The organism is Collinsella sp. AM36-4AA, from assembly GCF_003467795.1.
Lineage (GTDB): Bacteria > Actinomycetota > Coriobacteriia > Coriobacteriales > Coriobacteriaceae > Collinsella.
Map to the genome: position 1 here is coordinate 193,769 of NZ_QSHS01000001.1, position 47,348 is coordinate 241,116.

Genomic DNA, 47,348 nt, shown 5'->3' on the forward strand with positions numbered 1-47,348 from the left:
GTTTTGTTTGGGCTGCACGTTTTTGTTTTTGGGAGATCCATTTGAGCCTCATAGTTATGTTCACGTTCGGAAACATAGCGCCAGTTGCCTTAGCTAAGTTCACGTTCGGGAACATAGCCGTTCGCACCGCAAAACGGCCCGGCTACTCGAAGTATTGGAACTTGTTCGTTGAGAAGGCAAACGTTACGACAAAGCCTTCGCCGGGATCGGATGCCGCGGTGACGTCGATGCCCATCTTGGAGCACAGGCGCGCCACCAGGTAGAGGCCGATGCCCGTTGCGCGCTTGGTGGTACGACCGTTATCGCCGGTAAAGCCCTTCTCGAACACGCGCGGCAGGTCTGCCGCGCACACGCCGCAGCCGTTGTCGGCAACAGTGAGCTCGATGCGTTCGCTCGCCAGGCCCTCGTCCAACAACGCGCCCGAAAACACGATCTTCGCGCCGTCCTCGCGCGCATATTTAATGCTGTTCTGAATGAGCTGGCCCAGGATAAATTCGAGCCATTTTTCGTCGGTAAAGACCTCGAAGTCAAGGTTCTCGCACACCGGAGCCACATGCGCCGCAATGAGCTCGCGCGCGTTGGCCTTAATCGCACCCGTCACCAAGGTCTTAAGATCCCAGCGGCGAATCAGGTAATCGCGCTCCACGACTTCCGAGCGCGCATAGTACAGCGCCTGATCGATATAGCGCTCCACGCGGGCCAGCTCGCGACCCAGGTCATCCACGCGCGAGAGGTCATCTTCGCTGCCGTCCAGGTTTTCCAAAATCAGATGAGCTGCCACCAGGGGCAGCTTGGCCTCGTGGACCCAGCTCTCGATATAGTCGCGGTAGTCGTCGGTCTGGCGCCGGCCTTCGGCAACCTCGTCGCAGGCGGCTTTGCCCACCCGGCGCAGGACCTCGTACTCGAGCTCGCCCTCGGCATAGGTTGGGCATTGCACCATCTCCTGTACCCACGCGGGACTTTCCAGCTCCTCGGCTGCACGCTCCAACTGGTGCAGAAAGCGGCGACGACGCGCGTACTCGACCGCGATGCCGAGCATGCCAAAGACAAAGGACACGCCGATTGCCACGATCACGATGGAAACGGGGGCGCCGGCCACCGTCAGCACAAAGCAGCTCAGCAGCACGCCGCACGTCCACACGGCGACGGGCAGCAACGCGTCTTTAAAGAACTTGCCAAACGACATGGTCGGGTCCTAAACCGAATAGCCTTGGCCGCGGTGCGTGGTGAGGTATCCCTTGACACCGATCTTGTCGAGTGTCGTACGCAGGCGATTGATGTTGACGGTGAGCGTGTTGTCGTCCACGAAGGCATCGGAATCCCACAGGTCCTGCATGATGGCCGAGCGCGAGACGATTTTGCCCGCGCGGCTCAGAAGCAGCGAGAGGATACGCAGCTCGTTTTTGGTGAGCTCGGTGCTAGTGCCGGTTTGCGTGTTGGTGACCATGGAGCGGGCGAGGTCGAGCTCCAATCCCTTGTGGACGAGCGTGCTGCGCTCGCCTGCCGCCGCGGTGCGACGCAGCAGTGCGTTGATGCGCGCCACGAGCACGCGCGCGCTGTAGGGCTTGGGAACAAAGTCGTCCGCGCCGAGCGTCATGGACATGACCTCGTCGATCTCGGTCGTGCGCGACGTGAGGACGATGATGGGGACCTCGGATTCGCGACGGACTTCGTGGCAGATGTGTTGGCCGTCTTTGACAGGAAGCGTGAGGTCGAGCAGTACCAGATCGGGCGCGGCAGCGAGCGAGAATATCGCGCGAGACGTGCTCGAACGATTCGCAGGCCTCGACCTCAAAACCGGCACGGGCAAGGATGTCGGCAAGCTCGCGACGAATGGGCTCGTCGTCCTCAACGATATAGATCAGCGCCATGGATTCCGCTCCCCTCTTGGTTGTCTTACTGCCATTATTGCCGCGAAGTCGCCGGTGCGCGCCTCGCGCGGCATTAAGGTGACAGAACTGTTCGCGAACGAAAGCGTTCGAATCGCCCCTCGCTCGCAGCGGGCACGGGGATCAAATGATTATAAAATCCCCGTCCCAGAAAAATCATTTAGCGGCGGGCACGGAGCTTTTCGTAGCCGTCGGCAAAGAAGGCGACCGTCGCGGTATCGGACTCAGCTGCGTCGGCGTCCGCGGCGGGAACCACGCCGTGCTCGTCGCTTACCAGGAACAAGGCGCCCTTGAGCTGTGCGGGAATGTCTACGCGCGTGACCGGGATGCCCTTGGTCTGGGCCAGCTGCTCTATGAGCGTCGCCGTGCCACACAGGCACTCGTCCGCCGGCGCCACAAAGGCCAGCTCGCCGTTGTTGACGGCAGCGAGCAGCTCGGGCGCCACGCCGGTTTCGTCGGCCTCGGAGCGGGCCTCGGCGGAGCGGGCACGCAGCGCCTTGGCCGAAGTATCGGCCAGCGGCTCGTACTCACCCACCGTCATGGCGGCATTGCCGTTAACGTCGATCACCAGCATGAGCACGCCGTCGTGCGCGGTGTAATCGCCCTCGGCAAGCGACCACTCAACGTGCTGCTTAGCCCAGCTGAGCATGTTATGGGTAAGCGGTTCGCCCTGCACCAGACGCTCGGACAGCGCGCGGATGTGACGGTTGAGCATGGGCACCTTTTTGTTGGACATGCGCCAGCGGCAGATAAGCGCGGGCTTGTCGAGCGTGAACTTCTCGACCGCCTCCTGATTGGCGCAAAAGTCCTCGTACGCACGCTGATCCTCGGCATTGCCAAACAACTCGGCATCATCAATCTGGGGCATGGTTGTACCTTTCGTGTTAGTCATTCCGTCCTCTTATACCAAAAAGACGGCCCTCCAAACGGAGCAGCCGTCTTTTGCAGAGATTATTTTGACGATATGGTCAGGCGACCGAACAGTTTAATGGGATAGAGAAACATCCCATTAAGGGTTTTCCAAGTGCCCGAGATTGCCCCGAAAGAGGAGCGCCGCGTACTAAATGTACGCAAGCGACGGTTTGAGGGGCAAGGTCGGGTGCTTGGGAAAGCCTCTAGTGCCTAAAATGCCTGGCTCCGGTGAAGACCATCGCAATACCATGCTCGTTGCAGGCCTGGATGCTCTCGTCGTCGCGCTTGGAGCCACCGGGCTGGATGATGCAGGTCACGCCGTGTGCGGCAAGCACGTCGACGTTGTCGCGGAACGGGAAGAACGCGTCACTTGCGCAGGCAAAGCCGCCCTTCTCCACGCCTTCGCGCTCGCAAAAGTCCTCGGCGCGTTCGCAGGCAAGCAGTGCGGAGTCAACGCGGTTGGGCTGACCCGGGCCCATGCCAATGCCGGCCTTGCCCTTGGAGACCAGGATGGCGTTGGACTTAACGCCCTTGCAGACCTTCCAGGCAAACTCGAGCTCGGCCATCTCAGCGTCGGTGGGCTTGCGGTCGGTGGGGAACGTAAAGGTCGCGGGATCCTCGGTCACGTGGTCGACCTCCTGCACCAGCATGCCGCCGTCGATGGAGCGCAGCTCCACCTGGGCACCGTGGTCCACGCCGCCGGTAGCCAGCACGCGCAGGTTGGGGCGCTTGACCATGCGCTCGAGTGCCTCGGCGGTATAGCCCGGGGCGATAATGACCTCGACGAACTGCTTGTTCTGATCGGCAAAGTGCTCAACCAGCTCATAGGGGACCTCGCGGTTGCAGGCGATGATGCCACCGAAGGCGCTCTTGGGATCGCAGGCGAAGGCGCGGTCGTAGGCAGCCGTGATGTCCTCGGCAACGGCGGAGCCGCAGGGGTTCTGATGCTTGAGGATCACGCAGGCCGGCTCGTCGAACTCGCGGACCAGGTTCCAGGCGGCATCGGCGTCCAGATAGTTGTTGTAGCTGAGCGGCTTGCCCTGGATCTGCTCGGAGCCCACAAGCGGGAACTGAGAGCTCGCGGTGTTCTCGCAGCCCTCGGCAAAGCGGTAGACCGTAGCCTTTTGCTGAGGATTCTCACCATAGCGCAGGTCGTCGACCTTCTCCAGCGAAATCTCGAGCTTGGCAGAGGTGTCCGCCACGTCGCTTGCCTGGGCGGCAAGCCAACGGGAGATAGCCGTGTCGTAGGCGGCGGTGGTCTGGTAGACCTTCACCTGCAGGCGACGACGGGTGGAAAGCGTGGTGCAGCCACCGGTCTCGCGCATCTCGGCCAGGACGGCATCATAGTCGGCCGGGTCGGAGATGACGGTAACGCTCGCGGCGTTCTTGGCGGCAGAGCGCAACATGGAGGGGCCACCGATGTCGATGTGCTCGATGGCATCCGCAAAGGTGACCTCGGGGTTGGCGACGGTCTTCTCGAACTCGTACAGGTTGACGACGACCAAGTCGATCAGCTTAATGCCGTGCTGAGCGGCCTCCTGCATGTGCTGCTCGGAATCGCGGCGGGCCAGCAGCGCGCCGTGAACCTTGGGGTGCAGGGTCTTAACGCGGCCGTCCATCATCTCGGGATAGCCCGTGAACTCCTCGATGGGGGTTACGGGAACGCCCGCGTCCTCGATGGCACGAGCCGTGCCGCCCGTAGAGATGATCTCGACGCCAAAGTCATCGACCAGCGTCCGTGCGAAATCGACGACGCCCGTTTTATCGGTAACCGAGATCAACGCGCGTGCGATCTTCACATCAGATCCCATGCAGTCCTCCTGTCTGGTACGCCGCCGTGCTCTGTGAGTCGGTGATACGTCGATCTGCAGCGCTCGCGCAGCGGCATTGAAAATACTGATTCAATGTAGCGCATCGAGCGCATCGATGCACCCCGCAACGGGCGCATGTGCAGAAAAAGTTTGCGCGCGGAGGGGATGGGCACGGTGAGTTCATGGAACACAGGGGCACCATAATTAGATGCCAATGGCGTGGTAGAACTGTGCTCGATATGTATCCGCAATAGAAAGAGGCACCATGGTCTCGCGGGTTCTCTACCGACCGTTTGATACCGAAGATTTCGACGCCATCGCGCTGATCTTGCAGCAGCTTTGGCACAACAACTCGGATAACGATGAGTACAACCGCCTCGAAGCCGCGTGCGACCTCGCCTATTGCCTTTCTTCCTCAACGTTTTCGCAGGTTGCAGTTATAGATGGCGAGGCGCGCGGCATTTCGCTTGCGCGTGCGGGACAGAGCTCCGGCACCGCCGTCAGGGAACATTGGATGGATACTGAGCGTACACTGCTGTCGCAGATGCGTGAGCTAGAACCCGAGTCGTGCGCCGAGTATCTCTCGTTTGTGCGCGCCACCATTCGAACCAACAACCGCCTGCTCGAGAAAAGCCCACTGCCGCATGACAATGAGGTCACGCTGCTCGCCGTCGACCCTGACGTCCACGGCCTGGGCGTGGGATCGGTGCTGCTCGACGCCGCAATCTCACATCTGTCCTCGTGCGGGGCGACCAGCGCACACCTGTATACCGATTCCAACTGCTCGTGGAAATTCTACGAGCTGCACGGCTTTAAGCGCACGGCCACGCACCGCGCCAACCGCGAAGAGCGCCGTCACGACATGCCGCGTGAAAGCTTTCTCTACGAACTCGACCTAACAGCCTAGCCCAGGCAGCCACACCTAGTCATTTAAGTCTGTCCCCAATGAGTAGCCTTGGTGATCTGCAAATAGCTGTGGTCAAAAAACATCAAATATGAGTACTGTTACCTTTTTAGTAGCAGCGATTTGGGGCATTTTTGATGCTTGTAGGCATGACGACCAGCTGCACGAGCTGACGTAGCTCCCCAAATGTTCAATAAAATAGGCTCCTAACGAGAAGTACTCTCATTAGGAGCCATTATTATGTGCAAACATATGTGACCAACGCAGCAACAGTACTCATATTTGGCATTTTTTGTCCACTGCCCCTTGCGCGAAGGTCCTCAGCGGAAAGTTTGACCCGTTTCGATGCACAAAAATGGGATGAATCTTCCCTGGCAACCGCCCAGAAAGATCCACCCCAAAGCAAGCGCTCGCTAGAACGTTCCGCCGCCGCCTCCGCCGACGCCGCCACCGCCGCCACCGGAAAAGCCGCCGCCGCTGCCGCCGCTCGAGCTATCGGAACTCGAAGCCAGCTCGCGGATGGTCTCGTGGTACACATCGTTGAACGAATCGAGCGGGGACTCGTTGCCGTAGTGATGGTAATACCACCAGTAGCAGGGGTAGTTGTCGTAGAAATCGTCGCTGTTGCGCAGGTCCGCTGGCACGGCCTCGGCCAGCTGTCGCAGCACTTCTTTCGAAACGCCCAGGGCAACGCCCATCACCAGCAGTTTGTTCCACAAGATCAGGTCGCTGGGAATGGCCTCCTTCAGGCGCGTAAAGTCCTCAAGCCAATGCTTGAGCGCCTTGCAGCGAGCCGCCACCTCGGCGCCCTCCGGCGTGTAACGGCGGAAGGTGCAGCTCAGGACAAAGCCCACGATCGTGACGGGAATCGAGATCATAGCGGCGCCGACGTTGGCGTCCGCAAAGTCGGTATAGATCAGAGAGCCCAGAATGCCAAAGACAATGATGATGCCGAGAACCAGGCCGGCCACCATCGCGATAGTGCCATCCGATGCGATAAACTCGCGCGCCTCCAGCTTGCCCTTAACCGTGCTCTGATAGTCCTCGAGCTTGTCGCCAACAGATGTGGTGCGCTCGCTAGCGTACTCCTCCAGCTCGCTAAACGTGCGCGAACGGACTCCGTCCTTATCGGGCTTAACGCCGGCGAAGAAGACCTTGAGCACATCGCGATCGATGCCGTCCTTCTTGGCAGCCTTCCAGGCCTCGTCGGTCACCGTGATGCGATACGTCTGCTCCTCTTTTTCGCGACGGAGCAGGCCCTTCTTCTTGGCCTCGGTCGCTTCTTCCAGCTTGATCACGCGGTCGTCGGTCAGCTTCATCAGCGTGGCGATATATGCCTGATCGGGCACGTTGTTCCAGCTCATAAGAGCTGCAAGCACCGCGGGATGGTCGGCGGAGGGCACATCGCGGAAGTACTCGTCTTGGAAAAGCGGCTTGGGCTTGCGCTTACGCAGCTTGAGCACAACGATTGTGCCGGTAAAGGCCATCGCCGCGACAACGCTTAGCACGGCAAGTGCATTGGCGATCATGCGAGCGTGAGCACGTCGGGCGTTAGCTTCGTCAGCCCATTCCTTCTCTTCGCTCAGGATCGTTGACATGCGCTCTTCGCCCGAAGCGGCAAGCTGCGGCACCCAGTCGCTGGGGAAGGCGATGCGTGCCTCGGCAAATTCGCCCTGATGCACGCAGGGAATGGCATAGGTGACCATGGGCTCGTCCTCATCGAGCGACACGTCGCCCGTCAGCGGGCCGTGGCCCCACGCGCGGAAGTTATCGCCCTTGACGGCCGCCGTCCCGGCAGCGGCATTTGCGAAGCGCACTTCCATCTCGACGTCATCGGAATCCGCGGACCAGCCGTCACCCACAAACTTCCAGTAGAGCTCGGCGGTATCGGCCCAGTTCATAACCGCACCGGTCATGGTGTAGCTCACGTAATAGATCGCGCTGTCGCCGCTCTCGTGGGGGCTGAAAACCTTGATCTTTACGCCGTCACCAGTCTGCTCAACCGTATACACGCCGCGGTCGCCCTTGTTTGCATAGTCGACCTTGTTAAATGCGGCGTCGCCTTCCTCAACGCCCAGCACGTCGACGCTCGCCGAGCCGCCCTGCTGGTTGGTGCCCGCGTTGATATCCCAATACACACCGTTGATGTCGTCGTCGAAATCAAACTGGCGCCCCTCGACAACGGTCAGCGAGCCGTCGGCCTCGACCGTGGCGCCGATATAGGTTTGGGTCATGGAGTAGCCGTCGGCGCACGCGGCGGCGGGAAGCAGCAGCAACGCAAGCGCGACAAACGCGCAGGCAGAAACGAATCGCGCAAACAAGCGGCGCTGCCGGCAGGCATTGGCAACGGGGGCGTTCATAGGCACATCCTTTGTCTGTAAAACCAACATCGCCATTGTCCCACGTTTGCGGGCACACATGACGAATATCTGGGCCAATGGAACGTCAAATGGGACAAAAGTCCCACCCGAGTCTGGCGCTTAGGGACATTCCTTATCTGCCGGCAGTTTGGGACAGTCCCTGACCGAGCTCCGCCCCGGCAATAGATACCACTTCACAGCTCCGTCACAGGTGTAGCGGCTTTGTGTTGCTGCGGCACGCGCTGATTGAGCCTGCGAGCAAGGGGCATAAAGCAGTTGAGCGATAACGGTTGCCCCTTTCCCGTTCGCTCGAGGATCATGTCCCCCTTTTCCGCGGAAACCCCGGCAGTTGCGAAGAGCTGCCGGGGTTTCTGTTGTCTAAGGTGCTGAGTTGATGGACAGGAATCAAAGCACCGAGCCTGCGGCCCACAATACACAATGCGGGTCCTCAACAACTTGCGGACCACAGTGACGCCTCCCCATCGCGCCCCGCGCTATACTCGTCCGCATGGATATCAAAACACGCAACATAGCAACGCCCGCCGCGGACGCGCCAACGACGCAGCCCGCCCCCGTTCCCACCCCCGTCGTGGGCCGCTTTGCCCCGTCGCCCTCGGGCCGCATGCACCTGGGCAACGTGTTCAGTTGCCTGTGCGCGTGGCTTTCGGCCCGCAGTCAGGGCGGCAGCATCGTGTTGCGCATCGAGGACCTGGACGATCGCTGTAAGCGCCCGGAACTTGCCGCTCAGCTCATCGACGACCTAGCCTGGCTGGGACTGAAGTGGGACGAAGGCCCCTACTACCAGCACGATCGCCTGGATCTGTACGAGAACGCCTTGCATCAGCTGCAAGACGCCGGCCTCACCTACCCCTGTTTTTGCACGCGCGCTGAGCTCCACACCGCAAGCGCGCCGCACGCCAGCGACGGCACGCCCATCTACCACGGCGCCTGCCGAGGTCTTTCTGCCGAAGAGGTTGCCCGCCGCAGTGCCCTGCGCGCCCCGGCCACGCGCCTGCGCGTGCCCTCCGTCGATAACCTCGCAGACGATGTGGTCGAATTCGTGGACCGCACGTACGGGGCCCAATGCGAGGCACTCGCCACCGAGTGCGGCGACTTTTTGGTGCGCCGCAGCGACGGCGTTTTTGCCTATCAGCTGGCCGTGGTGGTCGACGACGCCGCCATGGGTGTTACCGAGATCGTACGCGGATGCGACCTGCTTGGCTCCACGCCGCGCCAGATCTATCTGCAGCATCTGCTGGGACTTCCCACGCCGCACTACGCGCACATTCCGCTGCTTATGTCGCCGGACGGCCGCCGCCTTTCCAAGCGCGATCGCGATCTGGACCTGGGCGAGCTCCGCGCCCGCTTTGGCACACCCGAGGCGCTGCTGGGCTGGCTCGCCGGGCAAACGGGCATCGCGCCGGACACCACGCCGCGCTCTGCCGAGCAACTGGTCGAGCACTTTAGCTGGGACGTCATCCGCGCACACCGGGAAAACATCACCATAACGGCCGAGTAGCCAAACGCTTTGCCGCTACGCAACATCCCAGGGCTGGAGTTCGTCGCCCAGGCGAACGATGCAGTCGTAGAGCACGGTATGGCGCTCGGCCGGGTTGGCATCCCGATGAAAATGCCCGTAATACCAGCGTTTGTAATCCAAGCGGTCTTCCAGCTCATCGAAAAATGCCGTAAGCCGATCAACGGCAGGGTAATTCCAGCCGGGCGCCGGATAGAGTGTGGGCGAAAGCACGCGCGTCGAGCAGGTGTGGGTGATTACGTAGTCGACCTTCCAACCCACGCTGTCGAACTTTGCCCGCGCCTCCTCAAAGTTGCGCTCGTCCGGCAGCTCCTGCGGCCACCAGCTGGAATACGGAATGCGGTATTCCTTGTCCACGCTCGTGGCGCCGCCCATGGTAAAGATCGTTGAGCCGTCGAGCTCAAATACCTCGCCGCGCGTCAGGCGCCGTATGGGAGAGGTATCCGACAGGCGCTGCGTCAGCCCACCGTGCCACAACTCCATGGGTCGCTCCGCCCAGTGATCGAAACGCTCGTGGTTGCCGTCGACGAACAGCACGGTATAGGGGCGCGACTCCAGCCAAGCGATGTCGGCGCACTCCTCGGCAGAGAAATCCCACGGAAAGCCAAAGTCGCCCGCAACAATCAGATAGTCGTCGCTCGTCAGGCTATCCCCAAGCTCCCAATCGCGCAGCTTTTGCATGTCGAGGCCGCCGTGAATATCGCCTGTCACATAGACCGTCATCGGATCACCGCTTCCCTGTAAGTCGCTAGCCCACATTCTGCACGATCACTAAGTCAACCGTTCCAGCCCTTCCATCCTTTGGGACCTACCCCTCGCTCTTCCATCCAAACGGGTCAAACACCCAAAAGATCAGATCGAGCACGCCGCCGGTCATCATGGCGCCGGCAAGAGCCATGCAAACATGCAGAGAACTGGCACTTCGGAGCACATCAAACGGCCCCAGAACAGCCAGCAGCGCGACCGTTGCGCCGGCAAGGCACAGCACGAGGCACGGCCCCGCGTTCTTGACGCACTTCTTTGCGAGATGCTTGGTGTTATCACTCATCGATATCGAACTCCTTAGAGGACCGTTGTTTGGGTACATGCCGCCGCGGCAGAGCAGGGCGGCAGGGTAAGTGTCACATGTCGTGCGGACATGCTTGAGTTACCCTACAAGTTAATGGATTTGATAGAATGTAGGGTAACTACTCGGAAAGGAGGCTCCATGTCCGTCTTAGAAGATGTCCTAGAAGAGGAATATGCACGCTCGAGCCGCCTCTTGGGCCTCATGGAGCAGGAAATCAGTCTCCTTCCAAAGGGCAGCATCCGCATGCGAAACATAAAGGGCCACGAATACTGCTATCTCAACTATCGAGTCGGCGACAAGGTCAAAAGTGACTATGTACCCGCTACAAAGGTTGATGAGCTGCAAGCCAAAATCGAACGTCGAAGGGCTCTTGCGGCCGCCATTAGAGAGCAGAAGCGATCTCAAAAGCTAATCATACGTGCGTTGGGAAGGGTGCCGAATGCTGACTGAGCAGCAGAGGTTTTCCTCTAAAACAATTTGAAAACCTTGCCGCATACATGCTGTTCGCATCCGCTGAGTCCGAGCCGCTGCCCAAGTCACCATGTGCCCGACACACAAATAGTTACACGCGGAACTATTCCAAAACTGAAAGAACCACTGCAGTTAGTACCCAATAACCATAATGCCTTTTAACGGAACAGGCATGCGCCCGCTTGCATACAATGTTTTGAAAAAAGTTACGACCTTTTCGTAGTCTCTGCTTGAGTTGTCACCACTCTTGTACACATTACGAACGACTACACAAAGATATGCTGCATCCTGTATCATGCACGCTTCAAAAAAATCCTTCAGAAACTGGTTGTTCGCGACAGCGCGCCCGGCCTCAATCTCCACTATCGTGTTAGTGTCCCTATGGACGGCATCGACCTCAAAAGCTTTATCAATTAAGCCTTTCTCCCCATACAACACTGGCATCGATAGTTTCTCGTTTTTCTTTTTCCCCACCTCAACATTGAAACCAAATTGCTCCAAATCGAACGCCAAAATTCGGAGCACGCTATCGCTGTGCTCACTGTTTTTATCAGAACGAATCTGCTCAATATTTTTATTTACAGCTTTTACAACGTCCATTAACGGCTGCGGCGGACGACCGTTTAATGGGAAGTAAATCCAGTTGCACTCCATTGATAGTCCTTTCTCTATATTCATTCAGCCACTGCAGCTATTTTAAATTAATGTTATAAAACACCGACGACTAACGATGCCATAAACAGTCAATCGGTCAGCCTTTTAGCAGCTAGCGAACCATGCAAGCAAACAGAAACCTTAATCAACATGACGGATTGGTGCTTTCGGTCATTAGCAAACAGAATCACTTGCCCATGGAGCCATTTACCCTTGGCCTTTCAATTAGGACTGGCGTCAAATGCCACATGCCTAAGTAATATTAAGGTCCTTCCATGGCTGCCGTGTGTGAAACTCATACTTTTGCAACGCGATTTTAATCCATATGATCCGTTCGCCTTGCTTATCCCATTTCTGCCGCCGGCTTGTCATCGGCTCACCATCCCCCGTTATCGAGGTCTAATACTTTTCCCACTGCCACCCAAAAACTCATCCAACATTAATCTTGGCTCAAGAATCGCTTAATCTATAACCTGCACTATAGAGTTCGACCAAGGGCGGGGCGGCGCAACGCAGACCGCCGAACGCAACGCTCGCGCCCGAGCAAATTGCCCGGCGTCGCGCCCATCGAACGAAAGGACAGGCCATGGACGACCTCGAAAAAGTTGAAACCATCCGCACCAAGTGCAGCGTGAGCTACACCGATGCCAAGGCGGCGCTCGACGCTGCCAACGGCAACGTTTTGGATGCCATCATTTGGCTCGAGTCGCAGGGCAAGACCCCGACCACGTCGGCGCACGCCGCGACCGAGTCCGCACCGGTCGATGAGCCCTCGGCCGAGATGGTCGCCGCGCAGGCCGCCTACGAAAAGTCGAGCGAAAAGACCGACTTCTCCAAGAAGATGGACGGCGTGTGGGAGTACCTCAAAAAGCTCTTCCGCCTGAGCCTGGACACCAAGTTTATCGCCACGCGCCGCGATGCGATCATCCTCAACATCCCCATCCTGATTCCCATCGTCGCGCTGTTTGCCTGGGGCGCTACGATTTGGCTGATGCTGATTGGCCTGTTCTTTGGCATGCGCTACCGCATCGACAGCGACGGCGACGTGCCCGGCAGCATCAACAACCTTATGGATAGCGCTGCTAACGCCGCGGATGACATCAAGCAAAATCTGAACGACGACAAGTAGTCGCAGACGGGGGCACGCATGGCACGGATTCTGATCGTAGAGGACGAGGAGAAAATCGCCCGCTTTGTGACGCTCGAGCTGGAGCACGAAGGCTACCAGGTGGAGCACGCCGCCGACGGTCGCACCGCCGTGAACCTGGCGCTGGAGCGCGACTACGATCTGATTCTGCTCGATGTGCTGTTGCCGCAGCTCAACGGTATGGAGGTCCTGCGGCGTGTCCGCAAGCACAAGGATGTGCCGGTGATTATGGTCACCGCGCGCGATGCCGTGATGGACAAGGTGGCCGGGCTCGATGCCGGCGCCGACGATTACCTGACCAAGCCATTTGCGATTGAGGAGCTGTTCGCACGGATCCGCGTGGCGCTGAAGCGCTCGGAGGCCGTGCGGGCGGCTTCGGGCATTGGAGGCGCCGGTACTGGGGCGGGCGCGGCAGGCGGCGCGGGCGCCGGTATCGCCACAATGCCCCCGGCAACCGACACGGCCCAGACCGCTGCCACGCCCTCCCACGCCGCGCTTACCGTTGACTCGGTTGCGCTCGACCCCGACCGCCGCGAAGTCACGGTCGGTGGCTCGCCCATCGCGCTCACGGCCCGCGAGTTCGACGTCCTCGCCCTGCTTATGACGCATGCCGAAACCGTGCTCACGCGCGAGCGCATCGCGCACGAGGCGCTGGGCTACGAATACGTGGGCGACACCAACAACGTCGACGTGCACATCGCGCACCTGCGCGCCAAGATCGAAGACGCCGGCGGTGCCCGCATCATCCAAACCGTGCGCGGGGTGGGCTATGTCTGCCGTGCGTAACGCCGAGGTCAAGCGCGTCACCTCCATCGCCCGCGCCATCAACTGGAGCTATATGTGGCGCCGCTTGATGAGCCACATCTGGCTCGATCTGTTACTGTTGGTTATTGCGGCGGCGATCCTCGTCTATGGATACAACCAGACGCTGCCCAACGGCGCGTTTACCGCAGGATGGATCCCCAGCGCCACCGTTCGCGGCATGTCGCTGACGCCCGCGCACGGCTGGGACCCCGCCACGCTCACCTATACCGTCGAGCTTGCGCGCACCACCAAGACCTTCCCCCTCGCGCAGGACCTCATCGCGCTGTGGCCCCTCTATCTTGTCGTTGCAGGTGGGCAGGTCATCAGCGTGCTCAACATGCTCGGCGGCGCCCGCCGCGTGCGCCGCACCATGGCGCCGCTCAACGATCTGGCCCTGCGCGTGGACGAACTCGGCCGCATGCAGCTCTCCGGCGGCAAGATGGAAACACTGGAGCAGGCCATCGAGCGCGCAAGCGTCGACTCGCCGAGCGTCACTACCGGCGACGCCGACCTGGCAAGCATCGAGGTTGCACTCAACCGCCTACTGCGCCAGATGCAAGAGGCCAAGCTGCAGCAGATGCGCTTTGTCAACGATGCGAGCCACGAGCTGCGCACGCCCATCGCGGTGATTCAGGGCTACGTGAACATGCTCGACCGCTGGGGCAAAGACGACCCGGACGTGCTGGCAGAGTCCATTGCCTCGCTCAAGGCCGAAAGCGAGCATATGCAGGAGCTCGTGGAGCAGCTGCTGTTTTTGGCGCGCGGCGATGCCGGGCGCACGGTCCTGCGGCGTGCGAATACTAACCTGGCCGCACTGGTCGGCGAGGTATGCGAGGAATCGCAGATGATCGATGCCGCGCACACATATCGACTGGCGTACGATGCCGCACTTACCAGCGACCCGCGCTGCGACGCGCCCGTTGACGTGGCGCTCGTGAAGCAGGCTCTGCGCGTGATCGTGCAGAACGCCGCCAAGTATTCGGACGCGGGCACATCCATCTCGTTTGGCGTGACGCCGGATGCGGGCGCGGGCACGATCGACATAAGTGTTGAGGACGAGGGCATCGGCATGAACCAGGAATCCGCAGCCCACGCGTTTGAACGGTTCTACCGCGCCGACAACGCACGCGATGCCGGCGCGCAGGGCTCGGGTCTGGGGCTTGCCATTGCCAAGTGGATCGTCGACAGCCATGGCGGTGTCATTGGCGTGACCTCAGTCGAGGGCGTCGGCAGCCGCTTTACGATTCGCCTGCCGCGCTAGGAAGCCCCTCGGCATAAATAAAGGGATAGGGCCACACGGCCCTATCCCTTTTTGCTAGCTATGGCAGCTTGTGCGCTACTCGCGGCACAGGTGCACGGCGAAACCGGCAAACTCGCGCTTAAAGTACACGAGCTTGGTGCCGCCGTCGGGCAGCAGCACGCGCGACTCCTCGTTGACCTCGAGCCCGCGCTCGGCAAACCACTTCTCGGCCGCATCGATGTCGTTGACAGCAAAGCCAATGTGGCCCTTGGCGCCACGACCGTTCTGCTTCATGATCTCGACCAGCGAATCGTTAAAGTACGAAACCGGGGTCTCGATAACGGGCAGGCCCATCATCGTCGAGAACAGCTCCGCGATCTCCAGGGCATCTGCCGGGTCGGTGGCGTTAATGCCCACATGGGCAACGCACATGCCAAAGAGCTCGACCGGATTGGCGTTCTGCTCACTCATACAGTCAGCGCCTACTGAGCCATGACGTCGAGGACGGCCTTCTCGGCAGCGACGCGGTTCATGCCCGTCATGAAGGGCACGCCGCTCACGTACGGGCAGGTGAGGCCCTCGGGGGCAACGGTGGTGGCGATCAGCAGGTCGGCGCCCTCGTCGCAGTAGTCCTTGGCCTCGGAGATGGCACACTGCACGATCTCATACTTGCCGGCATAACCATTGGCGTCGAGCATGGTGGCGACCTTCTGGGCAACAAGCGTGGAAGTAGCAGCGCCAGCACCGCAAGCCAAAACGATCTTCTTCATAGGTAATGTCTCCCTTCATGGTTTACTTTAGGTAAGTGTACCGCAGCGAGCGATGGCACTCAGCCTCGATGAGCTTTTATGCCAGTTTGCTTGCGCGCTGCGTATAATACATCTAGTACGTGTTGTCATACCGCTCGCTTTATGAGCGACTAAGGATCCCAATATGCCCGATTCCCGCACACTCTGGACCGCCGTCGTTATCATCTGCATCGCCGTGTCGGTGTTCTTTAGCGTCAAAAAACGCACAACGTTCAAGCGCCTGCAGCAGCTTATGGCTGCCAAGCAGTGGGACGAGTTCGATCGTTTGCTCGACGGCAGACTCACCAGCATGCTGTACCCGCGCTACAACCGCGACTACCTGCGCCTGAACTCCTATCTGCTGCGCGAGGACCACAAGCGCGCCGATGAGATGTTCGATTTGCTGCTGGGGCTCAATCTGCCCAAGATGCAGCGCGTCGACCTGGTGATCAAAGCCTTTAACTACTACGTTGGCCAGGAGGACCGCAAAAAGTCCAAGGAGCTTCTGCACGAGATCAAGGGCTTTGAGGGCGGTCAGGCCGAGGCGGTCGCACACGAATGCCAGCTGATGTACGACACGATGATCCTCAAGCGCCACAACGACATTCCCGAGCTGGAGCGCATGCTCGAGGATGTTGGCGACGACCCGGTCAAGCGCTGCCGACTGGAGTACCTGCTGGCCCTGCAGTACCAGAACAAGGGCGACGAAGCCAAGTTCCAGGAGTTCCTGGAGAAGTCGGGCCAACACTCGATGGCCGTCAACGCGTAACGGACGGCTTGTGCTAGACTTCTAGTCTCACGGGGGCGTGGCGGAATTGGCATACGCAGGAGACTTAAAATCTCTCGCCGCAAGGATTGTGGGTTCGAGTCCCACCGCCCCTACCATATGGCTTTTACGGGCCCGTGTCCCTTTGAGATGCGGGCTCGTTTCTTTTGGATGCCGGTGGGACTCGAACCCGCGAGGGGGCGAGCGTTAAGCGGACGCGCAGCGTCCGTAGCGAGCCGGCGAGGGCGCCGACAGGCGGCCGAAGCCGGTGCGTATTTGCGCAGCAAATGCGCGGACGTCCCACCGCCCCTACCATTTGGCTTTTACGGGCCCGTGTCCCTTTGGGATGCGGGCTCGTTTCTTTCGGACGCCGTCAAGCCTCTAAGTTGCGGTGGAATAGGGACTGTTTGGGGCCCGAAAGGGCGATTTTAGTCCGTATTTCACCGCAACTTATTTAAAGGGTGCTGAGAGCGGGGGTCCAGGCGATGGTGGGAATGGCACCGTCGAGAGTCTCGTTGATAGTGGCAGCCATACCGGCGAGGAGGCTGTTCTCACTTACTGTGAGCGTCTTGTAGCCGCCGGCTCGCATGAGCTCGCGAATCACCACGGCGCCGGCCAGAATCACGCCCGCGCGTTTGGGCTGTACACCCGGTAGCGCGGCGATACCCTCCACATCCAGCGTAGACATACGATCGATGGCGGCCGAGATCTGCTCCATCGTAAGCTCGCGCAGGTGCACAAAGTTCGAGTCGTACGGCTCCAGTTCGTGGACCAGCGCCACGAGCGTGGTGACGGTACCGCCCACCGCAACGAGGCGCTCGGCGCGCTCAAAGTCGCTGGGCAGGCCCTCAAAATAGGCGGAGAACTGCTCGCCTGCCCACGCGGCGGCAGCCGCAAGCTCGTTCGTCGACGGCGGCAGTGCAGAGAAAAACCGCTCCGTCACGCGGCGGCAACCGATGTCCAGTGAGCGCGTTCCCTCCAGCGCAAAGACCCCGCGCTCAGGCGCATAGACGCCCGTCGCGAGCTCCGTGGATCCGCCACCCGAATCGGCGACGATGATGCGCTCGCCTGCAAAGTCGTGCGCCACGCCAAAAAACGTCAGGCGCGCCTCGACCTCGCCCGGAATCACCTGCGGTTCGAGCCCCAGATCGCGCAGGCCGTCCAGCAGCAGTGCGGCGTTGGACGCATCACGCGCAGCACTCGTGCACGTGGTGCAGATGCACGCGGCCCCAAAGGCACGGGCTTCGTCCACAAACATGTGGCACGCAGCGAGCACGCGCTCAACGGCCGCCTCGCAAAAGCGCCCCGTCGCGTCCACGCCCTCGCCCAAGTCGGTGATCTCGGTATGCTTGGACGATTCCACGATCGCCCCGCCCTCGACCTGCGCTAGCACTAGTCGCGACGACACCGTTCCCAAGTCGATCGCGGCCACCTTATATCGTTTGCAATTTGTCATTGCGGGCTCCCCTCTGGGCGCTACTCGCCGCTGGACGCGACCGTCTGGCCTTCGACGCCGCTAAACCCAAACAGCATGTCGAGCGTCTGAATGTACCACGGCACGTCCTTGCCGACCTCTTCGATCTCTTTGGCCACTTCGCTGGCCTTCTTGGCGTTTGAGGACTTTTTGCTCGACGACGAATCCGAATCCTCATCCAGACCCTGTACTTCAATCCTCTTTTCGCCGGGCATCACCATGCCCAGTTCCCGTGCCCGATCCTTAATGCCCTCTTCCGAGAGCCACTTGTCAGTGTCTTTTTTCATCTCGTCTCTGTATTGCTCGCGAATCTCGACCTGCTTGGCCAAGATGTCGTTCGAGCGTTTTGCAACGTACAGGTCGCGCACGGGGAAATACAGGCTCACGAGCGCCAGAGTCACCACGATACCGATAAACAGCGGACGCAGAGAGCCATGCGTAAAGTCATAGATTGCCTTGACCACCGCATTGTCGTTGGCGTAGCGCATAAAGTCCGAGCTCGAAAAACGGTTCGAGGGCCTGCTCGATTTGTCGTGTGCCTGAGTCGAGGGACGCGATGCATGCGACGAACGTGCCGGGCGCACCGGTCCATCTGCCGAAGTATTCGATTGAGCATTGGGGCGCGAGGTACTTGTCGGGCGCTGCGCGGAGCGGTCGGCACCGACGTAGGCGGACCCACCGAGCTGCACCGTGCGGGCACGGCGAGGCGACGGCTCACGCGAACCGGCGGAATAGTACCTGTTGTCGTAAATCTGATCCATGTGCGCCTTGTGCGGTTGAGGTTTGTTTGCGCTAAGTATTCTAGTTATAGCACGAGCACACGCAACGCCTTCGGCGGCCTTTGCTCGACATAAAAAAGGCGCTGAGCCATATGGCCCAGCGCCCCCAGCGCTTTGCGGCGTCCAGCCAAGGCGGGGCGGAACCGAATCAGCCTCTCCCTCGCCAAATTCGCCCGTTTAGCGAATGTTGTAGAACGCGGCCTTGCCGGCGTAGCGCGCGCTGCCCTCGAGCTCGTCCTCGATGCGGATGAGCTGGTTGTACTTGGCAATACGGTCGCTGCGGCACGGGGCGCCCGACTTGATCTGGCCGGCGTTGACGCCCACAACGAGGTCGGCGATCGTGGAATCCTCGGTCTCGCCGGAACGATGGCTCACGATGCAAGCGTAGCCGGCCTCCTTGGCGGTCTCGATGGCCTCGAGCGACTCGGTGAGCGTGCCGATCTGGTTGACCTTGACCAGGATCGCGTTGGCGGCGCCCAGCTCGATGCCCTTCTTGAGGCGCTCGGTGTTGGTGACGAACAGGTCGTCGCCCACCAGCTGCACCTTGTTGCCAATGCGGCGGGTCAGCTCGACCCAGCCGTCCCAGTCCTCCTCGGCCATGCCGTCCTCGATGGAGATGATGGGATAGGTGTCGACGAGCTTCTCCCAGTAATCGACCATCTGGGCACTCGTGTACTCCACGCCCTCGCCCTTGAGTTCGTACATGCCGGTCTCGGCGTTGTAGAACTCGGTCGAAGCCGGGTCCATGGCGTACATGAAGTCGACGCCGGGCTTAAAGCCGGCCTTCTCGACGGCCTTGGTAATGTACTCAAACGGCTCGGCATTGGTCTTGAGGTTGGGCGCAAAGCCGCCCTCGTCGCCCACGCCGCCGCCCAGGCCGGCCTCGTGCAGCACGCCCTTGAGGGTGTGGTAGACCTCGGCGCACCAACGCAGGCCTTCGACAAAGCTCGGAGCACCCACGGGCATAATCATGAACTCCTGGAAGTCGACGTTGTTGTCGGCATGCACGCCACCGTTGAGGATGTTCATCATGGGCGTGGGCAGCAGGTGGGCGTTGACGCCGCCCAGGTACTGGTACAGCGACAGGCCCGCCGACTCGGCAGCGGCGCGGGCGACGGCCAGCGACACGCCCAGAATGGCGTTAGCGCCGAGCTTGGTCTTGTTGGGGGTACCGTCCGCGGCGATCAGCGCGGCATCGACGGCGCGCTGATCGAAGGCATCGAGGCCCACGACGGCATCGGCACACTCGTTGTTGACGTGCTCGACGGCCTGAGAGACGCCCTTACCCAGATAGCGGCCCTTGTCGCCATCGCGCAGCTCGCAGGCCTCAAAGGCACCGGTCGAAGCGCCCGAAGGCACCATCGCGCGGCCAAAGCTGCCATCCTCGAGCACAACCTCGACCTCGACAGTGGGATTGCCGCGGCTGTCGAGCACCTCGCGACCGTAGACGTCCAAAATATCGCTCATGTTGTCTCCCTCTCACTTGGAAACGTAGTGGATGCAAGCGACCGGCTGACCGTGCACCGTCGGTGCGCCTCCGAAAGTTAGCCATGTCGCACTTTTTGCATTATGCCCTAAGTTAGCCGAGGGATACACTTGATTTTCGAAAAAAAATAGCGGGAACGATGGGGCGTGTCAGCCCGTCGCCCCCGCAGTCTTACTCCTCTGCCTTTGCGGCATCCCAGAGGTCATTGAGGCCGTGGGTCGAAAGCTCGGCTAGATCCACGTGGGCGTCGGCCGCCATCTGCTCCATCGCAGCCCAACGGCGGCGGAACTTTGCCGTGCTGGCACGCAGGGCGCTCTCGGCGTCGATTCCCTCCTTGCGCGCAACGTTGACCAGGGCAAAGAGCAGGTCGCCAAACTCCATCTCGCGCTCGGGAGAGCCGGGAGCCTCGGCCTCAAACTCGGCACGCTCCTCGGCGACCTCGTCCCACACGTCCTGGACCGTCTCCCACTCAAAGCCCACGGCAGCCGCCTTGCGCGACACCTTCTGAGCCTGCATCAGCGCCGGAAGGTGCGTGGGCACACCGTCGAGCAGACCCTCGGGTGCGGCCTCGCCTGCCGCCACGGCCTGGTCTTTGGCGGCCTTCTCGGCAAGCTTGACCTCGTCCCAAATCTTGAGCACCTCATCGGAGCTGTCAGCATCCGCATCGCCAAAGACGTGCGGATGCCGACGGATGAGCTTGGCGTCGATATCGTGCGCCACGTCGGCCAGCGTAAACTCGCCGGCATCCGCGGCAATCTGTGCATGCAGCACTACCTGCATGAGCACATCGCCCAGCTCCTCGCGAAGGTGTGCCGCGTCGTCGGCCTCGATGCAATCGAGCGCCTCATAAGCCTCCTCGATCATGTTCTTGCCAATGCTGCGGTGCGTCTGCTCGCGGTCCCACGGGCAACCGTCGGGCTGACGCAGGCGCCAGATGGTCTGCACCAGATGCTGTAGCTCGGCCGACGCGTCTACCAACGTCGACAGGTCGCGCGAACCCTCGGCATTTTGCTGAGCCATATGCTCGGCCATGGTTATTCCTCCTCCAGGATCACGTGACGGAACGCGCCGCCCTCGTAGATGCCGTAGCTGTGCGTGCCGTCCTTGGGGATGCTCACGCTGCCGGGGTTAAAGAGCCACAGGCCCGGGTGCGCGGCGCTTTCCTCGTTAACCTTGATGTGCGTATGGCCGTAGACGAGCGCGGAGCCCTCGGGCAGCGCGGGCGCGTGGTCGACGCTGTTGTGCATGCCGGCGCCAAAAACGTGGCCGTGCGTCAGGAACAGCTCGCGACCGGTCTCGTCGAACAGCGTGGCGTAGTCGGCCATGACGGGAAAGTCGAGGACCATCTGGTCGACCTCGGCGTCGCAGTTGCCGCGCACCGCGATGATGCGGTCGGCCAGGGCGTTGAGCAGCGGAATCACGCGCTTGGGAGCGTAGTCGCGCGGCAGGTCGTTGCGCGGGCCGTGGTAGAGCAGGTCGCCCAGCAGCACGATGCGGTCGGGCTGCTCGGACTCGATGGCGGCGACCAGGCGCTCGGTCCAGTATGCCGAGCCGTGAATGTCGGAAGCGATGAGGTATTTCATGGGAAGTCCTTTCGGAGTGGGGCTGATGTGGCCGGGCGCGAGATGTCGCCGGCCGCGCTATTCAAATCGCAGTGCCGAGGCTTGTGCCGCCTGCATCACGCGCTGGAGCGGCACGTTATGCTCGCGGGCAAGACGGGCGCAGTCCTCGTACTCGGGCGCCGCACGCTCACTGCCGTCGGGCAGGGTGGCTACTTTGACGGCCACCTCGCCCCAAGGCGTCGCTACCTGCTCAAAACGACGCGGCAGGCAAACGCGTTCCATCACCTGGCGACGAACGGCGTTGGTCGTGGTTTCCAAAAAGATAATCGTCTGCAGGCGTTCGATATCCTCATGCGAGCAGATCACCTGCAGCTGCCAGCCGGGGCGGCCTTTTTTGCAGTAGAGGGGCAGCCAGTGCACCTCGCGGGCGCCCGCCTCGCGCAGGCGGTCGGCGGCATAGGCGAGTACCTCGGGCGACGCATCGTCGATGTCGCACTCCAGCTTGACGATGGTTTCGGGCGCATCGGTCTCGCGGGACAGCGGAGATGTACTTCCACGTTGCATACGGTCCGGATCCTTTCCGCACGGGCTCGTTTTATTCACCCAAACGCTAGCACATCGAACGTGGCACAGGCGTGACTTTCGTCCGTCGTCGCCCTTGCCCCTATCCAAACATGTACGTCAGCCTCCAAACATGTCATTTTTTGTCGGTTTTGGAGGCTGACGTACACGTTTTGGAGCGGGCCGCACACGATCAAAATTGCGCCCGCATTCCGTCCACCACAAAGTTCGCCGCACTCAACAATTTTGAACTTTCTACGCAGTTCATCGGCTAAAAATTACCCTCGGCATACTTACCCGCTGCACGATGTTACTCTAGTTGCATTTGGCTAACTAAGCGGCTGCCGAGGACCCAGCCCGGCACCGTTACGGCATAGGAGGTTTCATGTTCGAGAAGCGGCTCTTCTCCCTGGCTCCGCAGGTAACGCCCTACATTATGGCAAGCGTCCTGTTTAAGTGGATCGCGCTCATGGCAAACATCACGGTGATGTGGATGCTTGCGCGCATCTTGGGCGGCATCGTCACGAACGGTCTTTCCGCCGCGCTCGCCGTCGATGCCCTCGCACAGGCGGCTTTGCCGCTCGCCGCCGCCATCATCGTGCGCGCCGCCTCCATCTACCTGGCCCAACGCGCCGGCGACAAGGCCGCGTTCGAGGCCGTCCGCCGCGTGCGCTCGCTCGTCTACGACAAGCTCACCGCACTCGGCCCCTCCTACACCGAAACCGTCCCCACCGCCGAGGCCGTCCAGACCAGCGTCGAGGGCGCCACGCAACTCCAGGTGTACTTTGGCGGTTACCTGCCGCAGCTCTTCTTTGCCGGTTTGGCACCCATCACGCTGTTTGTACTGCTCGTGGGCCAGGCGGGTCTTCCCGCCGCACTGCTGCTCGCCTGCGTTCCGGTCATCCCCGTCTCCATCATGATGGTCATGCGCAACGCCAAAAAGATCGGTGCCGAGTACTGGGGCAGCTATGTCGATCTGGGCGGCATGTTCCTGGAGGCCGTGCAGGGTCTCACCACCCTTAAGGTCTACCAGGCCGATCGCAGCTGGCACGAGCGCATCAACGCCGAGTCCGAGCGTTTCCGCACAGCGACCATGCGCCTGCTGGTGATGCAGCTGCGCTCCATTTGCGTTATGGACCTGGTCGTCTATATGGGCGCCGCGCTCGGCATTATCGTAGCCACGCTGCAGCTCGCCACGGGCAAGATTGGCTTTGAGGCTGCCTTCCTCATCGTCTTTCTGTCGCAGGAGTTCTTTTTGCCTATGCGCCGCCTGGGATCGCTGTTCCACACGGCCATGAACGGCATGGCCGCCTCGCGCCGCATGTTTGGCATTTTGGATACGCCCGAGCCCGAGCGCGGCGATGTTGAGCTTGACGGTCGCGGCGATATCGAGCTCGCGGGCGTGAGCTATGCATACGGCGACCGCACGGTGCTGGACAGCGCCAGCGCGACCATTGCGCACGGCTCGCTCGTGGCACTCGTAGGCGAAAGCGGCGGCGGCAAGTCCACGATCGCGGGGATTATCGCGGGCCGCAAGGGTGCCTACCGTGGCAGCGTTCGCATCGGCGGCGTCGAGCTGCGCGACGCCACGGCCGCCTCACTCATGCGCGCCGTCACCCTGGTGCCCACCAACGGTTACCTGTTTGCCGGCACCCTGCGCGACAACCTGCTGCTCGCCCAGCCCAGCGCCACCGATACCGAGCTCATGGACGCACTCGACCGCACGCGCGTGGCGGCCTTTGTGCAGGCCAACGGCGGGCTCGACATGATGATTAACGAGGGCGGCACCAACCTTTCGGGCGGCCAGCGCCAGCGCGTGTGCATGGCCCGCGCCCTGCTGCACGACTCGCCGATCTATGTCTTTGACGAGGCGACGAGCAATGTGGACGCCGCAAGCGAAGCCGCAATCGGCGAGGTCATTGCATCGCTCGCCGGCGGGCACACCGTAATCGTGGTGGCACACCGCCTGTCGACGATCGTAGGCGCCGATCAGATCCTGGTGCTGGAGCGTGGCCGTATTGCCGAGCACGGGACTCACGGCGAGCTCTTGGCCACCGCGGGCGCCTATGCGCGCATGTGGAACAGCCAGGAGCAGCTCTCGGCATATGCGTATGCGGAGGGTGATGCCGAGGATGTCGGCGCGGTTGAGGCTGTTGACGGCAGCGCCGCCTGTACCGATGGCCTCAACGGTGCTAGCTCGTCTTCCGCTGCCGCGGCGCTTGACTCCGGCCGCGTCCGTCGCTCGGCGCCGTCCATCATGTGGCGCATGATGGGGCTCGTCCGACCGCTTGCCGGCTGGCTTGTGCTAGCCGTCGCGCTGGGCAGCATTGGCATGCTCACCGCCGCGTTCGTACCGGCCTTTGGCGCCCTTGGTCTTATGGCCGCGCTGGGCTACAACGCCTTGGGGCTCGGTCTTGTCGCGGCATGCGCGGCCTGCGCCGCCTGCGGCATCGCACGCGGGCCGCTCCATTACGGAGAGCAGCTCTGCAACCATTACATCGCGTTCCGCCTACTCGCACACATTCGCAACCTGGTGTTTGGCGCCCTGCGCCAGCTCGCCCCCGCCAAGCTCGAGGGCCGCGGCAAGGGCGAGCTCGTGAGCCTGGTCACCTCGGATATCGAGCTGCTCGAGGTCTTCTACGCGCACACCATCTCGCCCATTGCAATCGCTCTGGTCTGCACCGTTGTGTTTGAGGGCTTTTTGCTGGCTGTGAGCCCCGAGCTCGCGGGCATCGCGCTCGTGGCCTACGCGGTCCTGGGCGTGCTACTGCCCCTGACCTCGGCCAAGGCATGCGGCACCACCGGCCGCCAGAGCCGCGAGGGCGCCGGTAAGCTGGGCGCCTTTGTGCTCGACAGTCTACGCGGCGCGTCCGAGACTATCCAGTTTGCCGGTGGCGCCGATCGCAGCCGTGCCCTGAGCAAGCTGACCGAGCAAGTCGGCGACGTGGACGCGCGCCTCAAGCGCCGCCAGGCGGCCAGCGAGGCCGTAGCCGATGCGCTTATTCTTGCGGCCAATCTGGTGATGCTCGGGCGAGCGCTGCAGCTGGTGGCTGCGGGAACGATCGATTTTGCCGCAGCGTTTGTCGCCGTCTTTACCTTTGTGTCGTCGTTTGGCTCGGTGATGGCCGTGAGCCGCCTGGGCGCCTCACTGCAGGAGACGCTCGCCTCGGGCGCACGCGTGCTCGATTTGCTCGACGAGCACCCCCAGTGCGCCGAGGTCGCCGATGGGCAGGACGTTGAGTTTGCCGGCGCCGCAGCCGAGCATGTGAGCTTTAGCTATGCGGGCGGCGTGGACGCGGGCGGTGCGGGCGCCACGGAGCAGGTCGCGAACGACACCGCGGCGAGTCTCATCCTCGACGACGTGACCTGCACCTTTGCGCCCGGTACCATGACCTGCATCATGGGGCGCTCGGGCTCGGGCAAGTCGACGCTGCTTAAGCTGCTCATGCGCTTTTGGGACCCCGCAGCCGGCACCATCACGGTGAGCGGTGTCGATGCCCGCCACATCAACACGGCGAGCCTGCGCAGCCACGAGGCCTATATGACCCAGGACACACATCTGTTCTGCGGCACCGTACGCGAGAATCTGCTGGTCGCGCGCGCCAACGCCACCAATGCCGAGCTGCTCGACGCTTGCCGCTCCGCTTCGCTTACCGCCCTCATCGACCGCCTGCCGCAGGGTCTCGACACGCCCGTTGCCGAGCTGGGCGACTCGCTCTCGGGCGGCGAGCGCCAACGCATCGGCCTTGCGCGCATCTTCCTCAACGACGCGCCTTTCATCTTGCTCGACGAGCCCACCAGCGCACTCGACGCCCTCAACGAGGCGTCCGTAATGCAGGCGATCGACGAGTTCAAGCGCCGCGGCAAGACCATTGTGCTCGTAAGCCACCGTGCCAGCACCTGCTCGTTTGCCGATTTCTCGCTTTCGGTCGAGCGCGGGAGGCTGAGCTAATGGCGCGCCCGGTCGACACACCGGAGCTGGCACGCAAACGCGAGCGCGAGGCCCAGATGGTGTCGCAGATGATTGCGCTGTGGTGTCGTGGGCATCATGGAGGCGGGCATGCGATCGAGCAGGCTGGCGACGATGAGCCCGTGCGCGTGAAGCTCGGCCTTCGGACCATTACGCTCTGCCCCGAATGCGCCGAGCTGCAGAAATACGCCGTCGCGCGCATTGAGCACTGCCCCCACATGGGTACCAAGACATTTTGCTCGGCCTGTCCTTCGCATTGTTACCGGCCTGCCATGCGCGAGAAGATCCGCGAGGTCATGCGCTGGTCGGGACCGCGTATGATCCGCTATCGCCCCATCACCGCCGTGCGGCACGCGATGGTAACGGTGCAGGCCAAATGCGCAGCGACACGAAGCAAGTAGTCGCCGGCGCCGGCACGCGCCGCGCAGCCTTTCCACTCGATTTCGGCACCCGGCGCGCACGACGCGGCGAGGCAGCGCCATTACAATGGAGCAGATTCGCCAAATGCAAAGGAGTCGCCATGCCCGCGTGCCCGCTGGTCGATTGCCACACCCATACCTCGTTTTCGGACGGTCATGCCACGTTCGAGGATAACGTCCGCGCTGCCGCGGCCGCCGGCTGTCGCGTCATGGTCTCGACCGACCACCTCACCCTGCCCGCCAGCATGGACGCCAACTGCGAGGTACAGGTTGTCGAGGGCGACTTGCCGACACATCGCCTGGCCTTTGAGGACGCCTGCAAACTCGCCGCGCAGATCGCGCCAGGGCTCGAGTTTATCTATGGATTTGAATGCGATTGGTACGAAGGCTGCGAGCCTTTAGTTGAGCGCTGGTCCGCGGGCGCCGTGGTGCGCCTGGGCAGCGTGCATTGGATTGGTAACCCGGGCGATATCATGGCCGGCGCTGCGGGCACGGCGGGAACGGAGGGCGTCGCTCGCCCCGATACGCCCGATTCGCCCTGCGGTTGGATCGACGACGATACCGATCTGCATGTTTGGGAAAACCTGGGCGTGCGCGGCGTATGGGAGCGCTATGTCGACGACTGGTGCCGCGCCTGCGAGAGCTCGCTCAACTTTGACGTGATGGCCCACCCCGACCTGGTCATGCGCTTTTCGAAGGAAGGTTTTGCGCCCGACTTTGACCCCATGCCACTCTGGGAGCAGATGGCCGAGTGCGCTCACGACACGGGCCGGCGCGTTGAGGTCTCGACGGCAGCGCCGCGCAAGAGCCTGGACGACTACTATCCCGCGACCGGCCTCTTGCGCTGCTTCGCCCACGCCGAGGTACCCATTACCTTTGGCTCGGATGCGCACCGCGCCTGCGATATTTGCTGGAACATCCGCGAGGCCCAGGCCCACGCCTACGACTGCGGCTACCGAACCTTCGACATTCCCCGCTCCACCGGCGAATGGGAGCCCACACCCCTCGCCTAAGACTAGTCGTTAGGGATGTTCTTTAACGACTAGTGGCGGCGGGCGTTGAGTTCGCCGGCCAGCTCGTCGAGGGTGATGCCGTAACGCTCGAGTGTCACGAGCAGGTGGTAGATCAGGTCGCCGGCCTCGTAGCGAATGTGATCGTGGTCGTTATCCTTGCAGGCCATGATCACCTCGCTTGCCTCCTCGGCAAGCTTCTTGAGCAGCTCGTCCTCGACGTCGGTCAGCAGACGCGCGGTATAACTCTCCTGCGGCGATGCATCGCGACGGTCGTGAATCACCTCGGCCAGTCCCGTCAGCGTCTCGCCGATGTTTCCCGGCTGCACGTTAGCTGTTCTGACTCCCATGGTTATTTCCTCTCGTTACTGCAGCGTAAAGTAATTACCGGCCTCATCGAACCGAGGCTTTGCACCCTTTTTCTCAAAGAACTCGACGATGACGGCATGGGCCTCATCGAGCCTTTCCTTCTCGGCCTCGAGCCAAAGCGACTGCGCCCCGCAGGCATCGGTCAGGTGCACGCGGCACGGCACGCCCGCGCGGAGAAGCTCGGCGTTGCAGTCAGCGACTTCGAACGGCGTCACGACCTTCATCGTGTTTCCCCCTTTATGTGCTTAAAGAAGCAGGTACGGTTGCCGGTATGGCAGGCCGGACCCGGCGAGTCGACCTTGACCAGCAGCGTATCGCTATCGCAGTCGGCCCAGAGCTCCTTGACCGCCTGCATGTTGCCGCTCGTCGCGCCCTTGTTCCAGAGCTCCTGGCGGCTGCGGCTCCAAAACCACGTGGTGCCGGTCTTGAGCGTCAGCCCCACCGACTCCTCGTTCATCCAGGCAACCATAAGCACCTCGCCGGTGTCATGCTGCTGAACCACGCAAGGAATCAGCCCGCGGGCGTCGTATTTAAGCTCGGTAGCATTTATTACCTCAGTCATCATTTCTCCCAAGTAACAAACGAAATCCCACAGGTCGGCGAGGGTTGTCCAGGTGCCGCAGGTTGCCGCGAAAGAGGAGCGACGCGTACTTTGGTACGCGAGCGACGGTTTGAGCGGCAAGATGCGGTGCCTGGGCAAGCCGCAGCACTAGAAGTCCAGCCTCACAGGGATGCCTTGGCTGGCCATATACTCCTTCACCTGGCGAATGCTGAAGGTTCCAAAGTGAAAGACGCTCGCCGCCAGCACGGCGTCGGCCTCGCCCTCGATCACACCCTCGGCAAAATGCTCGAGCGTGCCCACGCCACCGCTCGCAATGACGGGGATTGGCACCGCGCGAGCCACGGCGCGAGTGAGCGCCAGGTCAAAGCCGGCCTTGGTGCCGTCGCGGTCCATGCTGGTCAGTAAGATCTCGCCGGCACCGCGACGAGCCGCCTCCTCGGCCCACGCCACCGCGTCGATACCCGTAGCGTTGCGGCCTCCCGCGGTAAAGACCTCCCACTTGTCTGCACCGGATGCGCCGGGCAAACCGACACGCTTGGCATCGATTGCCACGACCACGGCCTGGCTGCCAAACGCCGCGGCAGCCTGGCTAATCAGCGACGGGTCGCGCACGGCCGCCGAGTTGAGCGACACCTTGTCGGCACCGGCGGCAACCATGGCGCGCATGCCCGCCAAGTCGCGAAAGCCGCCGCCCACGGTATAGGGAATGGCCAGCTCCTCGGCCGCGTGCGCTGCCATCTCGATAGTCGTCGCGCGGTTGTCGCTCGTGGCGGTAATGTCCAGGAAGACGACCTCGTCCGCACCCTCGCGGTCGTAGGCACGTGCCAGCTCCACCGGGTCGCCCGCATCGCGCAGGCTCACAAAGTTGACGCCCTTGACCACACGGCCGTCCTTGACGTCTAGGCAGGGAATCACGCGCTTGGTAAGCATGGGCTACTCCTCCCCTCGGGCGGCGGCCAGCGCCTGCACCAGCGTAAAGTTGCCCTCGTAGAGCGCACGGCCGGTAATGGCGCCTTCAATCGCGCCCTCGCCCACCGCGGCCAGCGCGCGGATGTCGTCTAGCGTCGAGATGCCGCCCGAAGCCACGACGGGAAATCCCGCGACCTCGGCCACATGGCGATACGCCGCCACATCGATGCCCGTCTGCATGCCATCGCGCGCGATGTCGGTATACACCAGATGCTTAAAGCCCAGCTCGGTAAGCTGCGCCACGGCATCGTCGAGCGCCACGCCCGCGCCGTCGCGCCAGCCATTCACCTTAACCTGGCCGTCGCGCGCGGCAATATCGGCGACCAGCAGCTCGCCAAAGCCTTGGGCCGCCACCTCGGCAAAACCCGGCTCGGTCACCAGCACGGTGCCCAGCGCAATACGACGAGCACCATAGCCGGCCAGCTCGTCGATGCGTGCGAGCGAGCGAACGCCGCCGCCCACGTCCACGGACAGACCGTCGACGCCGCAGATGGCCTTAATCGCCGCCGAGTTGGCAGCGCACTTGTCCTCGTCCTCGCCAAAGGCAGCGGACAGGTCAACGACGTGCACCCAGCTCGCGCCCTGCTCGGCAAACGAGCGGGCGACGGCCACGGGGTCGTCGGAATATACCTTGCAGCGGCTGCGGTCGCCGCGCTCCAGGCGCACAACCTTGCCGCCGATCAGATCGATTGCGGGAAACAGGATCATCGGCCAACCTCCTCGACGATGTTGACGAAGTTCTTAAGGATGCGCTGACCCAGCGCGGAGGATTTCTCGGGATGGAACTGGCAGCCCCACACGTTGCCATGGCGCACGATGCACGGGAAGCTCCGCGTGTAGTGCGTGCGCGCCAGCACATTGGCGGCATCGGCGTCGTCTGCCACCGCGTAGCTGTGGGTGAAGTACATGTTGGCACCCTCGGCAAAACCGGCAAGCAGCGGATCGGCCGCACCGGCAGGCGTCATGTGCACCTGGTCCCAGCCCACGTGCGGCACCTTCAGGCGGCTCGACTCCAAGCGCGTGCACGAACCGCGCATAATGCCCAGGCCATCGACCCAGGGACCACCAGCCTGCTCGGAGGCGCTGTCGTCCGCGACCACGCCCTCGTCCGCAGGCACGCCCTCGTTGCCGCGCTCAAAAAATAGCTGAAGACCCAGGCAGATGCCGAGCAGCGGAGTTCCGGCGGCAACGGCGTCGAGCACCGCGTCCGCCTCGCCACTCTGGCGCATAAAGGCAATCGCGTCATAGAACGCGCCTACGCCCGGGATAACCAGGCCGTCGGCACCGCGGATCTGCTCCGGGTCGTCCGACGTACAGGCGGCAGCACCGGCACGCGCAAGCCCGCGCACAACGCTCGACAGATTGCCCTTGTGGTAGTCGACCACCACGATCTTCGGTTCGCCCACGCGACCCTCCCTTTTTCCCATTCAAAACCTGCCAAAAAGGGACAGGTTTATTTTGGTCGGTAAAACGTTTACCCACCGCATGAGACAGCATTTCCGCAGATAAAACCTGCCAAAATAAACCTGTCCCTTTTTGGCAGGTTACAGCGAGCCCTTGGTGCTGGGAATACCTTGCACGCGGGGATCGAGCTCGCAGGCGTGGCGCATCGTGCGGCCCACGGCCTTAAAGGCGGCCTCGATAATGTGATGCGAGTTGCCACCCGCCAGCTCGCGCACGTGCAGCGTGAGCTTGGCATCGCGCGCAAAGGCGTAGAAGAACTCGACGGCCAGCTCGGTATCAAAGCTGCCCACGCGCTCGGTCGGCACGGGCAGCTCGCAATAGGCCTGCCCGCGGCCCGAAATGTCCACGGCGGCCATCACGAGCGTCTCGTCCATGGCGATCGCCGCGTCGGCAAAGCGCGCAATGCCCGCTTTATCGCCCAGCGCCCGGCAAAACGCCTCGCCCAGCACGATGCCTGTGTCCTCAACGGTATGGTGCGCGTCGACCTCAACGTCGCCCGCCGCATGCACCGTCAAATCGAACAGGCCATGGCGACCAAAGGCGTTGAGCATATGGTCGAAAAACGGTACGCCGGTCGAGATATCGCACACGCCGCTCCCGTCCAGGTCGAGCTTGACGACAATGTCGGTCTCACCCGTCTTGCGGGTCACCTCGGCATAACGGCCCATCTACATCCCCTCCTTCACCAGCGCGGCAAACGCAGCCAGCACCTCATCGTTTTCCTGCGGCGTACCCACAGTGATGCGCAGACAGTCCGCAAGCCCCGGCGCGTAGCTAAAGTCGCGCACCAAAATTGAATACTCGTCGCGCAGACGCTCGCGCACACGCGTGGCATGCGGCGTGCGCACGAGCACAAAGTTCGCCGCGCTCGGCCATGCCTCCACGGGCAGGCCCTCGGCAGCCATCGCTTGCAGGGCGCACAGCTCGCGCTCGCGCTCGGATGCGATCTGCGCCACAACGGGCGCGTACGCATCGCGGGCACGCACGCAGGCAAGTGCGGCGGCCTGGCTCAGCACATTGACCGAATAGATCTGGCGAATCGCCGCGAACACGTCGATGACCTCGGGAGCCGCGATCACATAACCCAGACGCGTGCCGGCGGCGCCAAACGCCTTGGACAGCGTATGCAAAATCACCAGGTTGGGATGCTCGGCGATAAGGCCTTGCGCCGTGGTGGCCGCGCCAAACGAATCGTCGGCAAACTCAACATAGGCCTCGTCGACCATGACCATGCCGGGGCACGCATCGCACAGGGCCGCGACAAAGTCGAGCGGCGCCACGTCGCCCGTGGGATTGTTGGGCGAGGTCACGATTGCCAGGTTGCACTCGGGCGCCGCGGCAAGCACGGCTGTCTGGTCGAGCTCAAAGCTCGCCGGATCACGCCACACGTCGCGCACCTCGGTCTGGCAGAGCGACGCAAAGAACGCGTACTCGCTAAAGCACGGCGGGCAGTTGAGCAGGGTCCGCCCCTCGCCGCCAAACGCCAGCAGGTAGTTATAAAGCAGCTCGTCGCCGCCGTTACCCACGCAGACATTCTCGCGCGCCACACCATGCCAGGCAGCAAGCTCGTCGCGCAGGTCGTTGGACATGGGATCGGGATAGCGGTTGAGCGGTGTGGCAGCCAGAGCCGCATCGACCGCCTCGCGCACGCCGGTCGGCACGGGATAGGTGTTCTCGTTGGCCGAAAGGTTGATGCGCGTAGGCGTAAAGTTGGGATCGTAGGGCTCAATACCGGCCAAGTAAGGCTGGACGAGCTCCTTCATGCGGGGCGTCAGCTCGGCCATATTAGGCCTCCCCGCCGGTCGCACCGGCGCCATCCGCGCCTGCAGCCGCCAGGTCCACGCCCTCGGCAACCGTCGCCACGGCGTCTCCCGGCCAGGCGACCTTGGTCAGGTCGGCCGCGGCCAGCGACTCGGCACTCACGGCATCCTCGCCCTGCTCCAGCACGCGGCGACGCAGTGCGGCCGAAAGCGCGTGCGCCCACAGGCCCTCGGCCTCGGCCAGACGCTGCGTAGCGGGAGCGTCGGAGAGCAGACCTTCGGGCGTATAGCAGATAACGCTCGAGCGCTTAACGAACTCTTCGACCGAAAGCGGGTTGGAGAACATGGCCGTACCGCCGGTCGGCAGCGTGTGGTTGGGGCCGGCAACGTAATCGCCGAGCGGCTCGGAGCTCCAAGCGCCCACAAAAATAGCGCCGGCGTTGCGAATGCCGCCGAGCAGGCCCATCGCATCCTTGCAGTGCAGCTCAAGGTGCTCGGGCGCCACGGTGTTCACGGCCTCGACGGCGGCAGCCATGTCGGCAGCCACCACAATGGTGCCCTCGTTGTCGAGCGAGGCGCGCGTGATCTCGGCACGCGGCGACTGTGCCACCAGAATGTCGATACCCGCCTCGACCTCGCGCGCAAACTGCTCGTCGCAGGTCACCAGATAGCAGGCTGCCAGCGGATCATGCTCGGCCTGGGCCATCAGGTCGGCCGCAACCACCATGGGCTTGGCCGTGGCGTCGGCCAGCACGCAGACCTCGGAGGGACCGGCGACCATATCGATACCCACGTCGCCCGAGACAATCTGCTTGGCCGCGGCGACAAAGGCGTTGCCCGGGCCGGTGATTTTGTCGACGCGCGGAATGGTCTCGGTACCGTACGCCAGCGCGGCCACGGCCTGGGCGCCGCCCACCATATAGATCTCGTCCACGCCGCCGAGCTTGGCCGCGGCAAGCGTGTAGGGGCTGATCAGGCCGTCTTTTTGCGGCGGGGTCACCATGACCACGCGCTTGACGCCGGCGACCTTGGCGGGAATGGCATTCATAAGCACCGTGGAGGGATACTGCGCGCGACCGCCCGGCACGTAGATGCCGGCCGCCGCGAGCGAGGTCACCTTGACGCCGAGCATCGTGCCGTCCGCACGCGTGGTAAACCAGCTCTGCTCGACCTCGCGCTGGTGGAACTCGCGAATCTGGCGCGCAGCCTTCTCGAGCGCGGCGACAAAGGCCGGATCGAGGCCCTCGAGCGCGGCATCGATCTGCTCCTGCGGCAGACGGAAATTCTGCAGCTCAACGCCATCAAAACGCTGACAGTAGTCGCGCACCGCGGCATCGCCGTTGGCACGCACGCTGGCCACAATATCGCGGGCGGCGTCGACGATGTTTTGCGGCAGCACGCCCTTACGGTTGAGCTGGTTGGTAACGAGGCGCTCACCGGGAGCAAGCTTGATAGTCTTCATATCGGTATCCCCTATCGGTCGAGGTTGCATTCGAAAAACGAGAGGCCGGGCGGCGGCGCCAATCGACCCGCAGCCCGTACGTTGGGGCGCCCGTGCGTGCTCGCGCTATTGCGCCGAGCCCGCGACGGGCTCAAAATGCTTGTCCTTCACGGCAGCCGCCAGGCGATCGGCCAGATTGCGCACGCGCGGATCCAGGCGTGCGGCGCCTGGGTTGACGAAGAAGCGGGCCGTGCAGTCCATGATGCGGCCGGTGATGACCAAGTCGTTGTCGCGCAGCGTGGCACCCGTGGCGGTAATATCCACAATGCGATCGGTCATGCCGACAATGGGCCCCAGCTCGATGTTGCCGTGCAGCGAAACGATGTCGGCGTTTACGCCGCGCTCGGCATACCAGGCGCTCGCGATGCGCGGGTACTTGGTGGCCACGCGAAGCGAGCCGCGGCGGGCATAGTTGCGCTCAGCCTGGCCGGCGCGCCATGCGGGCTCTGCCTCGATAAAGGTGCACAGACCGTATCCCAAGTCGACCAGTTGCAGCAGGTTGAGATCGGCCTCGATGAGCGAGTCCCAACCGCAGATGCCGCAATCGGCACCACCGCAGCCCACAAAGGCGGGCGCGTCGCTGGGGCGCACGATAACAAACTCGATATCTCCGACCGCGCCCTCGCCGGCACGCGTGTCGCGGCCGCGCACGATGAGGTGACGACCGGGGTCGCGCAGCTCAGAGACGTCCAAGCCCGCAGCCTCGAGCACGTCGAGCGTATCGGCCTTGAGCGAGCCCTTGGGCACGGCGATACGCAGCGGACCCTCGGCGCCACGGCCCGCGGCGTGATCGCCATCGGAAGCAGCGTCCTCGGCAGAGGTGCGCGCGGCCTCCAGACGCTCGAGCGAAAAGGCAAAGCCCGCCGCCGGTACCTCAATGCCGTCGCCAAACGCGCCGGTAAAGATGGAGTCGTAGCGTCCACCCGAGCCGACCGGATCGGGCAGGCCACCGGCATAGGCCTTAAAGACCAGGCCCGTGTAGTAATCAAACGAGTTCATAATGGAGAAGTCGAACGACAGCACCTGAGCATCCTCGGGAGCCAGGCCCTCGACCAGAGCGCGCAGCTCGCGCGTAAGCGGCGCAACGATACCGGCCGCCGCCAGCAGCGCGTCCACGCGGTCGAGCACTTCGGGGCCACCGTGCAGGCGCGGCAGCTCGCTAATGGCGGCCTTGACGGCCTCGGACTCGGCACTTGCCGCCACACGGGCATCGAGGCCCACAAAGTCGTTGGCGTGCACGCAGCGCAGCGCCTCGGCAGCCAGCTCGCGATCCTCACAGGCCGCGAGCAATTCCTTAAACGGACGCACGCTACCTGCAATAATGCGCGCATCGGGAAGTGCCAGCTCGCGCACGGCCTCCGCCACCAGCGAAACGATCTCAACATCGCCCGCGGTGTCGCCCGCACCGATGAGCTCAAAACCCAGTTGCGTAAACTGACGCGAGCCGCCAGCATTGCGCTGGCACTCGCGAACCACCGGCGCCTCGTAGCGCAGGCGCAGCGGCAGATCGGCCGCACGCATGCGAGTCGAAACCAGGCGCACGATCGGCAGCGTGTTGTCGGGACGGACCACCAGCAGGCGACCGTCGTCGTCAAAGAGCTTAAACGGCGTGTCCGCAATGCGGCCGCCCTCCTCGAGCGAGCCCTTGTCCTCGAGCAGCGGCGTCTCGACCGGCAGGTAATGATGCTCCCTAAAGCAGCCTTTCACCGTCAGCGCAATCTCCTCGCGCGCCTGAGCCTCCTCGGGCAATATGTCCCGGAATCCCCACGGTGTGGCCGTCATCTGGTGAGCCTCCTCATGCTGTGTTTCATATAGAACAGAAGACCGGCATAGCTCTGCCGGTCTTCTGGGTACTTTAGCATACTAGAGTGCTTGCGGGGAAAATCGTCTTTCTCGGCTCACAGCGTATTCATTTGGAAACATAGGAGCGGATTGCCGCAACCCAACCCCACTTAGGCGCCAATCGCACGACGATACTCTGCCATTACCTGCGCATCGGCAGCCGCGGGGTCGGCAAAATAGCGCCCGTCATAGGTCTCGGCCGAAACAACTCCGCGATAGCCGCGCGCCACCAGCCTATCCAGGTCGGCGTGCATATCGCGGTCGCCGTCACCCCAGGCAAGATGCGTCGTGCCATCTGCCGCAACATCGACAAAATGCACGTGGGCGACATCATCGCCAAGCAGATCGAAATAATCGTCGATGGTATCCCCCGCCACCGCCATGGCGCCCATATCCAGACATGCCTTAAGTGCCGGATGATCAACTGCCTCGATCATGCGCTTCGTGTCGGCCGCCGAGTTCACGATCATCGACTCAACTGGCTGCAGGGCCTCGAGCACCAGTCGCACGCCACGTTCTCCCGCATGCTCGGCAATCGCACGCAGCATCGAGGCACTGCGACCCCACGCGTCCTCGATCGGCTCGTTCAAAAATGCCCAGCCGCTCGAGACCATGACTTGCTCGGCTCCAAGTTCCGCCGCGATATCCACAACGTTCTTAAAGTACGCGAGCGTGCGGGTACGCGCCTCATTCCCGCGCGCCGCGATATTCCACGGCTTGGGGTTGTTCTGTTCGGGACAAAGCCCCACAATCCGAACCCCATACCGCTGTGACAGCTCCCGCACCTGCTCGATCGAATCGTATCCATGGCAATCGACATACAGATGCATCGCCCCGGTCCAAAGCTCGCAACACGTGTAGCCCGAGGCCGCTGCCGAGGAAAAGAATTCCTCAAGGTCAAAATAACGATGGCTGATATTCATGACGGCAAGCTGCGGATACTCCATCTTGTCCACCTTTCGGCAAAAGGGCGCCGCAGCACAATGTGCGCGACGCCCCCTCTTATATTGTTTTAATTATGACGGATACCCTACTGAACACCAAGCACTCCAAAGAACGCGCCGGCGATACTCACGAGTAGGATCACGAGCATGATGAGCAGCGGATTCATCTTCTTCTTGAGCATGAGATAGACAATTCCAAACAGCCCCATCGTGACAAAGCCCGGGAAGATTCCGTTGAGCAGCTCGGCGAGCGTCTGAGCGCCATCGCCCGCGCCGACCATGAGCGGAATGTCCACGGTGACCATCTCCATGGTCATAGCGCCGATCACCATGGCGCCCATGATAGAGGCCATCTTGACGATCGTGTCCATAATGCCCGATTCCTGGACCTTGCTGATCATGTCCGAGCCAAAGCGATATCCCACAAACGTCAGCAGGTAACGGATGATGTAGTGGGGAACGTTGAACACGAGCAGGAACAAAATCGGGCCAAGAATAGAGCCCTGCAGCGCCAGCGACGTGCCGACACCCGTTGCCAAAATTCGCAGCGTACCCCAGTAGAAGGCATCGCCCACGCCGGACAGCGGTCCCATCAAAGCAAGCTTGACATTAGAGATCGCGCTCGTGTCAAAGTTATCTTCGGTGGCGTTGACTTCTTCCATTGCGGCAGCAATGGACATGGGGAGCGTCGAGATGTACGGCGTGACGTTATAGAGCTCCATATGGCGCTTAAGGGCGGCCTTAAAGTCCGCATCCTGCGGATACAGCTTGCGAAGGATCGGCATAAGGGCCCACATAAAGCCGATATGGCCCATACGCTCGTAGTTCCAGGAATGCTCATAGGGAATCGAGCGCCAGAACAGCCTCTTGAGGTCTGCGCGGGAAATCATTCCGTCGTAAGAAGACTCAAACTTAAAACTCATCGAACCCACTCCCAATCGCAGGATCCTCGGTTGCCACTGCGGGCTGCTCCGCCTTTTTCTTGTCACCCAAAACCGTCATCGCGACGACGATGATCGCGGCAAAGATCGCCACGCCCGTCGTGCTAATGCCAAAGTAGGCGACGAGGAAGAAACCGGCGAAGAAGAACGGAGCCACCGTTTTGTTCATAATCATCTGCGCCAGCATCGCAAAGCCGAGTGCGGGCAAGAAGGCGGCGGCGACATCCATGCCGGTCTGAACGAAATCGGGGATGATGTTGAGCAGGCTGGCGACGGCATCGGCGCCAAAGAAGAATGCCAGAGGAATAATCAGCAGGCCGCACCAGCTCTGCGCGTAACCGGCGATGAGCATGTTGCGCGTGATGGCCTTGGTGTCTCCGTCCTCGACGTTTTTGTCGATACGGTGCACCAGCAGCAGCATGACCGGCTGGCCCAGGGCCGTATCGAGCGCCAGGACGATCGTTGCGATGGGAATGCCCAGGGTCAGGGCCGCCGAAGCGTCCGCGCCGGCCTGCATGGCAAGCGACACGCCCAGAATGGTTCCGGAAATCGTATCGGGCGGGTTGTACGCACCGACCGAGATGGCACCGACCATGGCAAGCTCCATCGTGGCGCCCATAATGGTGCCGGTCACCACATCGCCCATGACAAGGCCGACCAACGGTCCGAGCACAATGGGGCGCTGAAGGTAACTCGTACCGGTCAGCCACTCGGAATAGCCCAAAAGGGCAATCAGGAAAATCAGGATCGTCTTGATAACCATGACAGCCCCTAACCGATGACCTTTGCGGCATCAGTCTTCGCATCCGCCGGAATCATCTGAATGAACAGCTCATAGCCCTCGCCGAGTAGCTCCTTCACGTAGGCCTCGTTCTCGGACGTAAGGAATACGCTCGTCGAGACCTGGCGGGCATCCTCGCTAAAGGCCACATTGCCGAGGTTGATCTTCTTGACGCCCATCGCCTTGGCGACGGCACCGGCCTGTTGGATCGTCTCGCAAACCACGAAGAGCTTGTACTTGTCGGTCACACCGCTCTGGAGCGCCTTGATGGCATCCTCGGTGTTTTTGACGACGACCTTGCATCCTTCGGGCTTTGCAAGGGACAGGGCCTGCAGACGAAGCTTGTCGTTGAGGACCGTGTCGCTCACTAACAGGATGCAGTCGGCACCCAGAGCCGAGGTCCAGCTAACGGCAACCTGGCCGTGAAGCAGTCGATAGTCCACGCGAATCATCTGAATCATGATGTGCTCCTAACGATTAAAACTCATCGAGTTCGGCCTGCCCCAGCAGGTCGTTGACGTACTTGACCTTGGTGTCGTCCGCCTCGACGATCTGGCGAATGGCCTCATCGATCGGGGTGGAGTCGGGCACGAACAGCAGCTGAATAAGGAGCGGCAGGTTCATATTGGTCACAAGGTGCGTGTTGGGGCGCGTCTGGACGATCTTGGTGAACTCGTTGTTGACGCTGCCGCCAAAGAGGTCGGTGCAAACGACGACCTCATCGTCCGCGGCAAAGTCGTCCAGAATCGCCGCAGCCTCCTTGACCAGGTCCTCGTTTCCGTCGACATACATAGACAGCGCATGGACGTTTTCGCGCTCGCCGGAAAGCAGGCCGATGCTCTCGACGATTCCAGACGCGAAATGAGCATGGGACGCCACGATAAACTGCCTCATTCGATTCCCCTTTCTTGCGAACTTCGGCATAAAAATGCCCGGACGCATGCGCCCGGGCAGGGTGCTTCTTGATCAGTAGCTAATTTGTCGCCGATTAGTAATCGAACTGGTGATAGTAGCGACGGTAGTTGAGGTTGTGCTTGGTGACCGTCTCGCAGTAAGCGGCAAGGCGATCGGTGATCAGCGAGGAGAGGATCCACGGAGACACGATGACGCGGAACTCGTCGTCAAGGCCGGGGATCGCGAACTCGGCAGTGTCGATGACGTTGATGTCGGTGTCGCCGGTCACGCCGCGGTTGAGGAACGCGCGGACGCGCTCGTCGAGCTTGCGGTTCTCGTCCTCGCCCATGAACAGGAACACGGGAACGCCGGGCTCCACTAGCTCGAGGGTGCCGTGGAAGAAGTCGGCCGAGGTGATGTAGCGGGTGCGCTTCCACTGCATCTCCTCGAGGATGCACATCGAGAACAGGATGGTCTCGCCCCACAGGGCGCCGGAGCCGATGAACATGGTGTAGGGGGCCAGGGCGTACTTCTTGGCGAGCTCCTCGGCGCGCGGCTCGAAGCTCTTGCGGATGTCGACCAGGTGGGTCCAAACGTCCTTGGTCTGCTCGATGAACTTATCGAACTTGGGGAAGCAGCCGCGGCGGTTGAGCAGGCGCAGGCCGAAGCAGTCGGCGAGGTAGTAGCCCTTCTCGCAGCCGCCCGAACCATGGTCAGAAGCCATGGCGACGCAGTTCTCGGCGCCGACAGCCTGGCCGATGGGGCCCTCGGGCTTGGTCATGGCGTAGACGCGCACGCCCATGCCCTTCATCTTCTTGACGGCCTCGAGGACCTCGGGGGTAGTGCCGGACTCGGAGGCGGTGAGCACGACGGACTTCTCGGTCATGCGCTTGTGGCCAATGACGTTCCACTCGGCGGCGTGGATCAGGTAGACCTCGAGGTCGCGGTCGCCGAACTTGTTCATGAGGTACTGGAGCTGCATGAGCTCGTCCCAGGGGCCGCCGACGCCCATCAGGAACACGGCGTCGTAGCCCTCGTCGGCGACCTTGTCGGCGAGCTCAATCATCTTCTTGCCGGTCTCGTAGAGCGCCTTGCCGTCCTCGAGATAGCCCTCCTGGTCGAAATGCATGATCTCGATCTTCTCGGTTTCCTTCATTTGTCTCTCCTTTCTGGGGTTGTTTCCACATCCCCCATGCCAACGGGCATCAAAACCCGCTTACATTCCGTAACACTCAGCCGCTTTGGCCTTAAGCGCATTGACTGACTCTTCGTAGCCCTCTGCCTTGACCTCCATTTGCTTGGAGACGGCATCGAGATACGGGTGCACGTTCCATGACTTCAGACGCTCGGCGATCATGGCCGCAATCGTCTGGAAGAACACAAGATTGGGAATTGCGCTGAGCAGCGGAGCCACCTGAGGCACCGCAACCTCGTGAGCCCTACCCTTGGGATGGGCCGTGAGCAGCACCGTTTTTGCCGTAACGTTCGATAGCGCATCGGCGATATTCGCAAGACGCTCCGACCCCTGCAGATCGTCGACGATAAACACCAGATAGCCCGGAACGATCTGCATCTCGGGACCGTGGACGAACTCCTCGCCTTCGTGATGCATGGCAGGAATCTTGATGGTCTCGCTCAGCTTGAGCGCTGCCTCCTCGGCAACACCATAGTTGGGGCCGTTGCCGACGACCATGGCGGGCATGTGCTCAGAAAGCTCGAGCATGTGATCTTGGACATATGCCTCGGCGGTCTTGCACATCACGGCATTAGCCTGGATAGCCTCGCGCAGGTCATCAAGACGCTGAGCAACGCCCTTGGCGTCAATCGTTCCGCGCGCCTGACCGCCGTAAATACCAAAGAGCACCAGGTACTCAACGAGAACCTCGACGCCCAGAGTCACAAAGTCCACCGACTCGACGCCCACACCGTAGTCAAGAACGATGTCAGCGTGTTCCTTGATGGGTGCCTCGACGTTTGCCGTGAGCGCAACTGCAGCCATATCGTGTGCGCGCATGTAATCGAGCGCCGCAATCGTATTGGTTGAATAGCCGCTCTGCGAGACGGCAATGTTAAGCGCATGCTGTGGATAGGTGTGTTCAAAATCGACGAAGGCCTCGGGCGTCACAACGGACACCTGCATCTGCAGCGCATCTTGCAGGTAATCTCGGGCGCAATCGGCGGCATGGCGCGACGAACCCGAAGCAACGATGCGCAGCGCGTCAAAAGAACCGGGCTGGAAAATATCAACGAGCTGCGCTACCAGCTCAGACGAACGCTCGAGGTTCTCTCCCATACGCACATGGGCAAGCTGAACGTAATCGAGCATCTTCATCGTCTCACCTCGTAACAAATCATTAGTATTTGATACCAATCACAGTTACAGGTTACGGCTTTTTGATACCTCTTTGTCGATTAATTTATCCCCATCGGCGAACGGTCGATTTTGAGCCATGTAAGGTTGTATATACGGCTGACCCAACGATCAAAACTGGTTAGCTTACCAGCTGTTATTCACAAAACACCAGCTAATACGTATAGGTATATCCACCCGCATCACCGCGGTTAAACGACTTGACGTACTCGATCGCCTGGCCGCTCGCATCGAAGCTCACGCACTCCAGCGTCAAGGCAAGATCGCCCTGCTCCAGCCCAAGCAGACCGGCATCTCGCGCGCCCAGCGCTTCGATATCGAGCTTTTCCTGTGCCATGACCGGCTTTCGGCCCAGCATCTCATAGGTCTCGTACAAACTGAAGACCGACACGTCAATATCTTCAATTGTGGGAAACAGCAGGCACGGGATGAACGCCATCTCAATCGATACGGGATCGCCGTTGACGCAGTTCAAACGCCGAATCGAATACAGCAAATCGTCCTCGACAATGCCAAACAGGTTGGCATAATATGGACCCGCATAACGCTTGGAACGCGCGAGGATGCGGACGGACGGCTCGCCGCCCGAAGCACGAACCGACTCGCGAAAGCCTCCTGTTCGCTCGTAAGCAACAGGCACTTTCTGTGCCACAAACGCGCCCTTTCCGCGGACGCGGCGAATCTGCCCGCGCCGAACTAACTCGTCCACAGCACTCCGGATAGTCAGGCGTGTCGTGCCAAACTCCTCGGCAAGTTCATTTTCGGACGGAATCATGGAACCCGTGGGATATATACCGCGCTCGATACGCTCCTCGATGCGGCGTCGAATGCGCATATAAACCGGGGTGGCATCTACTGTTTCAGCCATTGTTCACCTGCCACGCTCCTCATGCCGTTCTTTTCGCCGTTATCGGCAAAGCGGAACTTTGTGGGCAAAATCACCGATTTGCAATGCTCCACAAAACGCATGTCCTTATCAAATTCGATCGTGCTCTCATAGAACACCGGCGTTCCCTCTTCTTGCTGGAGCAGCTCGGCCTCTTCGGCGTTCAAACGCGAGATGGAGATATGCTCACGTCCATGCTCAACACGCACGCCGCCTTCTTTGAGCAAGACATCGTAAAGGCTCTCGCACTCAAAATCGTGCTCGGGAAGCGATGGGCACAGGAACAGGTTAACGTGAGCCGTCTCGATTGACGCCGGCTCGCCCTCAATAAGTCGAACGCGCTGCATGCGGAGCAAAGGAGCACCTACAGACACCCCAAGCTTGTCGGCAAGCACCTCATCCGCCTCGATGGTCCCAGTGGAAACCAGACGAGAAGAGGGGTGCAGGCCGGCAGTCCGCACAGCATCGGAGAAGTTATACGTTTCCTGAAAGATATTGAGCGGTTTGGGAGGACACACATACGTACCCGATCCGCGACGGCTCTCGAGCGTTCCGCACGAGATGAGTCGCGTGATACCGGCACGCAACGCCGTACGCGAAACGCCAATCTCTTCACACAGCACGCGCTCGGCCGGCAGGCGATCACCGCCGGCAAGTTGATGGTGCTGGATATACCAAAGAATTCCCTCAACAGCACGATCTTTGGGGGGAATTGCATAAGATTCGCCTGCCATAGCACAGACTCCTCATTCAGAAACGTATGCCGCCAAAATTAGGCCAGCCCTCCCATGGCATCAAATTCGGCCTTGATCTTCTCGGCGACATTCCGATACGACTTATATAGACTTGAATCGCGTTTGACTTCGTCGGTCATAACGGGAATCTCCAATTTGGAAACCTCGTCTTTTCCCGTCTGAACCGCCACAACAACGCCCATACCAAGACACATATTACGCTTGGCAGCGTTCATTTTTGCCGCCTTAGCAGGATTTGCCAGAATACGCTGGGCAAATTCCTGTTTAGAGACCGCTTCATCGGCCTCCGGATCGCCCGCCTCGGCTACTTCGCACTGAAGCACGTCCGCATAGTCAAAAATCTTCGGCTCGCCGCCGCGCTGATGCACGGCCCACTTGCGGCGCGTGGCATCCTGATAGATAGCCGGCAAAAATGTAAACCGCGGCGGGTCCAAAATCGTATCCGTGATGGTAAACACATCGGGATCAAAGGCATCCTGCGGGTTTTTCTTCTTGAACAGCCCCATATCAGCCTCCCGTACTAGCATTAAACAACTCAAGCTGAATATAGCACCAATTTCAAGCCGCCGCTTTACCGTATCGGTGCGCGGCATCTATGGCTCGCCCAGCGGAAAAGTTCACGGACGAGGGCCGGGGTGCCTGCTTTGTTTTGAGAAGTGGGCTCCGCGAACTTCTCAAAACAAAGTATGCCTCCCCGGCCCCGCCGGCAAATAGCGGACACTCCGCATGCAATCTATGCAAACAAACAAGTGCGCTTAGCTATATTCGGTAAGGTCAAGCACACTGCCCTTCACGATAAGCGCCGGCTCCAGAACGACCTCTTCGGCACGTCTACCGCCCCTACCGGCAAGACGCTTGGACATGCAGCCAAAAGCATGCTCCGCAAGGACACCAGGATCCTGCTCAATCGCGGTCAGCGCCGGCTCAAAGAGAACGTCGGCCGCCGAGTTGTCATAGCTCACCACCGAGATATCGCCCGGGATGCTCTTCCCCATCTCGTGCAAGCGCTTGAGCAGACCGAGGGCAATGTTATCCGAGCTTGCGAACACGGCGGTGGCGTCAGTTGCGAGCACCGCCTCCGACGCCTCGTATGCGCTCGGAATGTAGTACTCGCTCTCGAACTCCAAACGTGCGTCGATCGGCAGGCCAACCTCGCGCAGCGCACGCTCGTAGCCGGCAAGACGTTTACGACCCGTATTAGAACGGCGAGCATTAACCAAGCAGGCAATGCGACGGTGACCCTGCTCGATCAGATAGCGGGTAGCCATGTAGCCACCCATCTCGTGGTCGAACATCACCTTGTCGCACTCGAGCCCCTCAATGGCACGGTCGACCATTACCGCCGGTATGGGCAGATGGCTGACTTCTTCGCGCAGGGCGCGATCGTCGGAGAACTCGTCACCCACTACCAGAAAGACGCCGTCGACGCCGCGCGTCACCAGCTGGCGCAGCAGTTCCAAATCGTCATCGGCGCTTCCACCCGAGCTGGTAATAAAGAGCGCGTAACCGTCCTCGCGGCAGCGCTTTTCCAAACTGCCGGCGAGCGAGGCAAAAAAGCGGCTCTCGATATTGGGAACGATAAGGCCCAGTGTGCGCGACTCGCGCATGACCAGGCTACGCGCGATCTGGTTAGGAACATAGTGGTTGCGCGCCGCAACCTCCTTGATGAGCTTGCGGTTTTCTTCTGAAATGCGACAGGGCCGATTATTGAGAACAAGCGAGACCGACGAAGGGGAAAGCCCCACCTCCTGGGCGATCTGCTTGAGGGTGACTTTGTTGGCCATCTCGCTCCTTCCGGGTTTACGCGCAATCTCTTGAAAGTATAGCGACTGCCCCTCTACCTCGATGATAAACACTTTACCAATCCGGTGGACGGCTGTTTTATCGCCGCCAGCGCACCAAATCCGTCCAGGTGGGGTATATTGCAAACGATCGATGACAACAACCACCAAAAGGCGGATATTCGTATGCACGAGAACGACTTTTTTAACGAGGACCTGCTCTGCGCGCTCGCCGGCGTTGCCGGCGAGGACAACGTACTCATGAGCGAGCCCATGCGCGAGCACACCACGTTTAAGATCGGCGGCCCGGCCGATGTCTTTGTCACGCCCGATACCGAGCAGGGCCTCGTCGCCACGCTCGATACCTGCTATCGTTGCGATCTGCCGCTCACCATCGTGGGCAACGGCTCCGACTTGCTCGTCGGCGACAAGGGCATCCGCGGCGTCGTCGTAGCGCTGGGCAAGGGCCTCTCCGACATTACGGTCAACGGCACGCGCGTCACGGCGGCAGCCGGCGCCTTGCTTTCCGACGTTGCGGCGGCTGCCGCCGAAGCCTGCCTCACCGGCATGGAGCCCATTTCGGGTATCCCCGGATCGGTCGGCGGCGCCTGCTACATGAACGCCGGTGCCTACGGTGCCTGCATGGCCGATGTGCTGGAATCTGTACGCGTCTACAAGCCCGCTCGCATGCTCGACGACGGCACCCGCGGCAGCGGCAATATCATCGAGTTCGATGTCGACGAGCTCAACCTGGGTTATCGCAAGAGCCGCATCGCCGACGACGGCTTTATCGTGCTTTCGGCCACTTTCAATCTCGCCCCGGGCAACGCTGCGATGATCAAGGCCGACATGGACGACTATCGCCAGCGCCGCGAGGACAAGCAGCCGCTCGATATGCCGAGCGCCGGCTCCACCTTCAAGCGCCCCGAGGGCCACTTTGCCGGCAAGCTCATCATGGACGCCGGCCTGCGCGGCCACGCCGTCGGCGGCGCCCAGGTGAGCGAAAAACACTGCGGCTTCATCGTCAACGCCGACCACGCCACCGCCGCCGACGTCGACGAACTCATCCGCCACATCCAGGCAACCGTCAAGGACCAATTCGGAGTAGACCTACAACCCGAAGTCCACCGAGTAGGCGAATTTTTATAGCCCGCTCGCCGCGGTCCACTTTAATTAATAACGGGACAAGTGATGTAGCTCACTTGTCCCGTTTTCATTTATTTGCGAAGAACATCGGCCATCCGCAGGATTGAAATCATCGACCGATAAGTGAGTTCCACCTTTTCGCCCGCAAGCAGCCGTTTCGAGCCAATCTCATCTAGCCCCACAAGCTGAGAAAACAGCGGGCTGCTCATCGTGCCCTCGTCAATTGATTCCCTTATGGTCTTCAAAACGTCCGTATCATGAAGCGACGCCGAGCTGTAGGGGGCAACACGAGCGGAACTCTCAATTAACGACGAAACAAAAGGATGGAGATGCTTTGGACATAGTCCATCAAACACCACATCCCCATTGTCATCCGAGCCGACTAGTCGCCAACTATAATGATCGACCCAGCCGTCTCCGTCATATATGGTGTCCATGAGCAACTTCCCGTCTAGAGAGACCTATTTGGACATCGGGGCGCAAGACCGCAATCCATATAGGACCCGCAGCAGCTCCAACCCAACGCACCGCTCGACAATTGCAAATTGCGGCTATTTTAAATCTACATGATCAGTTCGAGTTCGCAACAAGGCGATTATTGCAGCTAGGTTATATTTCATTTTCCACTTTGGTGAGCCGTCGGCTCCAAATTCCAAAACCGAAGTCCACGGAGTCGATAAATTCATTTAAAAAAGGCCCCGAAAGGGGCCTTCGCCATATTTATTCAGACAACCAGTCCGGTGTGTGACGCATTGGATCCGAGAGGTCC

At 61.3% G+C, this 47,348-nt stretch carries 48 protein-coding genes, 1 tRNA gene and 1 pseudogene; 12 read left to right on the top strand and 38 right to left on the bottom strand.

Features of this window, described 5'->3' with window-relative positions; genetic code table 11:
* Positions 1-142 precede the first annotated feature (142 nt).
* The 4 genes and pseudogenes from DW850_RS00885 to purH all read right to left on the bottom strand — a co-directional run bounded on the left by DW850_RS00885 (position 143) and on the right by purH (position 4,612).
* Positions 143-1,186, bottom strand: coding sequence for a sensor histidine kinase (locus tag DW850_RS00885; protein WP_117785972.1), 1,044 nt, complete (start codon positions 1,184-1,186; stop codon positions 143-145).
* 9 nt (positions 1,187-1,195) lie between these two features.
* Positions 1,196-1,871: pseudogene (locus DW850_RS00890) on the bottom strand (response regulator transcription factor).
* Between the two features lie 178 nt (positions 1,872-2,049).
* The gene (locus DW850_RS00895) at positions 2,050-2,757 is read right to left on the bottom strand and encodes a hypothetical protein (protein ID WP_233540579.1); all 708 of its coding nucleotides are present in this window, start codon (positions 2,755-2,757) and stop codon (positions 2,050-2,052) included.
* 247 nt (positions 2,758-3,004) lie between these two features.
* Complete coding sequence (purH, locus tag DW850_RS00900) at positions 3,005-4,612, bottom strand: bifunctional phosphoribosylaminoimidazolecarboxamide formyltransferase/IMP cyclohydrolase (protein ID WP_117785974.1); 1,608 nt, start codon at positions 4,610-4,612, stop codon at positions 3,005-3,007.
* Between the two features lie 265 nt (positions 4,613-4,877).
* Here purH and DW850_RS00905 point away from each other — a divergent pair, with 265 nt between their 5' ends.
* Positions 4,878-5,519, top strand: a complete 642-nt coding sequence (locus tag DW850_RS00905) for an N-acetyltransferase (protein ID WP_117646225.1) — start codon at positions 4,878-4,880, stop codon at positions 5,517-5,519.
* A gap of 410 nt (positions 5,520-5,929) precedes the next feature.
* On the opposite strand, the gene DW850_RS10145 is transcribed toward DW850_RS00905, so the two are convergent.
* Positions 5,930-7,876: a DUF2207 domain-containing protein gene (locus DW850_RS10145; protein WP_158565202.1), complete on the bottom strand. Its 1,947-nt coding sequence runs from the start codon at positions 7,874-7,876 to the stop codon at positions 5,930-5,932.
* Between the two features lie 508 nt (positions 7,877-8,384).
* On the opposite strand from DW850_RS10145, the gene gluQRS reads away from it, so the two are divergent.
* Positions 8,385-9,395, top strand: coding sequence for a tRNA glutamyl-Q(34) synthetase GluQRS (gene gluQRS, locus DW850_RS00915; protein ID WP_255415221.1), 1,011 nt, complete (start codon positions 8,385-8,387; stop codon positions 9,393-9,395).
* A 15-nt stretch (positions 9,396-9,410) separates the two neighbouring features.
* On the opposite strand, the gene DW850_RS00920 is transcribed toward gluQRS, so the two are convergent.
* Both DW850_RS00920 and DW850_RS00925 read right to left on the bottom strand, forming a co-directional pair.
* Entirely contained in the window at positions 9,411-10,136 is a 726-nt protein-coding gene (locus tag DW850_RS00920) for a metallophosphoesterase family protein (protein WP_117785975.1), read from the bottom strand.
* Between the two features lie 85 nt (positions 10,137-10,221).
* The gene (locus DW850_RS00925) at positions 10,222-10,461 is read right to left on the bottom strand and encodes a hypothetical protein (RefSeq protein WP_117772850.1); all 240 of its coding nucleotides are present in this window, start codon (positions 10,459-10,461) and stop codon (positions 10,222-10,224) included.
* A 159-nt stretch (positions 10,462-10,620) separates the two neighbouring features.
* Here DW850_RS00925 and DW850_RS00930 point away from each other — a divergent pair, with 159 nt between their 5' ends.
* Positions 10,621-10,932, top strand: a complete 312-nt coding sequence (locus tag DW850_RS00930) for a hypothetical protein (RefSeq protein WP_117772848.1) — start codon at positions 10,621-10,623, stop codon at positions 10,930-10,932.
* 153 nt (positions 10,933-11,085) lie between these two features.
* On the opposite strand, the gene DW850_RS00935 is transcribed toward DW850_RS00930, so the two are convergent.
* Positions 11,086-11,607, bottom strand: coding sequence for a hypothetical protein (locus DW850_RS00935; protein WP_117772846.1), 522 nt, complete (start codon positions 11,605-11,607; stop codon positions 11,086-11,088).
* Between the two features lie 586 nt (positions 11,608-12,193).
* Between DW850_RS00935 and DW850_RS00940 the strand changes: the two genes are divergently transcribed.
* From DW850_RS00940 to DW850_RS00950, 3 genes are read left to right on the top strand one after another with little or no spacing between them, the layout of a single operon-like run.
* Positions 12,194-12,736, top strand: a complete 543-nt coding sequence (locus DW850_RS00940) for a DUF4342 domain-containing protein (RefSeq protein WP_117785976.1) — start codon at positions 12,194-12,196, stop codon at positions 12,734-12,736.
* A gap of 18 nt (positions 12,737-12,754) precedes the next feature.
* Positions 12,755-13,540, top strand: a complete 786-nt coding sequence (locus tag DW850_RS00945; RefSeq protein WP_117785977.1) for a response regulator transcription factor — start codon at positions 12,755-12,757, stop codon at positions 13,538-13,540.
* Positions 13,524-14,819 (top strand): cell wall metabolism sensor histidine kinase WalK, encoded by a 1,296-nt coding sequence (locus DW850_RS00950; RefSeq protein ID WP_117785978.1) that lies wholly within the window; start codon positions 13,524-13,526, stop codon positions 14,817-14,819. Before DW850_RS00945 ends, DW850_RS00950 begins: the two co-directional genes overlap by 17 nt.
* Positions 14,820-14,894: 75 nt before the next feature.
* Here the strand turns inward: DW850_RS00950 and DW850_RS00955 are convergent, their stop codons facing one another.
* Positions 14,895-15,269, bottom strand: coding sequence for a VOC family protein (locus tag DW850_RS00955; protein WP_117785979.1), 375 nt, complete (start codon positions 15,267-15,269; stop codon positions 14,895-14,897).
* Between the two features lie 11 nt (positions 15,270-15,280).
* Positions 15,281-15,568: a PTS sugar transporter subunit IIB gene (locus DW850_RS00960; RefSeq protein WP_117654890.1), complete on the bottom strand. Its 288-nt coding sequence runs from the start codon at positions 15,566-15,568 to the stop codon at positions 15,281-15,283.
* Between the two features lie 163 nt (positions 15,569-15,731).
* Here DW850_RS00960 and DW850_RS00965 point away from each other — a divergent pair, with 163 nt between their 5' ends.
* Together DW850_RS00965 and DW850_RS00970 are read left to right on the top strand one after the other, a co-directional pair.
* Complete coding sequence (locus tag DW850_RS00965; RefSeq protein ID WP_117785980.1) at positions 15,732-16,355, top strand: hypothetical protein; 624 nt, start codon at positions 15,732-15,734, stop codon at positions 16,353-16,355.
* Between the two features lie 31 nt (positions 16,356-16,386).
* Positions 16,387-16,471 (top strand) — tRNA-Leu (locus tag DW850_RS00970).
* Positions 16,472-16,806: 335 nt separating this feature from the next.
* Here the strand turns inward: DW850_RS00970 and DW850_RS00975 are convergent.
* The 6 genes from DW850_RS00975 to larC all read right to left on the bottom strand — a co-directional run bounded on the left by DW850_RS00975 (position 16,807) and on the right by larC (position 22,217).
* Positions 16,807-17,808 (bottom strand): hypothetical protein, encoded by a 1,002-nt coding sequence (locus DW850_RS00975; RefSeq protein WP_117785981.1) that lies wholly within the window; start codon positions 17,806-17,808, stop codon positions 16,807-16,809.
* Positions 17,809-17,828: 20 nt separating this feature from the next.
* The gene (locus tag DW850_RS10330) at positions 17,829-18,587 is read right to left on the bottom strand and encodes a septum formation initiator family protein (protein ID WP_233540580.1); all 759 of its coding nucleotides are present in this window, start codon (positions 18,585-18,587) and stop codon (positions 17,829-17,831) included.
* A gap of 195 nt (positions 18,588-18,782) precedes the next feature.
* On the bottom strand, positions 18,783-20,072 hold the full coding sequence (gene eno / locus DW850_RS00985) for a phosphopyruvate hydratase (protein WP_117785982.1): 1,290 nt from the start codon (positions 20,070-20,072) through the stop codon (positions 18,783-18,785).
* Positions 20,073-20,262: 190 nt separating this feature from the next.
* Positions 20,263-21,123: a nucleoside triphosphate pyrophosphohydrolase gene (gene mazG / locus DW850_RS00990; RefSeq protein ID WP_117785983.1), complete on the bottom strand. Its 861-nt coding sequence runs from the start codon at positions 21,121-21,123 to the stop codon at positions 20,263-20,265.
* A 2-nt stretch (positions 21,124-21,125) separates the two neighbouring features.
* Positions 21,126-21,674 (bottom strand): phosphodiesterase, encoded by a 549-nt coding sequence (gene yfcE / locus DW850_RS00995; protein ID WP_117785984.1) that lies wholly within the window; start codon positions 21,672-21,674, stop codon positions 21,126-21,128.
* 57 nt (positions 21,675-21,731) lie between these two features.
* On the bottom strand, positions 21,732-22,217 hold the full coding sequence (gene larC, locus DW850_RS01000; protein ID WP_117785985.1) for a nickel insertion protein: 486 nt from the start codon (positions 22,215-22,217) through the stop codon (positions 21,732-21,734).
* 382 nt (positions 22,218-22,599) lie between these two features.
* Between larC and DW850_RS01005 the strand changes: the two genes are divergently transcribed.
* The 3 genes from DW850_RS01005 to DW850_RS01015 all read left to right on the top strand — a co-directional run bounded on the left by DW850_RS01005 (position 22,600) and on the right by DW850_RS01015 (position 27,616).
* Positions 22,600-26,166 (top strand): ATP-binding cassette domain-containing protein, encoded by a 3,567-nt coding sequence (locus DW850_RS01005; protein ID WP_117785986.1) that lies wholly within the window; start codon positions 22,600-22,602, stop codon positions 26,164-26,166.
* Positions 26,166-26,585: a nitrous oxide-stimulated promoter family protein gene (locus DW850_RS01010; RefSeq protein WP_117785987.1), complete on the top strand. Its 420-nt coding sequence runs from the start codon at positions 26,166-26,168 to the stop codon at positions 26,583-26,585. The genes DW850_RS01005 and DW850_RS01010 overlap by 1 nt, the downstream gene beginning before the upstream one ends.
* Positions 26,586-26,704: 119 nt before the next feature.
* Entirely contained in the window at positions 26,705-27,616 is a 912-nt protein-coding gene (locus DW850_RS01015) for a PHP domain-containing protein (protein WP_117785988.1), read from the top strand.
* Positions 27,617-27,645: 29 nt separating this feature from the next.
* Here DW850_RS01015 and hisE read toward each other — a convergent pair whose 3' ends face one another.
* The 21 genes from hisE to DW850_RS01120 form a co-directional block, all read right to left on the bottom strand.
* Positions 27,646-27,963 (bottom strand): phosphoribosyl-ATP diphosphatase, encoded by a 318-nt coding sequence (hisE, locus tag DW850_RS01020; RefSeq protein ID WP_117785989.1) that lies wholly within the window; start codon positions 27,961-27,963, stop codon positions 27,646-27,648.
* A gap of 15 nt (positions 27,964-27,978) precedes the next feature.
* On the bottom strand, positions 27,979-28,206 hold the full coding sequence (locus DW850_RS01025; RefSeq protein WP_117785990.1) for a hypothetical protein: 228 nt from the start codon (positions 28,204-28,206) through the stop codon (positions 27,979-27,981).
* A complete protein-coding gene (gene hisI, locus DW850_RS01030; protein ID WP_117785991.1) occupies positions 28,203-28,544 on the bottom strand; it encodes a phosphoribosyl-AMP cyclohydrolase in 342 nt (113 codons plus the stop codon). The genes DW850_RS01025 and hisI overlap by 4 nt, the downstream gene beginning before the upstream one ends.
* A 147-nt stretch (positions 28,545-28,691) precedes the next feature.
* On the bottom strand, positions 28,692-29,474 hold the full coding sequence (hisF, locus tag DW850_RS01035) for an imidazole glycerol phosphate synthase subunit HisF (RefSeq protein WP_117785992.1): 783 nt from the start codon (positions 29,472-29,474) through the stop codon (positions 28,692-28,694).
* Between the two features lie 3 nt (positions 29,475-29,477).
* Positions 29,478-30,221, bottom strand: a complete 744-nt coding sequence (locus DW850_RS01040) for a HisA/HisF-related TIM barrel protein (protein ID WP_117785993.1) — start codon at positions 30,219-30,221, stop codon at positions 29,478-29,480.
* Positions 30,218-30,919, bottom strand: coding sequence for an imidazole glycerol phosphate synthase subunit HisH (gene hisH / locus DW850_RS01045; RefSeq protein ID WP_233540581.1), 702 nt, complete (start codon positions 30,917-30,919; stop codon positions 30,218-30,220). Before hisH ends, DW850_RS01040 begins: the two co-directional genes overlap by 4 nt.
* 138 nt (positions 30,920-31,057) lie before the next feature.
* The gene (gene hisB, locus DW850_RS01050) at positions 31,058-31,645 is read right to left on the bottom strand and encodes an imidazoleglycerol-phosphate dehydratase HisB (protein ID WP_117785995.1); all 588 of its coding nucleotides are present in this window, start codon (positions 31,643-31,645) and stop codon (positions 31,058-31,060) included.
* The gene (hisC, locus tag DW850_RS01055) at positions 31,646-32,761 is read right to left on the bottom strand and encodes a histidinol-phosphate transaminase (RefSeq protein ID WP_199575446.1); all 1,116 of its coding nucleotides are present in this window, start codon (positions 32,759-32,761) and stop codon (positions 31,646-31,648) included.
* Position 32,762: 1 nt separating this feature from the next.
* Positions 32,763-34,199 carry a histidinol dehydrogenase gene (gene hisD, locus DW850_RS01060; RefSeq protein WP_199575448.1) on the bottom strand — a complete coding sequence of 479 codons (1,437 nt, stop codon included), beginning with the start codon at positions 34,197-34,199 and terminating at the stop codon, positions 32,763-32,765.
* 105 nt (positions 34,200-34,304) lie between these two features.
* Positions 34,305-36,020, bottom strand: coding sequence for an ATP phosphoribosyltransferase (hisG, locus tag DW850_RS01065; RefSeq protein WP_117785998.1), 1,716 nt, complete (start codon positions 36,018-36,020; stop codon positions 34,305-34,307).
* Positions 36,021-36,190: 170 nt separating this feature from the next.
* Positions 36,191-37,027, bottom strand: coding sequence for a sugar phosphate isomerase/epimerase (locus tag DW850_RS01070; RefSeq protein WP_117785999.1), 837 nt, complete (start codon positions 37,025-37,027; stop codon positions 36,191-36,193).
* A gap of 83 nt (positions 37,028-37,110) precedes the next feature.
* On the bottom strand, positions 37,111-37,947 hold the full coding sequence (locus DW850_RS01075; RefSeq protein ID WP_117786000.1) for a PTS system mannose/fructose/sorbose family transporter subunit IID: 837 nt from the start codon (positions 37,945-37,947) through the stop codon (positions 37,111-37,113).
* Positions 37,937-38,728, bottom strand: coding sequence for a PTS sugar transporter subunit IIC (locus DW850_RS01080; protein ID WP_117757611.1), 792 nt, complete (start codon positions 38,726-38,728; stop codon positions 37,937-37,939). Before DW850_RS01080 ends, DW850_RS01075 begins: the two co-directional genes overlap by 11 nt.
* Positions 38,729-38,736: 8 nt before the next feature.
* The gene (locus DW850_RS01085) at positions 38,737-39,207 is read right to left on the bottom strand and encodes a PTS sugar transporter subunit IIB (RefSeq protein WP_117786001.1); all 471 of its coding nucleotides are present in this window, start codon (positions 39,205-39,207) and stop codon (positions 38,737-38,739) included.
* A 16-nt stretch (positions 39,208-39,223) separates the two neighbouring features.
* Entirely contained in the window at positions 39,224-39,640 is a 417-nt protein-coding gene (locus DW850_RS01090) for a PTS sugar transporter subunit IIA (protein ID WP_117757609.1), read from the bottom strand.
* 94 nt (positions 39,641-39,734) lie between these two features.
* On the bottom strand, positions 39,735-40,796 hold the full coding sequence (locus DW850_RS01095) for an SIS domain-containing protein (RefSeq protein ID WP_117786002.1): 1,062 nt from the start codon (positions 40,794-40,796) through the stop codon (positions 39,735-39,737).
* Between the two features lie 60 nt (positions 40,797-40,856).
* The gene (locus tag DW850_RS01100; RefSeq protein ID WP_117786003.1) at positions 40,857-41,972 is read right to left on the bottom strand and encodes an SIS domain-containing protein; all 1,116 of its coding nucleotides are present in this window, start codon (positions 41,970-41,972) and stop codon (positions 40,857-40,859) included.
* Positions 41,973-42,165: 193 nt separating this feature from the next.
* Positions 42,166-42,879 (bottom strand): GntR family transcriptional regulator, encoded by a 714-nt coding sequence (locus DW850_RS01105; protein ID WP_117786004.1) that lies wholly within the window; start codon positions 42,877-42,879, stop codon positions 42,166-42,168.
* Positions 42,864-43,631 (bottom strand): GntR family transcriptional regulator, encoded by a 768-nt coding sequence (locus tag DW850_RS01110; protein WP_117786005.1) that lies wholly within the window; start codon positions 43,629-43,631, stop codon positions 42,864-42,866. The genes DW850_RS01105 and DW850_RS01110 overlap by 16 nt, the downstream gene beginning before the upstream one ends.
* Positions 43,632-43,669: 38 nt before the next feature.
* Positions 43,670-44,158 carry a hypothetical protein gene (locus tag DW850_RS01115; RefSeq protein ID WP_117640898.1) on the bottom strand — a complete coding sequence of 163 codons (489 nt, stop codon included), beginning with the start codon at positions 44,156-44,158 and terminating at the stop codon, positions 43,670-43,672.
* A gap of 249 nt (positions 44,159-44,407) precedes the next feature.
* Positions 44,408-45,436, bottom strand: a complete 1,029-nt coding sequence (locus DW850_RS01120; protein ID WP_117584258.1) for a LacI family DNA-binding transcriptional regulator — start codon at positions 45,434-45,436, stop codon at positions 44,408-44,410.
* 183 nt (positions 45,437-45,619) lie between these two features.
* Between DW850_RS01120 and murB the strand changes: the two genes are divergently transcribed.
* Positions 45,620-46,582 carry a UDP-N-acetylmuramate dehydrogenase gene (gene murB / locus DW850_RS01125; RefSeq protein ID WP_117786006.1) on the top strand — a complete coding sequence of 321 codons (963 nt, stop codon included), beginning with the start codon at positions 45,620-45,622 and terminating at the stop codon, positions 46,580-46,582.
* Positions 46,583-46,650: 68 nt separating this feature from the next.
* Here murB and DW850_RS01130 read toward each other — a convergent pair whose 3' ends face one another.
* Entirely contained in the window at positions 46,651-47,016 is a 366-nt protein-coding gene (locus tag DW850_RS01130; RefSeq protein WP_117786007.1) for a hypothetical protein, read from the bottom strand.
* Between the last annotated feature and the right edge of the window lie 332 nt (positions 47,017-47,348).

What these genes read in the sequence shown, in the direction of transcription:
- DW850_RS00885 (WP_117785972.1), bottom strand. Translation starts at nt 1,186, where the DNA reads ATGTCGTTTGGCAAGTTCTTTAAAGACGCGTTGCTGCCCGTCGCCGTG.
- DW850_RS00895 (WP_233540579.1), bottom strand. Translation starts at nt 2,757, where the DNA reads ATGCCCCAGATTGATGATGCCGAGTTGTTTGGCAATGCCGAGGATCAG.
- purH (WP_117785974.1), bottom strand. Translation starts at nt 4,612, where the DNA reads ATGGGATCTGATGTGAAGATCGCACGCGCGTTGATCTCGGTTACCGAT.
- DW850_RS00905 (WP_117646225.1), top strand. Translation starts at nt 4,878, where the DNA reads ATGGTCTCGCGGGTTCTCTACCGACCGTTTGATACCGAAGATTTCGAC.
- DW850_RS10145 (WP_158565202.1), bottom strand. Translation starts at nt 7,876, where the DNA reads ATGAACGCCCCCGTTGCCAATGCCTGCCGGCAGCGCCGCTTGTTTGCG.
- gluQRS (WP_255415221.1), top strand. Translation starts at nt 8,385, where the DNA reads ATGGATATCAAAACACGCAACATAGCAACGCCCGCCGCGGACGCGCCA.
- DW850_RS00920 (WP_117785975.1), bottom strand. Translation starts at nt 10,136, where the DNA reads ATGACGGTCTATGTGACAGGCGATATTCACGGCGGCCTCGACATGCAA.
- DW850_RS00925 (WP_117772850.1), bottom strand. Translation starts at nt 10,461, where the DNA reads ATGAGTGATAACACCAAGCATCTCGCAAAGAAGTGCGTCAAGAACGCG.
- DW850_RS00930 (WP_117772848.1), top strand. Translation starts at nt 10,621, where the DNA reads ATGTCCGTCTTAGAAGATGTCCTAGAAGAGGAATATGCACGCTCGAGC.
- DW850_RS00935 (WP_117772846.1), bottom strand. Translation starts at nt 11,607, where the DNA reads ATGGAGTGCAACTGGATTTACTTCCCATTAAACGGTCGTCCGCCGCAG.
- DW850_RS00940 (WP_117785976.1), top strand. Translation starts at nt 12,194, where the DNA reads ATGGACGACCTCGAAAAAGTTGAAACCATCCGCACCAAGTGCAGCGTG.
- DW850_RS00945 (WP_117785977.1), top strand. Translation starts at nt 12,755, where the DNA reads ATGGCACGGATTCTGATCGTAGAGGACGAGGAGAAAATCGCCCGCTTT.
- DW850_RS00950 (WP_117785978.1), top strand. Translation starts at nt 13,524, where the DNA reads ATGTCTGCCGTGCGTAACGCCGAGGTCAAGCGCGTCACCTCCATCGCC.
- DW850_RS00955 (WP_117785979.1), bottom strand. Translation starts at nt 15,269, where the DNA reads ATGAGTGAGCAGAACGCCAATCCGGTCGAGCTCTTTGGCATGTGCGTT.
- DW850_RS00960 (WP_117654890.1), bottom strand. Translation starts at nt 15,568, where the DNA reads ATGAAGAAGATCGTTTTGGCTTGCGGTGCTGGCGCTGCTACTTCCACG.
- DW850_RS00965 (WP_117785980.1), top strand. Translation starts at nt 15,732, where the DNA reads ATGCCCGATTCCCGCACACTCTGGACCGCCGTCGTTATCATCTGCATC.
- DW850_RS00975 (WP_117785981.1), bottom strand. Translation starts at nt 17,808, where the DNA reads ATGACAAATTGCAAACGATATAAGGTGGCCGCGATCGACTTGGGAACG.
- DW850_RS10330 (WP_233540580.1), bottom strand. Translation starts at nt 18,587, where the DNA reads ATGGATCAGATTTACGACAACAGGTACTATTCCGCCGGTTCGCGTGAG.
- eno (WP_117785982.1), bottom strand. Translation starts at nt 20,072, where the DNA reads ATGAGCGATATTTTGGACGTCTACGGTCGCGAGGTGCTCGACAGCCGC.
- mazG (WP_117785983.1), bottom strand. Translation starts at nt 21,123, where the DNA reads ATGGCCGAGCATATGGCTCAGCAAAATGCCGAGGGTTCGCGCGACCTG.
- yfcE (WP_117785984.1), bottom strand. Translation starts at nt 21,674, where the DNA reads ATGAAATACCTCATCGCTTCCGACATTCACGGCTCGGCATACTGGACC.
- larC (WP_117785985.1), bottom strand. Translation starts at nt 22,217, where the DNA reads ATGCAACGTGGAAGTACATCTCCGCTGTCCCGCGAGACCGATGCGCCC.
- DW850_RS01005 (WP_117785986.1), top strand. Translation starts at nt 22,600, where the DNA reads ATGTTCGAGAAGCGGCTCTTCTCCCTGGCTCCGCAGGTAACGCCCTAC.
- DW850_RS01010 (WP_117785987.1), top strand. Translation starts at nt 26,166, where the DNA reads ATGGCGCGCCCGGTCGACACACCGGAGCTGGCACGCAAACGCGAGCGC.
- DW850_RS01015 (WP_117785988.1), top strand. Translation starts at nt 26,705, where the DNA reads ATGCCCGCGTGCCCGCTGGTCGATTGCCACACCCATACCTCGTTTTCG.
- hisE (WP_117785989.1), bottom strand. Translation starts at nt 27,963, where the DNA reads ATGGGAGTCAGAACAGCTAACGTGCAGCCGGGAAACATCGGCGAGACG.
- DW850_RS01025 (WP_117785990.1), bottom strand. Translation starts at nt 28,206, where the DNA reads ATGAAGGTCGTGACGCCGTTCGAAGTCGCTGACTGCAACGCCGAGCTT.
- hisI (WP_117785991.1), bottom strand. Translation starts at nt 28,544, where the DNA reads ATGACTGAGGTAATAAATGCTACCGAGCTTAAATACGACGCCCGCGGG.
- hisF (WP_117785992.1), bottom strand. Translation starts at nt 29,474, where the DNA reads ATGCTTACCAAGCGCGTGATTCCCTGCCTAGACGTCAAGGACGGCCGT.
- DW850_RS01040 (WP_117785993.1), bottom strand. Translation starts at nt 30,221, where the DNA reads ATGATCCTGTTTCCCGCAATCGATCTGATCGGCGGCAAGGTTGTGCGC.
- hisB (WP_117785995.1), bottom strand. Translation starts at nt 31,645, where the DNA reads ATGGGCCGTTATGCCGAGGTGACCCGCAAGACGGGTGAGACCGACATT.
- hisC (WP_199575446.1), bottom strand. Translation starts at nt 32,761, where the DNA reads ATGGCCGAGCTGACGCCCCGCATGAAGGAGCTCGTCCAGCCTTACTTG.
- hisD (WP_199575448.1), bottom strand. Translation starts at nt 34,199, where the DNA reads ATGAAGACTATCAAGCTTGCTCCCGGTGAGCGCCTCGTTACCAACCAG.
- hisG (WP_117785998.1), bottom strand. Translation starts at nt 36,020, where the DNA reads ATGACGGCCACACCGTGGGGATTCCGGGACATATTGCCCGAGGAGGCT.
- DW850_RS01070 (WP_117785999.1), bottom strand. Translation starts at nt 37,027, where the DNA reads ATGGAGTATCCGCAGCTTGCCGTCATGAATATCAGCCATCGTTATTTT.
- DW850_RS01075 (WP_117786000.1), bottom strand. Translation starts at nt 37,947, where the DNA reads ATGAGTTTTAAGTTTGAGTCTTCTTACGACGGAATGATTTCCCGCGCA.
- DW850_RS01080 (WP_117757611.1), bottom strand. Translation starts at nt 38,728, where the DNA reads ATGGTTATCAAGACGATCCTGATTTTCCTGATTGCCCTTTTGGGCTAT.
- DW850_RS01085 (WP_117786001.1), bottom strand. Translation starts at nt 39,207, where the DNA reads ATGATTCAGATGATTCGCGTGGACTATCGACTGCTTCACGGCCAGGTT.
- DW850_RS01090 (WP_117757609.1), bottom strand. Translation starts at nt 39,640, where the DNA reads ATGAGGCAGTTTATCGTGGCGTCCCATGCTCATTTCGCGTCTGGAATC.
- DW850_RS01095 (WP_117786002.1), bottom strand. Translation starts at nt 40,796, where the DNA reads ATGAAGGAAACCGAGAAGATCGAGATCATGCATTTCGACCAGGAGGGC.
- DW850_RS01100 (WP_117786003.1), bottom strand. Translation starts at nt 41,972, where the DNA reads ATGAAGATGCTCGATTACGTTCAGCTTGCCCATGTGCGTATGGGAGAG.
- DW850_RS01105 (WP_117786004.1), bottom strand. Translation starts at nt 42,879, where the DNA reads ATGGCTGAAACAGTAGATGCCACCCCGGTTTATATGCGCATTCGACGC.
- DW850_RS01110 (WP_117786005.1), bottom strand. Translation starts at nt 43,631, where the DNA reads ATGGCAGGCGAATCTTATGCAATTCCCCCCAAAGATCGTGCTGTTGAG.
- DW850_RS01115 (WP_117640898.1), bottom strand. Translation starts at nt 44,158, where the DNA reads ATGGGGCTGTTCAAGAAGAAAAACCCGCAGGATGCCTTTGATCCCGAT.
- DW850_RS01120 (WP_117584258.1), bottom strand. Translation starts at nt 45,436, where the DNA reads ATGGCCAACAAAGTCACCCTCAAGCAGATCGCCCAGGAGGTGGGGCTT.
- murB (WP_117786006.1), top strand. Translation starts at nt 45,620, where the DNA reads ATGCACGAGAACGACTTTTTTAACGAGGACCTGCTCTGCGCGCTCGCC.
- DW850_RS01130 (WP_117786007.1), bottom strand. Translation starts at nt 47,016, where the DNA reads ATGGACACCATATATGACGGAGACGGCTGGGTCGATCATTATAGTTGG.